The organism is Pantoea sp. RSPAM1 (genome assembly GCF_038816185.1).
GTDB classification, from domain to species: Bacteria; Pseudomonadota; Gammaproteobacteria; order Enterobacterales; family Enterobacteriaceae; genus Pantoea; species Pantoea ananatis.
In genome coordinates this window covers 3,853,208-3,910,878 of record NZ_CP046137.1, presented here as the reverse complement: position 1 = coordinate 3,910,878, position 57,671 = coordinate 3,853,208, and the positions used below count along the sequence as shown (strand labels likewise).

Sequence of the window (57,671 nt, the reverse complement as noted above, 5' to 3'; positions counted from 1 at the left end):
CAAGGCTAAACCAGGATGCGCCTTGCATAAGCACCACTAACAGCGCCAGCGAAATCAAAACGATCACCGTGCGATGTAAGCGAAATTTCAGTGCGGTTTTAGCCATTAATTATCCGAATCACGTGACGACAGAAAGCCTGGATATTATGTTGCCAGAAGCAGCGCAGACAAGGTAGCCTCTTGCGTGGTTTTGTTGTTCCTACAGGAGCCCTGATGTCAAATCATCTTACCTGGTGCGATCTGCCTGCTGATGTCTCTCTCTGGCCGGGGTTGCCCCTTTCACTCAGCGGTGACGAAGTTATGCCGCTTGACTACCGTGCGGGTCGAACCGGTTGGTTACTCTATGGTCGCGGCCTGGATAAACAGCGTTTGACCGATTATCAGCACCAGCTTGGCGCCGCGATGGTGATCGTCAGTGCCTGGAACGTAGACGACTACCAGGTGATTCGTCTGGCAGGTTCCCTGACGCCGTTTGCCAGCAAACTGGCGCACGATCTGGCGCTGGATGTGGCACCGCTCGGGAAAATCCCGCATCTGAAAACGCCGGGCCTGCTGGTCATGGACATGGACTCCACCGCCATCCAAATCGAATGTATCGACGAGATAGCCAGACTGGCGGGCTGCGGTGAGCAGGTGGCAGAGGTCACCGAGCGGGCGATGCGCGGCGAGCTGGATTTTACCGCCAGCCTGCGCCAGCGCGTGGGCAAGCTGAAAGATGCCGACGCCAATATTCTTAAACAGGTGCGCGATGAGCTGCCGTTAATGCCAGGCTTAACCACGCTGACCAAAAAATTGCAGGCGCTGGGCTGGCAGGTGGCTATCGCCTCTGGCGGCTTTACCTATTTTGCAGAGTTCCTGCGCGACAAGCTGCATCTGTCGGCCATCGCGGCGAACGAACTGGAAATCCGCGACGGTAAACTCACGGGTGAAGTGTTGGGGCAGATTGTGGATGCCCAGTACAAAGCCGAGACGTTAAAAAAACTGGCTAAGCGGTTCGGGATTGCGCCAGAACAAACCGTCGCCGTGGGTGACGGGGCGAATGATTTGCCGATGATCAAAGCCTCGGCGCTGGGCATTGCTTACCACGCCAAACCGAAGGTCAATGAGCAAACGGCCGTCACCATTCGCCATGCCGATTTAATGGGCGTATTTTGCATCCTGACCGGAAGCCTGATTCACGAAGAGCGTTAACTGAGGAGTTGTTTTGGCCAAAGCGGCAAAACGCGCATTTGTTTGTAACGAGTGTGGCGCAGATTATCCGCGCTGGCAGGGGCAATGCAGCGCCTGTCACGCCTGGAACACCATTACCGAGGTACGGATTGCCGCCTCACCCGCTGCAGCGCGCAATGAGCGCCTCAGCGGTTATGCGGGCAGTGCCGGGACCAGTCGGGTGCAAAAGCTGTCCGAAATCAGTCTGGAAGCCTTGCCCCGTTTCTCGACCAGCTTTAAAGAATTTGACCGTGTGCTGGGCGGTGGCGTGGTGCCCGGCAGTGCCATTCTGATTGGTGGTAATCCCGGGGCCGGTAAATCCACTTTGTTGCTGCAGGTCATGTGCCGCTTAGCGCAGACCATGAAAACCCTGTATGTCACCGGCGAAGAATCCTTACAGCAGGTGGCAATGCGCGCCCATCGGCTGGGTTTGCCGACTGAAAACCTCAACATGCTGTCGGAAACCAGCATCGAACAGATCTGTCTGATCGCTGAGCAGGAAGCGCCGCAAATCATGGTCATCGACTCCATCCAGGTGATGCACATGGCCGATATCCAGTCTTCACCCGGCAGCGTGGCCCAGGTGCGCGAAACCGCCGCTTATCTGACGCGCTTTGCCAAAACCCGCGGCGTGGCGATTATCATGGTGGGCCACGTCACCAAAGACGGATCGCTGGCCGGGCCGAAGGTCCTTGAGCACTGTATTGACTGTTCGGTGCTGCTGGATGGCGATGCCGATTCGCGTTTCCGCACCTTGCGCAGCCATAAAAACCGTTTTGGTGCCGTGAATGAACTGGGGGTTTTTGCCATGACGGAGCAGGGCATGCGAGAGGTGAGCAATCCTTCGGCCATTTTCCTGTCGCGCGGTGAAGAGATTACATCGGGCAGTTCGGTCATGGTCCTGTGGGAAGGAACCCGGCCATTGCTGGTCGAGATTCAGGCGCTGGTGGACCATTCGATGATGGGGAATCCCCGACGTGTTGCCGTTGGGCTTGAACAAAACCGCCTGGCGATTCTGCTGGCGGTACTGCATCGTCACGGTGGATTGCAAATGGCGGATCAGGATGTGTTCGTCAACGTCGTGGGCGGCGTGAAAGTCACAGAAACCAGCGCCGACCTGGCGCTGATGCTGTCAATGGTTTCCAGCCTGCGCGATCGCCCCTTGCCGCAGGATCTGGTTATCTTTGGCGAAGTCGGGCTGGCCGGCGAAATTCGTCCGGTACCCAGCGGTCAGGAACGGATCTCAGAAGCGGCGAAACATGGCTTCAAACGGGCGATTGTGCCTGCGGGTAACGCGCCGAAAAAGCCGATTGAGGGCATGCGCGTCTACAGCGCGAAAAAGCTGGCGGATGCGCTGGCGATTCTCGATGATCTTTAAGCTTTCCCTAATGCCCTTTTGCCGTTGCGCAAACGGGCCGGTGAGGGACAACTGTCCTCACGTCGTTGATCATTTTTCGCAGGAGGCAGCACATGTCGGCGTTTGATTATTTAAAAACGGCCATTCGCCAGCAGGGCCACACGCTACAACAGGTGGCCGATGCCAGTGGCATGACCAAAGGGTACTTAAGCCAACTGCTTAACGCGAAAATTAAAAGCCCCAGTGCACAAAAGCTGGAAGCCCTGCACCGTTTTCTCGGTCTGGAGTTTCCACGTCGCGACAAAAAAATTGGGGTGATATTTGGTAAGTTTTATCCGCTGCATACCGGCCATATTTATCTCATCCAGCGTGCCTGTAGTCAGGTCGATGAGCTGCATATCATTATGGGCTACGATGAGCCGCGCGATCTGAGCCTGTTTGAAAACAGCGCCATGTCGCAGCAGCCCACCGTCAGCGACCGTCTGCGTTGGTTACTGCAAACCTTCAAGTACCAGAAAAATATTCGCATTCATGCCTTTGATGAAGAGGGCATTGAACCCTATCCCCATGGCTGGGATGTGTGGAGTGCAGGGGTGAAAACTTTTCTCGACGAGCAGGGAATTGCCGCAGACTGCATCTATACTAGTGAAGCACCCGATGCCGAAATGTATCAACAGCACCTGGGCATTGAGACGATACTGATCGATCCGAAACGATCGTTTATGAACATCAGCGGCGCGCAGATTCGTCAGGATCCCTTCCGCTTCTGGGAGTATATTCCCACCGAAGTAAAGCCTTTCTTTGTGCGCACCGTGGCCATTCTGGGCGGAGAGTCGAGCGGAAAGTCGATGCTGGTGAACAAGCTGGCGAACATCTTTAATACGTCCAGTGCGTGGGAATATGGCCGTGACTATGTTTTTTCCCATCTGGGCGGCGATGAGATGGCGCTGCAGTATTCTGACTACGATAAGATCGCGCTGGGCCATGCACAGTACATCGATTTTGCGGTGAAATATGCCAATAAAGTGGCATTTATCGATACCGACTTTGTCACCACCCAGGCCTTTTGCAAAAAGTACGAAGGACGCGAGCATCCTTTTGTTCAGGCAATGATTGATGAGTATCGCTTCGACCTGGTCATTTTGCTGGAGAATAACGTGCCTTGGGTGGCGGATGGATTGCGCAGCCTGGGCAGCTCTGTCGATCGCCGTGAGTTCCAGAGCATGCTGATCTCAATGCTGGGTGAAAACCACATCGATTTCGTTCATGTGCAGGAAGAAGACTACGACGCGCGTTTCCTGCGCTGTATTGAACTGGTGAAAGGGATGCTGGGCGAACAGAGCCCGCTCTAAGGCCTTTAGCTTCATACCGGGGCGGGGAAAAAACAAGACGTCGCCCTTTAATGGCTGTTTTTTATTCATATTATTTGCTTACTCTCTAACCTGAACGTCAGAAATAATGGCTCGTGAAAAACACGGGCAGCCAATTAATGTGTGTAACATTACAAAACAAAAAAAAGATTTTGAATTCCCGGGTAACATTATTACGTATTCAGAAACTGATATTATTTCATTTCTTCTGTGTGTTGCTGTTAAATGTAAGCTCAATATTTTTAAATGGTTTATATTAAGGGGATATTCATAAGATAGAAATAATGATATACCCGGATGTAATAAGATGAAAAAGATTAGTATTGGTAGTGATGTGGTTTTTTATCCTGGGAAAAGGGAAATTATTAGTCATGATCAGACGGTGAAGTTGCACTCCTCGGCCTCCTATTGTTTTGAATTGTTGATCGCGCGCCAGGGCGAAATTGTCGATCATGAGGCGCTTTATCAATATGCCTGGCGCCGGTTTGGTATGGAAGTCAGTGCCAATGCCTTATATCAAAGTATTTCCCTGATCAGAAAAGCGCTGCTGGCATGCGATATCCGCCAGGACGTGATCAGAACAATTCCACGTCGCGGTTTTATGCTTTCAAACGCAATCCTCATTGAGGAATCGACGACTGCGCCTGAAAAGCGTATTTCTGATGAGGAAGCAGTGGCTGTCAAATGTGCCCAGGAAGACGAACAGCGTATTCCGCTCTTACCCTCGGCCAGTGAAGAGGAGGTTTCACCAAATACGACGCAGCCCGTTATTCAGGATGATGAGAATATTTCAGAAAACCTCATTAATGACATGCCGCATTCTGAACCAAAATCAAAAAAAACGATCGGCGATCCTGAAACTGCTATATTAACACTCACGAAAAGCGCAAATCGCTATGCGATTTCCCCCCGTAATCTGTTTGTGACAGGGCTGACGGTGTTGACAATACTGGTTTGTGGTTTTGCCATCATGGCCTTTTCACTTTACCGTCAGGAAATGGATTTTGTTAAACGCTTTGATATGAACGGATGCGAAATATATGGCAATGAAAAAGCGGATAACAGTCTGGTGGCACGAGTCGCTGTTAATATTAAAGTCGGTTGTACAGAGCGACGCAAAATTTTCATTACAGCATTCACCAATGGTGAAAGAATTTCAGTTTTACAGTGTAAAAATAGCCTCTCACTTTTCGGCTCCCCGGACTGTGTTTCATATTATTATATAAGGAGTCAGTGGTGAAGTTAAGTTTTCTGTTAGCTGGAATCGTGATGACAGCAGCAGGCATTGTCGTGTTTATCTTTCGACAGGATGCTGTCAATTGTATTGCAAACATTAATTACATCAGGGGCGGTGAGACATTTTCAGTGATCGCCTCTCACGATATGCGAAACGGTCAGGGTATTATTACGATAACGGGACGGCTCACCGATAGCGCACATAAGGTTATCAGCCTGAGTAAAATTATTCGTTTTACTTATCAGCGCGAGGGCAATCTGTATCTTTCACGATCAACATTAATAGAACCCTCACCGGATAACCAAATGTCTTTAGAGGAACAACAAAAGTGGCTGCCGGCTTTTTTTATTACCGCCGGTTCGACATTTCCGTTTGTGATTAAAAGGACAGGCCTGCAGACGTGGGTATTCTATTCTGGGCCGGTACCGCTTTACCTTTGCGAAAAGTAATGTCGTTAATGTGGCGTTCGCTGTCGTTGCACGCACGGCCTGGCCTGTTGTTATCTTATGAAGTGTCTCTTTTCAGCAACACAGGTTTAACATTATCATATTGAATTTAAATATTTTTTTGTTTTCTAAAGCCTTCTTCACATAAGGTCAGAACACTTCACACACAGTTTCTCTCGATGCCCCTTATGATTCTCGCCGCCAATGAGCATGTTTATTAACCAGAATCACAAGAGGGAATCAATGAAAGCCAGGTCTTTATCACTCGGCATGACAATTGCCTTATGCGGTGCAAGTTTTATTTCTTTCAATGCTATTTCTGCATCACAAAATACCATTCGCTTTCAGGGCGAGGTCAATGCACAAACCTGTAACGTTAATGTCAATGATGCAACCGGCAGCCCGATTATTCTGCTGCCAACGGTTTCCACTACCGCGCTGAGTACGGCAAAATCAACCGCCGGGAAAACGCCTTTTACCATTAACCTAACCGGTTGTGTTGCACCGGCATCAGGTTCAACGCAGGCAATTAATATTAATCTGGTCGGCAACAACATTTCATCGACTGGCGATTTACTGAATACCGGAACAGCGAAAAACGTGGCACTGCGTTTACTGGATAATAGTGACAAAGCGATCAATTTATCTGGCGGTACGGCGACAGTCAGCGGCATGACGCTGGCAAGCGGAAGTACCAGCGCATCGCAAAATTTTTCGGTCGAATATTACAGCGACTCTGGAAGCGCTGGTGCAGGTACAGTTTTGAGTAGCGTCCAATATTCTGTCAGCTATCCATAACTATCAGGCCCTCTTTATTTAAGAGGGCAGGAGAAACCTGTGTTTAAGTCTATCGTTAGTTTATTGCTGATGCTGTCAGCCACACTGTGTCAGGCGAGTGTGGTACTCAACGGCACCCGGATCATCATTGATGGTTCGAAAAATGAAAAGACCATTCAGTTTACTAATGCAGGCGATCAGCCTGCGCTTATTCAAATTCAGGCAGTGAATCCGGATGCCAATTCAACACCGCCCTTTGTGGCGCTGCCGCAAATTTTTCGTATCGCACCGAACGCCGGTCAAACGGTTAAAGTCAAGGTCACTGAAAAAAATGTGCCGCAGGACAGAGAGTCACTGTTTTATCTTGACTATACGGAGCTCCCCTCTGTTAAAAAGGGCGATGAAGATAAGAACAAACTTTATTTGATTATCAAGAACAGGGTGAAAGTCATCGTTCGTCCCGGGGATCTCGATTTCTCTGTAGATAGAGTCAGACAGGCGCTTTCCTGGCGTATCCAGGGGCACGCCATCCTCCTTAAAAATGCGTCTCCCTTTTACGCCAATATTCGCTCGTTTGTCCTCGTAAAAGGTAATAACGCGCTTTCCTGGGACGATGCCGTCACGCTGGCCCCTTTTAGTGAACAGCGGATTACGCTGAAAGGCCATTCATCCCTCTCTGGATATGCGCTTAATGCCATCCTGATTAATGATTTTGGCGCCGACGAAAAAATCAACGTAAACGAAAAATAGCAGAAATGAATAAAGTCACATTATCGTTATTCTTCGCTTTGAGCCTGATTGTAGCCAGAGCAAGTCAGGCGGTTGATGCGCAAAATGATTATACGTTTGATCCTGCCTTGATACGTGAAATGATGCCGGGACAGGTTGCGATGCCTGATGATTCACAGGATGCCTGGTTTCAGCCCGGCCGTTACGATGTCGATCTTTACCTCAATGGTAAATTCCAGCAATCCACGGCTCTGCAAATCGTGCGCGCCGAGGGGCCGCTTTCTGTGTGTCTTACCTCGCCGTTTTATCGGGCGTTTGGCGTCAAAACTCCTTATCTTTCCGCCCTGAAGGCGAAAGACTGCGCACGGCCTGAGGCGTTTTTGCCCGGCGCGACCGTCAACGTGAATACGGCAAGCTTACGCGTGGATGTGACCATTCCTCAGGCGATGCTGTTCCAGCGGCCCGTAGGCTATATCGCGCCCGAAAACCTCACGGCGGGCGATACCATGGCATTCGTGAATTACAACCTTAACCAGTTTTATTCCGATTATAAAAATGCGCAGCGTTTTGAATCCACCTATCTGGGCATTAACAGTGGTATGAACGTCGGGATGTGGCGTTTCCGTCAGCAGGGAAATTTCACCCATGACGAGTTCGGCAATCGCTGGCAAAGCGCCCGGGCCTGGGTGCAACGTGCGCTGCCCACTTTACGAAGTGAGGCGGGAATAGGGGAACTTTTCAGTAACGGTGACTTATTTACTGCTGTCAGTTTTAACGGCGTCAGTCTGGACTCTGACGATCGTATGCTGCCGGATTCTGTTCGGGGTTATGCCCCGGTGGTGCGCGGCGTGGCAAACAGCAACGCACGGGTAACAATCTGGCAGGGCAAACAGCGGATATACCAGACAACCGTGCCGCCGGGTCCGTTTATCATCAATGACCTGAGTCCGGTGAGCTATGGCGGCGATCTCAGCGTGGAGGTCCAGGAGTCTGACGGCAGCCTGCATCGCTTTAGCGTGCCTTATGCGGTCTTACCGCAGTCGCTGCGTCCTGGCCGGACGGACTTCAACTTTGCTGCCGGTAGAGTCAGGGATTACAGCAAAGACAACGCCTTTACCGAATTAACCCTTAAGCACGGACTGACCAACGCCATCACCCTTAACGGCGGCGTCAGGCTGGGCCAACGCTATCATGCTTTGCTGGCCGGCGGCGTCTGGGCCTCTGACATGGGCGCAGTGGGATTTAACAGCGCGTATTCTGAAGCCGATCTGAACGGCGGTGAGTCGACCCAGGGATGGCGTTACGCACTGAGTTACAGTCGAACCTTTCAGCCCACCAATACAACATTGACGTTTGCGGGCTACCAGTATTCCACACAGGGTTACCGGGATCTTAACGACGTGATTGCGTTGAATAATGCAGAAACGCCGGGTCGCAATAGTATCACCAGCGAATATATGCAGCGTAACCGGCTGCAGATGACCCTTAATCAGACGCTGGGGCAGTGGGGTAATATCTATGTTTCTGGCTCAAAACAAAATTACTATGATGGACGCTCCCGGACGACGCAGTTTCAGGTCGGGTATGGCACGGTATTGCCCAAAAATATCGCGTTGAATATTTCTCTTTCCCGGCAGTATTCGCGCAGAGCCTACTCAACCGATCCGCGCATGGCGGTGATGGCCCAGCATGCAGACGATACCTTTTATCAAGATACCCAGTTGCAGGTCAGCCTCTCTGTGCCGTTGGGCTCGGACGCCACCTCTCCCTATCTGGCTCTGGGCGGGACGCGGGGAAGCCAGAACGGCAGTAACTACAACGCGTCGCTCAGCGGGCTAAGTGGCGAGAGCGGCACCAGCTATAGCGTGAATGTGAATCGCGATCAGCAGCAACGTGATACGACGTTGAGTGGCAGCCTGGGCAAAAAGTTTTCAGAAGCCAGCGTAACGGGTACCGCATCGACCTCTTCGCGGTTTAACCAGATGTCCGTTAACGCGATGGGCGCAGCGGTAATCCACAGCGGTGGCGTGACGTTGGGCAATTATCTCGGCGACACCTTTGCCCTTGTCGAAGCGAAAGGCGCAAGGCGCGCCCAGGTTCTTAACAGCCAGGGGACAGAGATCGATCGCTTCGGTTATGCCCTGGTACCGTCGCTTAACCCCTATCACTACAACCGGATTTCATTGGGGACCGGCGGCAGCGATAGCCAAGTTGAGATACAGGATAGCGAGAAAATCGTCGCGCCCTATGCTGGTGCGATGGTGAAGGTCTCGTTCAGAACCCTACGCGGTTATCCGCTCATGTTAAAGACCCGCACCAATCGCGATACCACAGTGCCAATGGGCGCAGATCTGCTGGACGAGTCGGGCAATCGGGTGGGGACATTTGGTCAGGGCGGCAATGCCTGGCTACGGGTGGCTAAAACTCAGGGGCAACTGAAGGCCGTCTGGGGAGAGGGCGCACAGTCATCCTGTTTGATTGATTACCGCATCCCGAAACCCAAGCCCGACGCGGTGATCACCTACGCGGATGCCGTCTGTCGTTTTTAAAATCTGAGGTGTGAATGATGAAGCGCATTTTGGCGGTAATAACAGTATTTTTGGGGACGGTGTGGCTCCCGGCTTACGCGACCTGCACGCGGATACAGCCGGTCGATCAAGGCTGTGATGCCTGCGGTGCACCCCTGAATTTCGGCAATATCGGGTTAATGAATCTTCGCTATCAGCCCGCCGGCACCGTGCTGGCCCGTTCGGTGTTTCGGGTGGTGCCGTCTGTTGCTAACAACAATCCCGATCGCGTGTTGTACGAGTGTGACCTCGCTGATAAAGACCAACTGTTTGAAGTCTTCGCCACCAATGGTGACAGCAACGTTGGCGGTGCCTGGGACATGGGCAACAACTATTTCCAGACCTATTTTCCTTTTACCGCATTAAAGCTGGTTCACGTGCGCAGTGGTAAGCCTTTTACCCGTATCTGGCAAAAAGTGCCGCTCACGCAATATGAAACAGACGGGAACAAAATCAAGATCAGGGGGCGCGATTTCAGCCCTATAAGCGCGGAACTCATTCGTACCGACCGCAACAACCGTACGCCGGGTTACGCGTCGTGGGGTTGCCTCTGGGCGGCAGCCGATAATTATACCGGCGCATACAATTGTAATCAGCCCAATGGCTATGTGGTGTTTATGGGGCCGGGCATGAATGTGCCTGAAGCGGGTCAGGACAGCTGGAATCATTACGATACCTGGGGAACCGGACGCTACATGGCCTTTGGGATGAATACCGCGCCGGTTGCCACCCTGACGCAGAACATGACGCAGGGCTGTCGGGTGGAAAATTATACCGCAAACGTCATTTTCCCTGGCATCAGCATCAACGGGCTTAATGAAGGCCAGACCGTATCGGCACCGCTCAACATTACCCTGGCCTGTGCGAACGGAACGGAAAAAATCTCGGGTATTAACTCAGGCCAGCTCTCTCTGGGATTTCAGCCGAGCTATGCCGCGTGGCTGCAGGCGCAGCAGCTAGGGTTGACGACGGGAGACGGGCTTTCGCGCTACCTGGTGTCGGATCGTTATGACAGCGATCCTTCACTGGCGAAAGGCGTCGGCATTCAGTTACAAACGTCCGGTGGTCAGCCGGTCTCTTTTTTGAGCTGGAGCAGCTTCAGCGGTAATGCGGGCTGGCGACCGGTGCTGGAGGATGCGCAGGTCATCAGCGGTAGCCAGCAGAGTGACGAAAAGCTGTATCAGCGCACGTTCAGTGCCCGTCTTGCAAAGCTTCCAGGTCAGACTGTTACGGCGGGCCATGTTGATGCGACAGCGTCCATCCTGATTCGGCTGCAATAAGATGAGAACGCTCCTTTGGTTATTTATGTGCCTTGCAATTAATGTCCAGGCCGCAGTGATTCCACAGCAAAGCCGGCTCATCTTTCATCCTGGCGAGGTGCAAATCCCGTTACTGTTGGTCAACAGTGGTGACGCGCCTGTCCTGATCCAGACCTGGATAGACGGCGGTTCACCGGAACGATCACCCGGCAGTAAAGCCTTTCCGTTTGTTGCGCTTCCCGGCGTTTTTACGCTGAATAAAGATGAAAAAAAGCAGATTGCGGTTCTTCGCACCGAGCTGGCCGCACAGCTGCCAAAGGATCGGGAATCCCTTTACTGGCTCAATCTTTACGAGATCAGCGCAGTGAAAAAAAGCACGCTACGGCCGGGCAGCGACAAGATCAGCATGGCGCTGAATACCCAGCTTAAGGTGATTAACCGACCGTTCAGGGAGGTAATACCGTTTTCGGCACGTGTTCACGCGGTGACCTTTCAGGTCAGGAAGAAACAGGGGCAGGCGTTTATTCATGCCACTAATGGCAGCCGCTACTTTTTTACCCCAGGCAAAATGACGGTGGTCGTGGGTGGAAAACGCTACGCCGTTTATCTGGATGGGGATAAGACGCTCGCCCCGTTTTCAAGTAAAGACTATCCCCTTATGGGAGATGTACCTCTGACGGCGAGCCATCTCCTGCTGGATTACACGGCGCTGGACGATGAGGGCAACCCGCAGGCCTTCTCTGCCCGCATAGATCCGCCGTCAGCGTCATCGTAGAAGGACCGCGGGTGCCCGCGGAAGGGCACCCGCAGGCGTCATCAGTAAACCATGACGACTTTGCCGCGCATATGGCCTTCCAGAACGCGCTGGTGGGCTGCTTCAAGGGTTTCCACACTTAACCCGTGCAGGGTTTCATTCAGCGTGGTTTGCAATTTTCCGTCATCTAACAGTTGGGCAACCGTATTCAGAATCTCGCCCTGCTGAGCCATATCGGGCGTGGTAAACATGCTGCGCGTATACATGAACTCAAAGTGCAGTGCGGCACTTTTTAGCTTCAGTTGATCCATCGACAGCGGATGTTCATTCTCGACGATGGTGCAGATATGGCCTTGCGGCGCGATGAGCTGGCTCATGGTTTCCCAATGGCCGTCGGTGTCGTTGAGACAGAAAATATAATCGACCTGTTTGATACCGTGTTTTTCCAGCTCCCCAACCATGTCTTTGTAGTTAATGACAAGGTCTGCCCCGCGATCGCGGCACCACTGAGCGGAATCTTCCCGTGAGGCGGTGGCAATCACTTTGGCTTTGCTGCGCATTTTTGCCAGCGGAATGGCCAGCGAACCGACGCCGCCAGCGCCGCCCACGACAAGCAGTGTTTGATCTTCACGTGCGGCGGCCATATCCAGCCGTTCAAACAGGCCTTCCCATGCGGTCAGCGCCGTCAGGGGAATAGCGGCAGAAGCTGCCCAGTCGAGGGTTTTCGGTTTGTGGCCGGTGATGCGTGAATCGACCAACTGCTCCGTGCTGTTGCTGCCCGGACGGGTAATATCGCCCGCGTAGTAAACCTCATCGCCTGGTTTAAAGCCGCTGACTTTGCTGCCGGTTTCCAGTACCACACCGCTGGCATCCCAGCCAAGAATACGCGGCACCTGTAAACCATTTTTGATCGCCCCTTTATGGACTTTGGTATCCACCGGGTTAACCGAGGCGGCTTTTACCTGAACACGCAGGTCATATTCGCCAGGCGTGAGGGTTTCTGGAAAAATTTCGACGAAGTTTCTTGGGTTTTCGGGATCGACGGCAATCGCGCGAACAGACATGGTTTATCTCCTGTAGTGTTTTCTCAAGTGTAGAACCCTGAGGCGATACTGATAAGATGGACAATCGTTATCAGCGTGTTCGTCTGAGGTGAACAATGGCGTTTCGTGAGTGGCAGGATATGGCGCTGTTTGCGTTAGTGGCAGAGTGTGGCAGTTTTACCGCTGCGGCAGAGCGGGCAGGTTTGCCCAAATCCAGCGTCAGTCAGCGCATCAGCCAGCTTGAGCAGCGGCTGGGCATCCGGCTGTTAAACCGGACGACGCGCCAGCTTAACCTGACGTTTGCGGGCGAACGCTATCTGCTGCATTGCCAGGAGATGATACAGGCCAGCGAACGCGCCGAACAGGCGATTGCCAACCTGCGGGAAAATCCCAGTGGTCGCCTGCGCATTACCAGCCCGGCGGGAATTGGCGCAACTTTACTGGCACGCTGTAACGCCGCGTTTTTACGGCGTTATCCTGATGTCACGCTGGATATTTTCGTTTCGGATGATATCCGCGATCTGGTGCAGGAGGGTTTTGATCTGGCCTTGCGCACCGGTCAGCCGCAGGAGTCGTCTCTGATTGGTCGGCGCGTTGGCTACTGCCAGCGATCGCTGGTGGCCGCGCAAGCCTATCTCGATCAGCATCCTCCAGTGACCCATCCTCAGCAGTTAGCCGCGCACCGTTGCATTGCGCACCGGGCCTGGAATGAGTGGGTACTCAAACGTGACAGCGAGTATCATCGTTGGCTGCTCCCGCCGGCACACCTCACCGACAATTTACTGTACGCACGTGAGTCTGCGCTGGGATGTGCCGGTATTACGCTGCTGCCGCGCTTTTTAATCGACGGAGACATGGGCGATGCGCGCCTGGTAGAGGTCTTGCCGGAATGGGAAATGGAGGGAAACGAACTGTGGCTGGTGTATCCCAGCCGAAAACTGAACTCACCTGCGCTGATGAAGTACATTGAATTTGCGTTGCAGTCGCCGGTGTTTCGCGAATTCTACCACTGAAGAAAAGAAAAGGGCAGCATCGCTGCCGCCCCTGAATTACTTAATAATGCGCTTGTACTTGATGCGCTTCGGCTCCAGCGCATCCGCGCCCAGCGTGCGTTTCTTGTACTCTTCGTATTCGGTAAAGTTACCTTCGAAGAACTCGATCTTGCCTTCATCCTGGTAATCCAGAATGTGGGTCGCGATACGGTCAAGGAACCAACGGTCATGCGAGATCACCATGGCGCAGCCAGGGAACTCAAGCAGGGCGTTTTCCAGCGCGCGCAGGGTTTCAATGTCCAGATCGTTGGTGGGCTCATCGAGCAGCAGCATGTTGCCGCCAACCTGCAGCAGTTTTGCCAGATGCAGACGACCCCGCTCACCACCGGACAGCTCGCCGACACGTTTGCCCTGATCCACGCCTTTAAAGTTAAAGCGTCCGACATAGGCACGGCTTGGCATTTCAGTGTTGCCGATGCGCATAATGTCCTGACCGCCGGAGACTTCTTCCCAGACGGTTTTGGCATTATCCATGCTGTCACGGAACTGATCGACAGAAGCCAGCTTCACGGTTTCACCCAGCACAATCTCGCCGGAGTCAGGCTGTTCCTGACCGGACATCATGCGGAACAGCGTTGATTTACCAGCGCCGTTCGGGCCGATGATGCCGACGATGGCGCCTTTCGGTACGGAGAATGACAGGTCGTCAATCAGGACGCGGTCACCGTAGGATTTACGCAGGTTGCTGACTTCCAGCACTTTGTCACCCAGGCGGGCACCCGGCGGAATAAACAGCTCGTTGGTTTCGTTACGTTTCTGGTAGTCGGTGTTGTTCAGTTCTTCAAAGCGAGCCAGACGGGCTTTGCCTTTAGACTGCTGGCCTTTTGGCCCTTTACGTACCCACTCCAGCTCTTTCTCGATAGATTTACGACGTGCGGCTTCGGAAGAGGCTTCCTGTGCCAGACGGGCATCTTTCTGCTCCAGCCATGAGGAGTAGTTACCTTCCCACGGAATACCTTCGCCGCGGTCCAGTTCCAGAATCCAGCCAGCCACGTTATCCAGGAAGTAGCGGTCGTGCGTAATCGCTACCACGGTCCCTTCGAAGTCGTGCAGGAAGCGCTCAAGCCAGGCGACAGATTCGGCATCCAGGTGGTTCGTCGGTTCGTCCAGCAGCAGCATGTCGGGCTTTTCCAACAGCAGGCGGCACAGCGCGACACGGCGACGTTCACCACCAGACAGGTTGGCGACTTTTGCGTCCCAGTCCGGCAGGCGCAGGGCATCGGCGGCGCGTTCCAGCTGCGTGTTCAGGTTATGACCATCATGTGCCTGAATGATCTCTTCCAGACGTCCCTGCTCGGCAGCCAGCTTATCGAAATCCGCATCTTCTTCAGCATATAAGGCATAAACCTCATCAAGCCGTTTCAGCGCACCGACCACTTCGGACAGGGCTTCTTCAACGGACTCGCGCACGGTGTGCTCAAGGTTAAGCTGCGGTTCCTGTGGCAGGTAGCCGATTTTAATACCGGGCTGTGGGCGCGCTTCCCCTTCAATATCTTTGTCGATACCGGCCATGATGCGCAGCAGTGTAGATTTACCCGCACCGTTCAGGCCGAGTACACCAATTTTCGCGCCGGGGAAAAAGCTAAGGGAGATGTTCTTGAGAATATGTCGCTTGGGCGGAACTACTTTGCCGACGCGATGCATGCTATAGACGAATTGAGCCACGTTGTATTGAGCCTCTGGGTCTGTTTGTCGTTTGGATGATGTCGAAGTTTAGCCTTTTTCGCCGCCTATTCACAGCCGATGCGCCGGGATAATTCCGCGCCGTCGCGCAGTCGGGCGTAACTGTTTGATTTGTGTCCGCTGTCAGGCGGAGCAGCATAAGGCCGCCTTAGCGCAGCGCGTCTTTTTTCCGCGACGAGAATTTAGCAACAGCCTGTTGCCGCCGCGTGACAGAAAGGCGTCAGGGAAGGCGGACGGGAATATGCTGTTGGGTTAGCCATTCACGCAGGACGGGTTCGGGCGCGCTGTCGCTGACCAGTAAATCAAAGCGGGCGAGCTCACCAATGCGTGCGGGCAGCACTTTGCCATATTTGCTGCTGTCGGCGACCAAAATACGTTGGCGGGCGCGCAGCATGGCATGGTGTTTCATCGGCAGCTCGTTGAGGTTGTAGCAGGTCGCTCCCTGATCCCGGTCCACGCCCGCCGCTGAGATAAACGCCAGGCTGGGACACAGGTTATCCAGAATGGAATGGCCGCCGACGGGCGTGAATAAGGCATTGTCTGCATGAAATTCCCCACCGCTCAGGATCACGTTGCAGGCGGGTTTTTCTTTCAGCGCCAGAAAGGTATTCATGGCACAGCAGATGGCGGTAAAAGGCAGCTCATCCGGAATCGCATCCACGACATAGGGCAGAGTGGTGCCGCAGTCGAAAAACACCGTGTCGTTTTCACTAATCAGGCTGGCTGCTGCCTGAGCGAGCCGCTGCTTGCGGGCCGCATTTTGGCCATGTTGATCGGAGATGAAATAGTGTCCGGCGTGGTGTCGGGGATCGCTCACAATATAACCGCCCAGCAATACCACGCTCGATGTTGGTTCACTTAAGTCCCGACGCACGGTCATCTCGGAGACGTCCAGCAGCTGTGCGGCATCTTTCAGATGTAATTTATCGGTGCGCTTAAGTGCCAGAGCCAGTTTGCGAATGCGTTCGTCGCGGCGGGTTTCCATTGTCATTTCTGAACCTGTATTCCTTGAAGAAGACGTCATACGTCAGAGCCTGTCACATTGTTATCGCGCAATTAAATTTACCTGAAATTGCCGTGGTTTGATTGAGGCTGTGACAAATTTCAAAAAATATAAGGTGTTGCATGCTGACCGGTTAAGATTTTTCATCTTACCCGCAATGCGATTACCCCGCAAACCTGCACTAAAGCTAAGCATAACGCGCCGTTCAGGTCGCTGGTTTTGTAATAATAGTAACATCCTGAAGACGAAAAATCCGCTATCCCGCCGGTTACTGTCACGCTAAATGTGAAATTTATCACATATTAAAGGTATTTTAATTGATAGTGTTATTTTTATAACATTTTAGCCGTTTATTGCCGGGGGGAAAATGGATATCGCCGTTATTGGTTCAAACATGGTGGATTTAATCACCTATACCAACAGCTTTCCTAAAGCTGGAGAGACGCTTGAGGCACCCGATTTTGCGATTGGTTGTGGAGGAAAAGGGGCCAATCAGGCTGTGGCGGCAGCAAAACTGGGTGGCGAGTTGATGCTGGTCAGTAAAGTCGGCGATGACCTGTTTGCGCCCACCACGCTGGCTAATTTGCAACAGCAGGGCGTGGATACGCGTTATGTCACAACCGAAAAAGGGGTTTCCAGTGGCGTGGCCCCCATTTTTGTTGATGATCAGTCGCAAAACCGCATTTTAATTATCAAAGGCGCGAATCAGCACCTCAGGCCTGCGGATATTGACGCTGCGGGTAATGCGTTGAAACGCTGTCGGTTGATCATTCTTCAGCTCGAAATTCCGCTGGAAACGGTGTACTACGCCATCGATTTTGCCCGTCAGCATGCTATTCGCGTCATCCTCAACCCTGCGCCCGCCGTGGCAGACCTGGATATCCGCTATGCCTGCCAGTGCGACTTTTTTATGCCCAATGAGACAGAGCTGGAAATTCTTACCGGGATGCCGGTGGGGACGGATGATGACGTCAGGCTGGCCGGTGCATCCTTGCTGAAACGTGGCCTGAAAAACCTGATCGTTACGCTGGGCAGCCGCGGATCGTTGTGGATGACCGGAGAGACACAGCACCGGGTGGCGCCTGTGCCGGTTAAGGCCGTGGATACCAGCGGTGCCGGCGATGCGTTTATCGGCTGCTTCGCTCATGAACTGGTGAAAACGGGCGATATTCCTGCGGCGATGGCCAAAGCCTCCGCCTATGCGGCCTGTAGCGTGACGGCGCGCGGCACACAACGTTCTTATCCTGATTCAGCGGAATTTCAGCGCTTTCTTGACCTTCAGTGAGGTACAGCCATGCACCAGAACATTGTTCAGCAAAATGACGGTTATCTAAATAAGACTCCGCTGTTCCAGTTTATTCTGCTTTCCTGCCTGTTCCCCTTGTGGGGCTGTGCGGCAAGCCTGAATGACATTCTGATTACGCAGTTTAAAAGCGTTTTCGCCCTGAGCGATTTTGCCAGCGCCCTGGTGCAGAGCGCCTTTTACGGCGGCTATTTTCTGATTGCGATTCCTGCCTCGCTGGTGATCCGTAAAACCAGTTACAAGCTGGCTATATTAGCCGGACTGGCGTTGTACATCCTGGGCTGCCTGCTGTTTTATCCCGCCTCGCATAGGGCAACTTACACCATGTTTCTGGCGGCGATTTTTGCCATTGCCATTGGGTTAAGCTTTCTGGAGACGGCGGCGAACACCTACAGCTCTATGATTGGACAGCGTCAGCATGCCACGCTGCGTCTTAACATCAGTCAGACGTTCTATCCGGTGGGGGCGCTGATGGGCATTGTGCTGGGAAAATATCTGGTGTTTCAGGATGGCGAAAGTCTGGAAACGCAAATGGCAAACATGACGGCGGAGCAGGCGCATGCCTTCCGCCTGTCGATGCTGGAACATACCCTGGAACCCTATAAATATTTGGTGATGGTGCTGGTGGTTGTCATGCTGCTATTTATGTTCACCCGCTATCCACGCTGCAAGCCGCAAAGCAACGAAAAATCGCTGCCAACGCTGGGGGAAACCTTTCACTATCTGGCTAAAAATCGCCATTTTAAACGCGGTATTCTGGCGCAGTTTTTGTACGTCGGTATGCAGGTGGCGGTGTGGTCCTTTACCATCCGTCTGGCGCTTACGTTGGGAGCGGCGAATGAGCGCGAGGCATCCAGCTTTATGATTTACAGCTTTATCTGTTTCTTTATTGGCAAGTTTGTCGCCAACATTTTAATGACGCGTTTCCGGCCAGAGAAAGTGCTTATCGCCTTTTCACTCCTTGGCATCGCAACGCTGGGCTATGTGATGCTGGTGCCCAATTTCACAGCAGTCTACGCCGCGGTGTTTGTCAGCGTGCTGTTTGGTCCGTGCTGGGCGACGATCTATGCCGGGACGCTCGCGACCGTTGACAGTAAATACACCGAAGTCGCGGGAGCATTTATTGTGATGTCCATAGTGGGTGCGGCCTTTGTGCCCGCGCTGCAGGGGTTTGTTTCCGATCACCTGGGATCGATGCAGCTGGCATTCGGCGTGTCGCTGCTGTGTTTCGCATGGGTTGGGTTCTATTTTTGGGGCGAGCTGCGCCACAAAAAGCAGCCTCGCCTTAGCGGAAACCTGGTGGAGGAGGGGCGATGAAAACCCGTTTACCGCTTTGTCGCGAACAGTTCAGCTACACGCCTGGCCTGCTGCTGGAGAGCGAGGATTTCAGCGTCGAGCTGTTTCGTTATCCTGCGGGCATTGAAGCCATTCGCATTCACAACCGACGGGGCACGGTAATTGTGTTGCCGTTTCTGGGCCAGATGGTGTGGGACGTGAATTTTGACGGCCGCGCATTAACCATGGGGCATCGCTTTAAACAGCCGCTGCCGGGTGATTCGATTATCGATACCTATGGCTGCTTTGCCTTTCACTCTGGCCTGCTGGCGAATGGCTGCCCTGCTGCGGAAGACACGCACGCGCTGCACGGCGAAATGGCCTGCGCACGCATGGATACAGCATGGATTGTGCTGGAGGGCGACAGACTTTCGGTGGAGGGCGAAACCGAATACATCAAGGGGTTTGGTCACCACTATCGGGCGGCGCCGGCGGTAAGATTAGGGGCCAGTCAGGCGCGACTGCTGCTGGAGATGAGCGTCACCAACCTGGCTGGCGCGCCGATGCCGTTACAGTACATGTGCCACATCAACAGCGCGTGGGTGGCGCAGGGGCAGTTCAGGCAGACCATACCGGATGAGGCATTTCAACTGCGCCGCTCCCTGCCGGCACATGTGCGGCCCACGCCGCAATGGACCGCTTTTACTGCTTCCCTTGCCGGCGATCCCGCCGCTTTACGCCGGTTGGATCAACCCGAGATGTACGATCCAGAGATTGTCTTCTTTGCCGATCATCTGGCGCAGTACGGTGAGAACGTTCAGTTTGAACTCCATTCTCCGGACGGTTACGCCCTGATGACGCGCTTTTCTACTGCGCAGTTCCCGCATGCCACGCGCTGGATACTGCACAATGCGGATCAACAGGTTGCTGCCTATGTGCTGCCCGCCACCTGCCGTCCTGAAGGCTTTGCTGCGGCAACGCGCGCCGGAACGTTAATCGCGCTGATGCCCGGCGAGCAGCGCCATTTTCAGGTCGAAACCGGCCTGCTGTAAAACCCGTAAGGCGACGCTTCAGGGTCGCAACCTTACCTGGTGAAACAGGCTGTTGTTATTGCATCGTCTTGATCCCCTGGAATTCCGGGAGCGCGATGCGCTCCGGATAATCCCGGTGGCGAAACGCGCTGGATAGCCTGTCGGTATCTTCATTCGCGCTGGCTTCTTACTGAAGCCAGCCTCGTCAGTCCGGATAAACACACCGATATGCCGCGTCAAGTCGGAATCCCGCCGTCACGCCTCCTGTTTTTTGCCCGGCTGAGAGCCCTTCGTCTGCGGTTTGGCGCCGAGGGCGATGATTTTTGCCATCTCTTCCTCTTCCCGCGCCGAACATAAGCTTTTTTATGTGATCAAGATCACATAAAAAGACATTAGCCAGCTTTATGAGAATGCTTGCTCTTTTAAAAGTTGAATGATAATGATTATTATTAGTGTTGTTATTATCGTTAAAATGAACGGTTTAATGCAAATTAACCACATAAAATGTAGTTTTTAATCATTTTTTTAAACATAAATTCTTAATTTTCTTGATCTCATGGGTTAGCCAGCTCGGCTAAAGGTTAATGAATCTGAACTGACTCGCGCGGTCTGGCGCATGCTGCTGCCCTGTTTTCACGGTGGCCGGGCGGCTTACGTCTTTAACAAAGGAACAGGATATGGTGTTACGTAAGCAAAATCTGTCGGTGCCTCGCCGACATCTGCCTGATGAGGTCCTGACTGCTCAGGACTTTATCTTTAACGACGCGCAAATCCCTGCGTGGCATCAGCAAACGCAAGAGGCGCTGGCGCTGATCTCCAGCACCGTTCAGCGCGTTGAAAAACCCTTCAGCGGTATTCTGCCCCACGAGCTGGCTCCGGCTTTTAGCGCTGTCGATCTTGACCAGCCGCTGGGAAATAACGAGGCCGCGCTGGAAGAACTGCGGACGCTTTATCTGCGCGATGCTGTTTGGTTCCACCATCCCAAATACGTGGCGCACCTTAACTGCCCGGTCGTACTGCCGTCTCTGCTGGCCGAGCAGATCATGGCGGCAGTCAACAGCTCCGTGGATACGTGGGACCAGAGTGCGGGCGGAACGCTAATAGAGCAGAAGGTGATTGACTGGACGCTGGGTCGCATACGTCTGCCTGCGAGCGCAGACGGCATCTTTACCAGCGGCGGGACGCAGTCGAACCTGATGGCGATGCTGCTGGCGCGCGACAGCTGGTGCGCCGCACATCATCCGGGCCACCTGATCAAACATCAGGGCCTGCCTGCCGATGCGGCAAAATGGCGCGTGTTGACCTCCAGACTGAGCCACTTCAGCATCCAGAAATCGATGGCCATTCTCGGCCTGGGCTACGATGCGGTCATCCCCGTAGCGTATGACGACCATTACCGCATGGACAGCGTGCAGCTTGAGCAGGAGATCGTGCGCTGTCATGAGCAGGGCCTGATCCCCATCGCCGTCGTTGCTACCAGCGGCACCACCGATTTCGGCAGTATCGATCCGCTGGAAAGCATCGCGAAACTTTGTCAGCAGCACGGTATCTGGATGCACGTTGACGCGGCGTACGGCTGCGGCCTGCTGGTTTCCGAACAGCATCGCCAGCGCCTCAACGGCATTGAAAAAGCCGACTCGGTGACGGTGGATTACCACAAGTCATTCTTCCAGACCGTAAGCTGTGGCGCGTTCTTTGTGCGCGAGAAACAGCACCTTAGCCATGTGACGCACCATGCTGATTACCTCAATCCGCTTAGCGCCCAGCAGGAAGGGACGCCAAACCTGGTCAATAAAAGTATTCAGACCACGCGTCGGTTTGACGCGCTGAAAATGTGGCTGACCTTACGCATCATGGGGCCGTCTGCACTGGGTGAGGCATTCGATACCCTGCTGACGCTGACTCAGGCAACCCATCAGCGGCTGAACGCCCATCCGGCGATTGAGGTTCTGCATGCGCCTGAACTGACCACCCAAATCTTCCGCTTCGTGCCACGCCCTGGCATGAACCCCGCACAGCTGGACGCCATCAACGCCGGTATCCGCAAGGCGCTGTTCCGATCCGGTAATGCGGTGATTGCCGGAACCAAAGTGGAGGGGCGGCAGTACCTGAAATTTACCCTGCTGAATCCCACCACCTCGCTGGCTGACATTGAAGATGTGATCGCCCTGATCGCCCATTACGGTCGAGAACAGGCGCGTGACGTGACATTACCCGTGGCTAACCAGTGAGAACGGTGCAATGAACAACCAGATGTATGACTTTATCGGTATTGGTATCGGTCCTTTTAATCTCAGCCTGGCCTGCCTGAGCGAACCGGTTGAGGGGCTCAAGGGTATTTTTCTGGATCAAAATTCGGGATTCGACTGGCATACCGGCATGATGCTGGAGAGTGCGCATCTGCAAACGCCCTTTATGGCTGACCTGGTGACGCTGGCCGATCCCACCAATCCCTACAGCCTGCTGAATTATATGAAACAGAAAGGGAAAATTTATTCGTTTTACATTCGCGAAGACTTTTTCCTGATGCGAAAAGAGTATAACCAGTACTGTCAGTGGGCCTGCTCACAGCTGAGTAATTTACGCTGGAACACGCGCGTAGATTATGTGAGCTACGACGATGCCCGACAGTGCTACTGCGTTCGCTCGGTGGATACGCTCACGGGTCAGCAGCAAGAGTGGCTGGCCCGTAAGCTGGTGCTGGGCACCGGACCCACCGCCTGGCTGCCGGCGTGCAGCCGACCGCACCAGTCGCGCTTCACCCATTCCAGCCAGTATCTGGCAGACAAAGCGGAATTGCAGAAAAAAAGCACCCTCACCGTGCTGGGAAGCGGGCAGAGCGCTGCAGAGATCTATTACGATCTGCTGACGGACATCGATCGGTTTGGCTATCAGCTGAACTGGATCACCCGCGCGCCGCGTTTTTATCCGCTGGAATACACCAAACTGACCCTGGAGATGACCTCGCCAGAATGGGTCGACTACTTCCACGCGCTGCCGGGGGAGAAGCGCGATGCGCTGAACGCGCGCCACAAAAATCTCTACAAAGGCATTAACAGCACGTTAATTAACGACATCTACGACCTGATGTACGTCAAGCAACTGGATGGCGCGCTAGACGTTAACCTGTTCACCCATTCTGAACTTACCGGCATGCGCTGGTTGCCAGGTGGTGAATGTGAACTCGCGCTGCATCATCAGGAGCAGGATTGTGCTTACACGCGTCGTACTCAGGGCCTGGTCATGGCAACGGGTTATCAGTATCGCCCGCCGATGTTTATCGAAGGCATCAGCCAGCGTCTGCGCTGGGATGAGAAGGGCCGTTACGACGTCCAGCGCAATTACAGTATCGACCTGCACAACCAGGTCTTCGTCCAGAACGCGGAGCTGCATACGCATGGTTTTGTGACGCCGGATCTTGGCATGGCCTGCTATCGCAACTCGGTGCTCCTGCGTGAACTTACCGGGCGGGAAGTTTATCCCGTTGAGCGTCAAATCGCCTTCCAGACTTTCCCGGCCCAAACGGAACACTAATATGTCACAGTCCACACTTTTCACTGCGGCCCGTCCAGCGGGTCAGTTTACCCTTCGTCCCCTGCTGCCCGTTGATGTGAGGCTTATTCACCGCTGGGTCACGCGCGACTACGCCCGCTTCTGGGGAATGCAGGATCACGCGCCAGAGCAGGTCGCCGAATTCTATCAACAGCTGACGGCAAAGGATCCCCATGCGGCGTTAATCGGCTGCTGCGATGGCGAACCGGCGTTTCTTATCGAATGTTATCGTGCCAGTGAGGATGAGGTCGGCAGGCATTATCCCGCCCAGCCAGACGACTACGGCATGCATATTCTGATCGCGCCCGCGGTGAAACCGGTCAGCCAGTTTAGCTGGCAGGTGTTCAGCACGGTCATGGACTACATGTTCAGCCGCCCCGAGGTTAACCGCGTGGTGGTTGAGCCGGACGTGCGCAATGACAAAATCCATCGCCTGAATAAACGTGCGGGTTTTCGCTATCAGCACACCATTGATATGGGACATAAAACGGCCTGGTTGGCTTTCTGCCAGCGCGATGATTATCAGCAGGCCCTACTGCAGGATTCACTTATGAATAACACCACACCGCTGTTGAACGGTTCACACCTCGCCGGACAAGACTGGCTGCAGGCCAACCGTTTACTGATTCGCAAAGCCATTGCCGAATTCGCGCACGAGAAGCTGATCACCCCTGTTGATGTCGGCAGTGGCCGTTACCAGCTGGCCGTGCCGAATGGCGAATCAGACTATGTTTTTTCCGCACAACGGCTGGCGCTGGACCACTGGGAAATCGATGCGGCTTCCCTGCAAAAACAGGAAAACGGCCGCCGTTTACCGCTGGATGCGCTGCAGTTTATTGAAGAGTTCAATGCCCAAATCGGCATTCCTCAGGCGCTGTTGGCAACCTATATGGAAGAGATCAGCAGCACCTTATGCAGCAGCGTGTTTAAGCTACAGAAGAACAATCCAGACAGCCTGGCGCTGGTGAAGGCGGACTTCCAGACCCTGGAGTCGTCGATGACGGAAGGGCATCCCTGCTTTGTCGCCAATAACGGCCGTATTGGTTTTGATGCACGCGATTATCTGGCTTATGCGCCTGAGGCGGCGACGCCGGTGAGATTGATCTGGGTCGCCGTACATCGACGTAATGCTCACTTCTCCAGCATCAGTGAACTGAGCTATACGCGGCTGTTGCAGGAGGAGTTAGGACAGGCTGCCCTCGACCAGTTCGCCGTTCAGCTGGCGAGCAAAGACGTCGCCGCCGAAGACTATATCCTGATGCCGGTCCATCCCTGGCAATGGCAGAATAAACTGCTGACGGTGTTTGCTGCGGATATTGCTCACCGGGACATTATTTATCTCGGAATCGGTGAGGATCACTATCAGGCTCAACAGTCGATTCGCACCTTCTTTAACCGCAGCCAGCCACAGAAACGCTATGTGAAAACGGCGCTGTCGGTGCTGAACATGGGCTTTATGCGCGGTCTTTCGCCTTACTATATGGCGACCACGCCCGCGATTAACGAATGGCTGGAAACGCTGGTGGCAAACGATAGCTGGCTCCAGCGTTGTGATTTCCGCATCCTGCGTGAAGTGGCCGCGGTGGGCTATCACAACCGACATTACGAACGCGCGATCACAGGCGACTCTGCCTACAAGAAAATGTTTGCGGCCCTGTGGCGTGATAATCCGGTCACTGACCTGCAGCCTGGCCAGCGTTTAATGACCATGGCGGCGTTTCTGCATGTCGACCATCATCAGCAGCCGTTATTACCGGCGCTGATCGCCGATTCGGGGCTGCCAGCGGAACAGTGGATTGACCGTTACCTGAACTGCTATCTCAGCCCACTGCTGCATTGCTTTTATCAACACGATCTGGTGTTTATGCCTCACGGCGAGAACCTTATTCTGCTGCTGGAAAACAATGTGCCGGTCAGCGCCTACATGAAAGACATCGGCGAGGAGATTGCGGTGATGAATCCGAATGCGGTTCTGCCTGAAAAGGTGCAGCGGCTGGCGGTGGACGTGCCCGAACATCTGAAGCTGCTGTCGATTTTTACCGACGTCTTCGACTGCATTTTCCGCTTTATCAGCGCGATTTTGCATCAGTCTGATACCTTGTCGGAAACCCAGTTCTGGCAGCGGGTGGCGCAGTGCGTCAAGGACTATCAGCAGGCCCATCCGCAGCTTGCCAGTAAGTTCGCCCGCTACGATATGTTTGCGCCCGAATTCACCCGCTCTTGCCTGAATCGCCTGCAACTGGCGAACAATCAGCAGATGATTAACCTGTCCGATCCTGCAGAAAACCTCAAGTTTGCCGGTACGCTGGAGAATCCCATCGCCAAATGGCGGTAACGGGATAATGACCTCCTTTCACATCAGCGCGGTCGCTCAGGCGACCGCGTTTTTTATCGTTTTTCTGGACATTATTCACGATGGCTCTTTTTCAACCGGTCTCGCGCCTCACGCGTCGACATTTCCTGTTCCCCTTATCGCTGGTGTTATTTGAGTTTGCCACCTATCTGGCGCACGACATGATTCAGCCAGGCATGCTGCGGGTCACGCAGGCATTTCACGTGGGGCCGGAGTGGGTCTCCACGTCACTGACCGCTTACCTGATGGGCGGCATGCTGTTGCAGTGGCTGTTGGGCCCGCTATCCGACAAGCTGGGACGACGTCCGGTGCTGTTGGCTGGCGTGGCCTTTTTCATGCTGACCTGCCTCGCAACCCACTGGGTGCAGAGCATTGGGCAGTTTATCCTGCTGCGCTTTCTTCAGGGCATCAGCCTGTGTTTCATCGGTGCAGTCGGTTATGCCGCCATTCAGGAGGCATTTGACGAAGCGCTCAGCGTAAAGATGATGGCGCTGATGGCTAACGTAGCGCTGCTGGCACCGCTGGTCGGGCCGCTGGCGGGCACGGCGTTTCTGGCTGTTGCGGACTGGCGCACGCTGTTTCTGTTTTTTGCCGCTCTGTCTGCTCTGGCATTGACGGGCCTGTGGCTCTCGATGCCGGAAGCGGCGGGCGACAGAAACACTTCCGTGTCGCTGACGTCCCTGGCTGCCGGCTATTACGCCTTGTTAAAAGACCGCCAGGTGATGTGCGGTTCACTGGCCATCGGCCTGGTGACGATTCCCTGTCTGGCCTGGGTAGCGCTTTCTCCCGTTATCCTGATTCACGATCTGGGACTAAGCCGCATGGATTATGCGCTGCTCCAGTTACCGGTCTTTCTGGCGATGATCGCCGGAAATCTGCTGCTGGGCCGGCTTGCCAGCCGTCTGCCGGTTGAACAGCCGCTGCGGCTGGGGGCCTGGCCGATTATGGCGGGTTTGACGGTGGCCGCTGTTGGCACCTTTACCAATGCAGGCAACGCGGCATGGCTGACGGCGGGCCTGAGCCTTTACGGATTCGGCACCGGAATGGTGAATGCCGGGCTGTACCGACTGACATTGTTCTCCAGCCGGGCGGGCAAGGGCAGCGTAGCGGCGATGTTAGGGATGGTCAGTATGGTCGTGTTTGCGCTGGGCATTGAAGCGGTGAAAGCGGCGTACTTCGGTGGCGGAACGGCCTGGTTCAGCCTGATTAATCTGCTGTGCGGGCTGTTATGGCTGGCACTGGTGCGGTCGTTTCTGCGCGAAAAACAGCGGCGACACAGCACCGTAACGGCCTGAGGTAAGACAGGCGGCCTGGTGCCGCCTGTGGGAAGGATCAGAAATCGTAGCCGACGGTGGCAACGATCGTGCGTTCTGCCCCCCAGTAGCAGAAGCCGGTGCCATAGCAGGCGGAGACATAGTCGCGATCGGTCAGGTTATTCGCGTTAACCTGCACAAAAGCCCCTTTCAGGCTGCTGTTCCAGACGCCTAAATCGGCACGTACCGAGGCATCAAACAGCGTGGCGGAAGGCAGACGGGTGGTGTTTTCATTGTCTGCCCACTGCCGACCAATGTAACGGACGCCTGCCCCTACGCTGATCCCGGCATCAAACTGGTATTTCGCCCACGCAGAAGCCATTGAGTTGGGCGTCATGTAAGGCGTGTGACCGTTGTTACCGTCGATAGAATCTTTGAAGCGCACGTGGTTGAGCGTAAAGCTCGCCAGCATGCTCAGGCGCGGAGTGAGCTGATTATGGGCTTCCAGTTCGAGTCCCTGAGAGTGCACTTTCCCGGCCGGTTCGTAATAAGAGCCTACCACCACGCGGTTACCCACATCATTTTGCGTCAGGTCGTACACGGCTGCTGAGTAGAGATCGGACGTGCCTACGGGCTGGTATTTAATCCCGGCCTCGTACTGCTCAGACGTAGTCGGCTTCAGCAGGTTGCCGTCCTGTCCGGAAAGCGATTGCGGCGTAATGGCCTGACTGTAGCTGGCATACGGAGAGATTCCGTTATCAAATGCATAGAGCAGCGCCACGCGACCGCTGACGTGATCGTCTTGACGGCGATATTGCGTATCGGTGCTGTACTGTCTGTTTTCAGACACGATCCTGTCGTAGCGGCCGGAGAGATCCAGATGCCACTTGTCCCATTTCATCTCATCCTGCAGATACATACCGGTTTGGTAGTAACGGCGCTGTGAGTTCTGGAATACGTAAGCCGGATTCGTCCCCACGGCCTGGCCTGTCAGCGCGTTAAGCTGACTGGCTAAACCACTGGCATTACGCAAATCATTGGTGTACTGATGATATTCCGCGCCCAGCACCACCTTATGATCGATAGGACCCGTGTCAAAATCGGCTTCCAGTTGATTATCGATCGCGTACGCTTTCAGTAAAGAACGTGAACCGGAATAGTAGCGATTAAGCAGTTCAGACTGCGGTGAATCCCACCCAACCTTGTAGACCTGATCCAAATCGACATTAGAGTGGGAATAGCTGGCATTGGAGCGGAAGGCCCAGGTTTCATTAAAGCGGTGAGCGAACTCCGCGCTGTAAATTTGCTCGCGACGTTTGAACTGATCCAGTGTGCTGTCGCCGTCATAAAAACCGGTGCTGAGCTTACGTCCGTTATGCTCGGTGATGCTGCCATCACCCGGCACGGCACTGTGATAGCCACCGGAAGGATCTTTCTGCAGATAGGCGCGTAACAGCAGTGACGTATCTTCATCCGGTTGCCACAGCAGCGAGGGCGAAATCGCATATTTTTCTTCGCGGGTATGATCGTACTGCGTATCGCTGTTGCGCGTGATGCCGGTCAGACGAAACGCCCACTGATCGTTAATCGCGTTGGTGTAATCAAATGCGGCGCTGTTGGTGTTATGGGTGCCGGTGGACAGGCGGAAATGTCCTTCAGGCGCGTATTGAGGCCGCTTAGAGGTCTCCATCACTAAGCCACCGGGAACGGTTTGGCCATACAGGGCAGAGGAGGGGCCTTTGATCACGTCAATGCGTTCGAGGAACCAGGGATCAACCTGCAGCACGTTGTAGCTGCCCGGATCGCTCATCAGCCGCAGGCCGTCCAGGAAAATATTATTCACGTCGCCGCCGTGGAAACCGCGCAACGATACCGTATCGTAGCGGGTGGCCGCACCGGCGAAGTTCGTAAAGGCGCCCGCGGTGTAATTCAGCGCCTGATTCACATCCATCGCGCCCTGATCGTCCATTTGCTGGCGCGTGATCACCGAGACTGACTGCCCGGTGGTGATCAACGGACGATCGGTCTTGGTTGCGCCTTTACTGACGGTCGCCGTATAACCTTCTGTCGGGGTTGTCGACGTTTCTTCGGGCTTTGCTGTGACCACCAGCGTGTTGGCGGCAAAGGTCACTGCAGGTGTGGCAATGGCGATGGAGCACAGCAGCGCTAACCGTTTCCGGCAGAAAGGCATTCTCATTGTTTATCCCCTACAAATGGTAGATACGCCGCTCCCGACAGAGGAAAGGAGCGAAAATTGGTGTTAAGAACAGGTTATTTACATTGAATGCAAATGAGAATTATTGTCTTTACTGTTTAGCATTACAAGATGTCTTCAGCGTTATTGTTAAAGAAATTGCAGGCTAACGGGGTAAACACGCGTGGAACGTGCGTCAGATAAGCCTTTCCGGGCAGGCTGTATCGGGCGGGGCGGGGGAGAAACATTCAACACGCTTCACTTTCAGCGTAAAGGCAGGCCGGCGATCTGGCCTGCCGGGGAGAAGATGTCAGATGGCGACCAGACCGCGTACGTTATCCGCCTCCATATCACTGCCACGACCGCGCTGGATAATCTCGCCGCGCGACATCACCAGATAGCTGTCGGCCAACTCAGCGGCGAAATCATAGAATTGCTCAACCAGCAGAATCGCCATATCGCCGCGCTGCGCCAACTGACGGATCACCATGCCAATCTCTTTGATCACCGACGGCTGGATCCCTTCCGTCGGCTCGTCGAGGATCAGCAACTGCGGACGACTTGCCAGCGCGCGACCAATCGCTAACTGCTGCTGTTGTCCCCCGGACAGGTCGCCTCCGCGCCGCGACTTCATGTCGAACAGCACGGGAAACAGCTGATAGATCTCATCGGGTACCTGTTTGGCCTGTGAGGCGGAGAAGCGGGACAGGCCCATCAGCAGATTCTCCTCAACCGTGAGACGGGGGAAAATTTCGCGGCCCTGTGGCACGTAAGCGATGCCGGACTGGACGCGCTGATGCGGCTTGCGCGTCCCGATCGGCTTGTCCTGCCAGCGTACCTCACCCGATTTGGCCGGAATTAATCCCATCAGGCATTTCAGCAGCGTGGTTTTCCCTACACCGTTGCGGCCGAGCAGGCAGGTGACTTCGCCCTGTTTAACCTCAAAGGACAGGCCACGCAGAATGTGGCTGCCACCGTAATACTGATGCAGTTCAGATACCTGTAACATTTAGCGCCCCAAATAAACGTCGATGACCTGCTCGTTGGCCTGAACCTCGCGCAGCGAACCTTCCGCCAGCACCTTGCCTTGATGCAAAACCGTGACGTAATCGGCAATGGTTTCCACAAAGCCCATGTCGTGTTCAACCACCATGAGTGAGTGTTTCCCTGCCAGGCTACGGAACAGCTCGGCGGTATAGGCGGTTTCCGCATCGGTCATGCCGGCTGCAGGTTCATCCAGCAGAAGCAGGTGCGGCTCCTGCACCAGCAGCATGCCGATCTCAAGAAACTGTTTCTGCCCATGCGACAACAGGCCCGCCTGGCGGTGACGCGAACCCGTGAGCCGCAACAGGACGAGGATCTCGTCAATCCGATCCCGCTGCTCGCTGTTAAGCCGTGCGCGCAGGCTGGCCCAAACGGTTTTGGTAGTTTTCAGGGCAATTTCCAGATTTTCAAACACCGTCAGCGCTTCAAACACCGTGGGTTTCTGAAATTTGCGTCCGATACCGCGACGGGCAATCTCAACGGGGGAGTGGCTGGTCAGGTCATTATCCTGATCGTAAATGACCCGGCCCTTATCCGGTCGTGTTTTGCCGGTAATCACATCCATTAGTGTGGTTTTTCCTGCGCCGTTAGGCCCGATCACACAGCGCAGTTCGCCCACGCCGATCTGTAAGGAGAGATCGGACAGGGCGCGAAAACCATCAAAAGAGACGGTGACGGCTTCCAGTTGCAGCACCGGATCGCGCTGAACACGATGACGATCGGCGGGAAATGATTGGGTATACGGGTGCTCAGTCATCTTTTCTCCGGCGCAGTAAGCCAATCACGCCACGCGGCAGAAACAGCGTGACCAAAATAAACATCATCCCCAGGAAAAACAGCCAGTACTCCGGAAAGGCCACGGTGAAAAAACTCTTCGCGCCATTGACGATGGCGGCCCCGAGCAGTGGACCAATGAGGGTGCCGCGCCCGCCAAGTGCGACCCAGATAGCGGCTTCGATGGAATTAGTCGGCGACATTTCACCGGGATTAATAATGCCCACCTGTGGGACATAGAGCGCCCCTGCCAGGCCGCATAACACGGCGGACAGTGTCCAGACGAACAGCTTAAAGCCACGGGGATCGTAACCGCAGAACATCAGACGGTTTTCCGCGTCACGGACCGCCGTCAGCACCCGGCCAAATTTACTGCGGGCCAGTGCGAAGCCCAGACCTAAGCTTGCTAACAGCAGCAGGACGGTGGCAATAAATAAGCCGATGCGCGTGGCGGTCGCGGTAACACTAAAACCCAGCAGGGTCGTAAAACCGGTAAAGCCGTTGTTGCCGCCAAAACCGGTTTCGTTGCGGAAAAACAGCAGCATGCCGGCATAGGTCAGCGCCTGGGTCATGATAGAGAAATACACGCCTTTAATTTTCGAGCGGAAGGCGAAGAAGCCAAACACCAGTGCCAGCAGGCCTGGCACCAGCACAATCAGGCACAGCGCCCAGGCGAAATGCTGGGTCCCTGTCCAAAACCACGGCAGCCGATCCCAGGACAGGAAGGCCATAAACGCGGGCAGCCCGTCACCGGATGCCTGACGCATCAGGTACATGCCCATCGCATAACCACCCAGCGCAAAAAACAGTCCGTGACCCAGAGAGAGTAAACCGGCATAACCCCACACCAGATCCAGCGCCACCGCGACCACGGCATAGCACAGAATTTTACCCACCAGGGTTAAGGTATAGGTAGAGATCGCCAGCGGATGCGTTGCCGGTAGCAGCGCCAGAAATGGCATGATCAGCAGCATTAGCGTAACCAGTGCGCCAATACTCAGCGTCAGGCGCGGGGCCTGACGAGCCAGTCGTAAGGAGATGGGTTGCGTCATCAGTCAGTTACCCTTCCTTTCACCGCAAACAATCCTTGCGGACGTTTTTGAATAAACAGCACAATCATCACCAGAATAAGGATTTTCCCCAGCACGGCACCAATCTGTGGCTCCAGCACTTTATTGAGAATGCCCAGCCCCAGCGCGGCCACCACCGTTCCGGCAAGCTGGCCAACCCCGCCCAGCACCACCACCAGAAACGAGTCGATGATATAGCCCTGGCCCAGTTCTGGCCCGACATTCCCCAACTGCGACAGGGCCACGCCGCCCAGCCCGGCAATCCCTGAACCCAGGCCAAATGCCAGCATGTCGACCCGGCCCGTCGGCACGCCACAGCAGTCGGCCATGGCCCGGTTTTGGGTGACGGCGCGTACGTTCATCCCCAGCCGCGTCCGGTTAAGCAGCAGCCAGGTCAGTATCAGCACAAACACCACGAACAGGATGACTGCAATGCGGTTCCAGGGCAGCACCAGATTAGGCAGGACCTGCAACCCGCCCGACAGCCAGTCGGGATTGGCGACCTCCAGGTTCTGTGCACCAAACAGCATGCGCACCAGTTGAATCAGCATCAGGCTGATGCCCCAGGTCGCGAGCAGGGTTTCCAGCGGGCGGCCATACAGGTGACGGATAATGGTGCGCTCCAGCGCCATGCCAATGGCTGCCGTCATCAGAAACGCGACCGGCAACGCCAGCAGCGGATACCAGCCGATATACTGCGGCGCGACCTGCTGAAAAAGGTTTTGCACCATCCAGGTGGCGTACGCGCCCAGCATCAACATTTCCCCGTGCGCCATATTGATCACCCCCAGCAGACCGTAGGTAATCGCCAGACCCAGGGCGGCAAGCAGCAGTATCGAACCCAGCGACAGGCCGCTAAACGCCTGACCCAACAGATCGCCCCACATCAGGCGGCTTTTAATCTGTTGCAGGCTTTCTGTTGCCGCCTCGCGTACGGTTTCATCGGGCTCGGTTGTCGGCTGCGTCAGGCGCTGCAGGCTGGCCTGAGTATTAGGATCACTGGATTCACCCAGCAGTTTCACTGCTCTCAGTCGCACCATCGGCTGCGGGCTGGTCAGTTGCAGGTTGGCCGCCGTCATGGCCAGCGCAGCATGAACCTGAGGATCCTTTTCAACACTCAGGCGTTTCTCTATCAGCGGGAGCAGATCGGCGGCTGCATCATTTTGCAACTGTTGCGCTGCGCGCAGGCGTACGCTGGCATCAGGGCTGACCAACTGGTGGGCGGCGAGAGCGCTGGCAATCAGTACGCGCAGGCGGTTGTTCATAAAAAGCTTTTTTACGTCGCCGTTGGGCTGTGAGGCGTCATCCAGCGGCTGAAGACTGTCCCCGGTTTTGCTAAACGGATGGTGATCCTGATCGGTGACCACGGTTTCGGCTTTCAGCGCTTCCAGCAGCGGTAAACGGCGCGCATCTGGCGCAGCGGCCCACTGTTGCAGCAGGTCTGCCTGCTGGGTTCGACTGGCTGCGACAAAGTCTGCGGCAGGTCCGGCGCAGGCAAACAGCGGCAGAAGCAACAGTAAACCTAAAAAACTCAGGCGAAGCATCATGGTGAGCCTCATCAAATGGGCGATCATAGAATATCCCGACGGCCGCCCTCACAACCCGTGCGAGGGCGGCATCATGGCTACTGTGTGGTTTTTACTGGATGATCCGGTTTTTTATCGTTGCCGGGAATGTACGGGCTCCAGGGCTGGGCGCGTACCGGTTTGTCCGTCTGCCATACGACGTTGAACTGACCGTTTTCTTCGACTTCGCCAATCATCACGGGTTTATGCAGGTGGTGGTTGGTCTGATCCATCGTCAGGGTAAAACCATCTGGCGCTTTGAAGGTTTGACCGGCCATGGCGGCGCGCACCTTGTCCACGTCGGTTGTGCCGGCTTTCTCGACGGCCTGCGCCCACATGTGAATGCCTACGTAGGTGGCTTCCATCGGATCATTGGTGACCACGGTGCTGGCATTCGGCAGATTGTGCGCTTTCGCGTAAGCCCGATAATCGGCAACAAATTTGGCGTTGGTCGGGTTATCTAAGGATTCAAAATAGTTCCAGGCGGCTAACTGACCGACCAGCGGTTTGGTATCAATCCCACGAAGCTCCTCTTCACCGACCGAGAAGGCCACGACCGGAATATCGGTGGCTTTGATGCCCTGGTTAGCCAGTTCTTTGTAGAATGGTACGTTGGAATCGCCATTGATAGTCGAGACCACGGCGGTTTTGCCGCCCGCGGCGAACTTTTTGATATTTGACACGATGGTCTGGTAATCGCTGTAGCCAAACGGGGTGTACACTTCTTCGATATCTTTATCCTGCACGCCTTTTGAATGCAGGAATGCACGTAAAATTTTGTTGGTGGTGCGGGGATACACATAATCGGTTCCCAGCAGGAAGAAGCGTTTGGCGCCACCGCCATCCTCGCTCATCAGGTACTCCACTGCCGGAATCGCCTGCTGATTCGGCGCGGCACCGGTATAAAAGACGTTCGGCGACATCTCTTCGCCTTCGTACTGCACCGGATAGAAAAGCAGGCCATTCAGCTCTTCAAACACTGGCAGCACGGATTTGCGCGACACGGAGGTCCAGCAGCCAAATACCACAGCCACCTTGTCCTGGGTCAGCAGTTGACGGGCTTTCTCAGCAAACAATGGCCAGTTTGAGGCCGGATCCACCACTACGGGCTCCAGTTTTTTCCCCAGTACCCCGCCTTTGGCGTTGATTTCATCGATGGTCATGAGGGCGACATCTTTGAGCGGCGTTTCAGAGATAGCCATGGTGCCGGAAAGCGAATGCATGATGCCCACTTTGATGGTCTCAGCCGCCTGAGCGCTCCAGGCGAATCCCAGACTGGCGACGGTAGCCGAGAGGGCAAAAGCTTTAAGCAATGAACGTCTTTTCATCAATGATAAACCCCTAATGTTATGGATACGTTATTCAATGGGTTGGAGCCGGGCCTGCTGGAGCATGTGTAGCGTAATTTTTCTGACCTCCGCTTTACTGACGGCAATGTGCTCGGTCAGGATCTGACGGGCGTCCTGGGTCTGCTGTAACAAAATGGCCTGTAAGATCTGCGCATGTTCGCGATACGTCGCCGCGACACGATCTTCCCGGGTAAAATCGAGGCGACGAATAATGCGGATTTTCTCCGTCAATTCGGCATGGATGCGCGCCATTTCGGCGTTGCCCGCGGCGGCGACCAGCGTCATGTGAAACGCCTCATCGTGCTGCGAGACGACCTTGCCATCTTCCAGCCGGGCGGCATCACACCAGAACTGATACAGCTCGCGCAGCCGGGCGGCGCACTGCGCCGAGGGCAGTTCGCACAGTCGCTTCACGGCTTCGCACTCCAGTACGGTGCGCAAATCGTACAACTCTTCGAAGTAGGCAAAATCAAAGGTTTTTACCTGCCAGCCGCTGCGAAACCACACGTCGACGTAGCCCTCTCGCTCCAGCCAGAACAAGGCCTGGCGGACCGGTGTGCGGCTGACCGCCATGCGCTCGGCAATCTCACTTTCACTAAAACGGTCACCGGGCATCAGGCGAAATTCAAAAATGTCGTTTTTCAGCGCCTGGTAAACACGTTCTGCCAGCGCTTCCGGACGGGCTTTGCTGCGCGTTGATCGCGTCGTCATCGGTTCTCCTTATTCCAGCCACAGCAGCGTATCGCCCGGACTGACAGGGCGACCGGCCTGGCAGGCCACGCGTTTCACCTGACCTGCGCAAGGGGCCGTAATCGCCAGCTCCATTTTCATCGCCTCAACAATCACCAACGTCTGTCCCTCGCTCACCGTGTCGCCGGGCTGCACCAGCACTTTCCAGATATTGCCGTTCATGTCTGCCTGCACGGCCTGCGCACTGTCATCCTCAACAGGCGCATCGGCCACCACCTCCGCGTGGGCTGGCGCTTCAGGCGCTTCCTGTGACCAGAGCCTGACCTCCTGCTCGAATGCTGCCGCCTGCCGCTGACGGAACGCCGCAATGTCGTCGGCGTTCGCCGCCAGAAACTGCTGGTGGGCGGCAAAATCAAATTCAGTATCCTCGATACGCAGTGCGGCGCGGCCCTCACGGAAATCATCGCGTAACTGCGTCAGCTCCTCTTCAGTCACCGGATAGAAACGCACCTGATCGAAGAAGCGGAGAAGCCAGGGTTCTCCGGCACTAAACTGCGGGTTCTTCAGGAAGGTGTTCCAGATGGGTAACGTGCGGCCAACCAGCTGATAACCGCCGGGAGAGTCCATGCCGTAAATGCACATGTACATTCCACCAATGCCGACGGTGCCCTCTGCGGTAAAGGTACGGGCAGGGCTGTACTTGGAGCTGAGCAGACGATGGCGGGGATCGACCGGCACCGCGCAGGGCGCCCCCAGGTAAACATCGCCCAGGCCTAAAATCAGGTAGCTGGCATTGAACAGCGTATCGCGGACCTGATCACGACTGTCTAATCCATTGATACGTTGGATAAAATCGACGTTATTAGGTAGCCAGGGCGCGCTGGCGCACACGGTTTCTTTATAACGTTCCACGGCACCGAGCGTGGCGCTGTCTTCAAACGCCATCGGCATCCAGACAATGCGTGATGGTACTTTCAGCGTACTGACGTCACCGAGCTGGGCTTCCCGCGCCAGCAGCTCGGACATTAACCGGGACTGTGACAGCGTGAGGCTGTCGTAGCGAATTTGCAGTGACCGCACGCCGGGGGAGAGCTCTTCGATGCCGTCTATCGGCTGTTCGTGCAGCGTTTCCATGAGCAGATGAACGCGCAGGCGGAGGGCCAGATCCAGGACGTTGTCGCCATATTCGATCAGGATGTATTTATCGCCTGCCTGACGATATACCGCCTGAGGCGTACGGTCGGTGGCGGCAACGGCGGCAAGCAGGGTGCCGGAACCAAAGGCGTTGTCGGCCAGTGACGGCACGGCAAATGTCTGCGCGGTGTGCGGACGCAGCGTGTCAATGACCTGCGACCGGGCATTTTCCCGCGCGACGGCTTCCTCAACGCTGATGGGATGGAAACGGATTTTATCGCTTGGTTTAACCTGGCCGACTTTCCACAGTTCGGCTTTGGCAATTGTCACCGGGCACACAAAGCCACCAAGGCTCGGGCCGTCATGGGTCAGGATGACCGGAAAATCCCCGGTAAAGTTGATTGCACCAATGGCATATTCACAGTCATGCACGTTGGACGGATGCAGACCCGCTTCACCGCCGTTGGCACGCGTCCAGTCTGGTTTTGGCCCCACCAGGCGCACGCCCAGGCGGTTAGAGTTGTAATGCACCTGCCAGTCGCTGGCAAAAAATTCATCAATGGCCGCCTGAGTAAAGAAGTCCGGTGCGCCATGCGGCCCGTACAGCACACCAATCTGCCATTCACTGCCATATTCCGGGATTAGCGACGGGCTGAGCGCCTGAGGTGCGCTCACCGGTGCGGGCGTGGTGCAGGCCGCCAGGGCCGGTTGCGAGACGGGCAGCATATCGGCAACCCGAAGCGTGCGGCCCGCGTGCCCGCCAAACTGGCCCAGAGAGAAGGTGGAACGACTGCCAAGGTATTCCGGGACATCAAAGCCGTTTCGGATCGCCAGATAACAGCGGCAGCCGCGCTGGGCGCGACCCAGCGCCAGCGTTTGACCGGCGTTTACCGTCAAAGGCTGCCAGTTACTGACAGGTTCTCCATCCAGCGTGGCGCCACAGTCCGCGCCTGTCAGCGCAATGGTGGCGGCGCAATGAAAACGCAGCGTCGGGCCTTGCAGGGTAAATTCCAGTCCGGCCGCGGCTTCATGATTCCCAACGATGCGGTTGGCCAGGCGGAAGGCATAATCGTCCATGGGACCCGATGGCGGTACGCCAATATTCCAGTAACCGAGACGGCCCGGTACGTCCTGAATGGAGCTGAAGGTCCCCGCCTGCAGCACTTCGACCACGGTTGCTGCGGGCGTAAAACTGTCCAGAAAACGCGTCCAGACCTTGCCGCTGCGGAACGCGTCAGTGGTCACAATTTGGCGAAGATAATCAAGATTGGTGGCAATGCCGTGTAACTGTGTGGCGTTCAGCGCACTGTGGAGTTTTGCCAGCGCCGCCTCGCGCGTTTCTGCATGGACGATGAGCTTAGCGATCATCGGATCGTAGTAGCTGGATACCTCGCTCCCGGTCGTTACCCAACTGTCCACGCGGACATCGTCAGGAAAACAGACATGGGTGAGCACGCCAGGGCTGGGCTGAAAGTTTTTTAACGGATCCTCAGCGTATAACCGGACTTCAATCGACGCGCCCTGTGGGGCCTGCTGCAGGCGCTCCCAGTCGATAGCTTCGTCAGCGGCGACGCGCAACATGCACTCCACCAGGTCAAGGCCCGTTACGCATTCCGTGACCGGATGCTCAACCTGCAGACGCGTGTTCACTTCCAGAAAGTAAAAGGCATCCTGCTGCGCATCGTAAATGTACTCCACGGTGCCGGCGCTGCGGTAATTCACCACTTCACCCAGGCGTACGGCCGAGGCGAGCAGCGCATCACGCGTTGCCGTCGGCAGGCAGGGCGCGGGCGTTTCCTCCACCACTTTCTGGTTGCGGCGTTGTAGCGAGCAGTCGCGTTCACCCAGCGCCACCACGGTGCCCTTGCCGTCACCAAAGATCTGCACTTCGACATGGCGGGCATGATCGATACAGCGTTCAAGAAAGACGCCCGCATCACTAAAAAATTGTTCACCCAGTCGACGAACGCTCTCCCAGGCATTGCGCAGAGCCTCGGCATCAGCACAGCGCGTCAGGCCAATACCACCACCGCCTGCCGTGCTTTTTAACATCACTGGATAACCGATCGTTTCGGCTGCACTGAGGGCGTCATCAAGCGTGTTGAGCAGCGGCGTGCCCGGCGTCATCGGCACGCCGGCCTGGGCGGCTAATTCGCGGGCGCGATGTTTCAGCCCAAATTCGCCAATTTGCGCGGCCGTCGGCCCGACAAATACGATACCGGCCTGTTCACAGGCGGCGGCAAAGGGCAGACTTTCTGACAGAAAACCATAACCGGGCCAGACAGCCTGTGCACCGCTTTCCTGCGCCGCCGCCAGGATTTTATCGATACGCAGATAGCTGTCACTGGCCTTATCACCGCCCAGCGCGATCGCGATATCGGCTTCCTTCACATGCTGCGCGTTGCGGTCAACATCGGAAAACACGGCGACGCTCGTGATGCCCAGACGTTTCAGTGTTCGGATGGCGCGACAGGCAATCTCACCACGGTTAGCAATCAGGACAGTGCTGAACATGATTATTTACTCCCAAGCGAGGCGAGCCAGTTGCGCCAGCCGCCAAATTCAGTGATTTCCAGCGCGCCATGTAGTGCGGCACCTTCACAGATAAAACCTTTCACTACGCGCCCATCGGCAAGGGTCAGATTGCCGATGCCCAGCGGAGCAGGGATTTCGGCAACAAACTCACCAAAGCGCGCCAGCGGGATATCCCACAGTTCAACGGTAATGGCTGCGCCCTGTTCGGTACGCATCAGACCCGGTTTCTTGATGGGGCCCTCTAACAGCGCGAACAGGCGATACAGACTGGCGGTCTGCGTTTCTTCCACCAGTACGGCCTGACGTGTCGTGAGCTGGAAGTTAAGTGGCATACCCGTCAGGTGTGCACCGACGACGGCAACCCGCACGTGATCGTGGGACGGAGTCAGTCCCGTTGAGGATGACGACAGGGGCAGGCCAGTTGCGCCCAGGGGCAGGGCCAGCGCGTGCTGCCAGCGCAGACCAAACTGCGCCAGTGCGCGGTCGTGCCAGGCGGGGGCGATGAGCGTAATGCCTGCGGGCAGATCGTCATTTCTGAAAGGGGCGGGCAGGGCCAGTGCCGCGAGATCGGCCAGATTGGTGAAATTGGTGTAGGTGCCGAAATGCGAGTTGTAGAGCACCGGTTCCTGCTGCATCTCCGCCAGGGTGTAAATCGTTGGCGAGGTAGGCACCACCAGCGCATCGAATCCGGCCAGAACCTGCTGAATCTCACGGGTCAACCCGGCGCGCTGGTATTCGGCCTGCCAGGCATCCACGGCGCTGTACTTCAGGCCATTCGCTACGATGCCATGGACGACCGGATCCATGTTGTCTGGCTGGTTGAGCATCTCGCCCACGGCCACGGTGCGTTCGGCAACCCACGGCCCCTGATAGAGCTGTTCGGCAAGCTGGCGGAAAGGGGAAAAATCGATGGGATGCAGCGTTGCGCCTGTCGCCTTTAGCGCGCTGAGCGCAGCATGCCAGGCGGCTTCGGCTGCGGCATCGTCATAAAATTCGGGCTCAGCGGGAATGGCGAAATCCGGACGGGCTTTCATGCCTGCAGGTGCCGTGCGGGGATCTACACGCGAATAGGCATCTTTCTCATCGTAACCGCCGGCCACGCTGGCCACGGTAAAGGCATCTTCAACCGTTAGCGCAAACACCGAAATCGTATCGTTCAGGCGGCAGGCCGGCACCACGCCGCGTGCTGAGAACCATCCTTTCGTGGGTTTCAGGCCGACAATGTTGTTGAAACCTGCCGGAACGCGCCCTGAACCGGCGGTATCCGTACCGAGCGAGAAGCCCACCAGGCCGCGCGCCAGCACTGATGCTGACCCCGAACTGGATCCGCCACTCACAAAATCCGGGTCAAAGGTGTTACTGACTGCGCCATAAGGTGAACGCGTACCGACCAAACCGGTAGCAAACTGATCAAGGTTGGTTTTGCCGATAACAACCGCGCCTGCTGCTTTCAGGCGCGCCACCACAAAGGCATCCTCTTCAGCGGTATAGCTAAACGCCGGGCAGGCGGCGGTGGTCGGCCAGCCAGTCACGTCAATGTTATCTTTCACGGCAAAGGGAACACCGAACAGCGGAAGGGCATCCGGATCCTGCTGGTAACGCGCCAGGAGCGGCTCAGTTTGCGCCATTAACTGGGCGGGAGTGGCAAGACAGATCCACGCATTATCGTCTGGATCCAGCTCAGAAAGGTGTTCAGCCAGCAGCGTGTAGACCTGCTCCGGGTGTTGCCGAACGCGTTGCTGCCAGTCATTAAGGGTGAAACCGAATGTCGAAGCCATGCAGTGAATTCCAACAGGTATACAAGATGGGATTCAACAAAGCAAAGGACGTGCCAGGATTTTAATGCTATGAATCAATGAGATAATTCGAACGGCCATAAGAATATGTGATGATAAAACGCACAGTTGTCGCGCAGGCATTGTGACATCACGGTGCGTTAAAGCGGTGCGAAGGTAAATTTTGTGAAGAACATGGCAAGAGTGGCTTCCCTTGGTTAGCATGAATAACGTCTGGCACAGAGCCAGTGCCCAGCAACAGAGGAGATTTACGTGGAGAAGTGGCGTAACTGGATGATAGGGATCTGCCTGGTCAGCACGGCCGGCAGCGCATGGGCTGATTCGCTTGATCAACAACGGCAACGATATCAACAAATTAAGCAGGCCTGGGACAGTAATCAGATGGCAACAGTTGAACAGCTGTTACCGACGCTACAGGATTATCCGCTTTATCCTTATTTAGAATACCGTCTGCTGGCGCAGGATCTGGACCAGGAAACCAGCCTGGCAGTACAAAATTTTATTCAAAAGTATCCGACTTTGCCGCCAGCGCGCTCGCTGAAAACGCGGTTTGTTAACGTACTGGCGCATCGTCAGGACTGGCAAGGCGTACTTAACTTTAGCCCCGACGAGCCCACGCCGGTGCAGGCACGTTGTAACTGGTACTATGCCAAATGGTCAACCGGCCAACAGCAGGCGGCTTTTGCAGGTGCGAAAGCGATCTGGCTGCGCGGCACGGCCCTGCCAAATGACTGCGACAAGCTATTCTCCGTGTGGCAGGCCAGCGGTCAGCTTTCTCCCATCACCATTCTTGAACGTATCCGCCTGGCAATGAAAGCGGGCAATGACAGCCTGGTCAGCTACCTGGCCAAAACGCTGCCTGCCGATTACAAGACGATGTCGGATGCATTACTGGCATTGCAGCAAGATCCTCAGTCCGTCACGACCTTTGCCAACAGCGTGGGCGCAACCGACTTCACGCGCCAGGCCACGATTTTTGCCTTTAACCGCGTCGCCCGTGCCGATATGGAAACGGCCCGTAGCCTGATCCCTGAGCTGGTGCGCGCACAAAAAATGGGGCCAGAAGATGAGCAGGCGCTGAAAGAGATTGTCGTCTGGCGGATGATGGGCAGCGATCTGACCTCCGAGCAGGCGCGCTGGCGCGATGCGGTGGTGATGAACAGCGAATCGACCGCGTTAATTGAACGGCGGGTTCGCCTGGCGCTGAGTGAAAACGATCGTCGTGGCCTGAACACCTGGATTGCTCGTCTGCCGGTTGAAGCGAAAGAGAAAGACGAGTGGCAGTACTGGCAGGCCGATTTGCTTTATTCAAAAGATCGCAAAGAAGAAGCCGATGATATTCTGCGTAAGCTGATGAAAGAGCGCGGTTTTTATCCTATGGTTGCCGCACAACGTTTAGGGGTGGACTATCCTCTTCAGGTTGATGCAGCACCCAAACCTGACGCGGCAACCACCCAGGGGCCAGAACTCGCACGCGTGCGTGAGCTGATGTACTGGGGCATGGACAATCTGGCACGCAGCGAGTGGGCCAACCTGATCGGCAGCAAAACCCATGTCCAGCAGCAGATGCTGGCGCGCTACGCAAGCGAACAGGACTGGTGGGATCTGAGCGTACAGGCCACGATCACCGCGAAAATGTGGGACAGCCTGAAGGAGCGTTTCCCGCTGGCATGGCAGGATCTGTATAAGCAAAACACTCAGGGTAAATCCATTCCGCAGAGTTATGCGATGGCGATTTCCCGTCAGGAAAGTGCCTGGAACCCGAAAGCCCGTTCCCCAGTGGGTGCCAGCGGACTGATGCAGATTATGCCGGCGACCGCGACACACACCGTGAAGATGTTTAGCATCCCGGGCTATGTGAACGCGTCTCAGCTGTTCGATCCGCAGACCAACATTCAGATCGGGACGCAGTATCTGGAGTATGTTTATCAGCAGTTTGATAAGAACCGGATATTCGCCTCAGCGGCTTACAATGCCGGCCCGGGACGTGTACGGACCTGGCAAGGCAGTACAGCAGGCAATCTCAACGCCGTTGCCTTTATCGAAACCATTCCGTTTTCGGAAACCCGCGGTTACGTGAAGAATGTGCTGGCCTATGATGCGTACTACCGCTACTTCCTGGGGCAGCCGGACAAGATCCTGTCCGATGCTGAGTGGAATCGCCGCTACTAGCTGTGTTAAGCTTCCGTACTCTTTAGCGAGTACGGAAGCCTCTCATGAATCAACCCTCTGTGCCATCCACGACTGACCCGGCTACGGACGCGCACTGGCTGCGTTTTGTTGAGCTGATGCAACAGGCTTTTGCGGATAACCAGGCGCTGCCGCTGTTACAGCTGATGACGACGCCAGATGAACGAGAGTCCTTTGGTACACGCTTGCGTATCATTGAATCGCTGCTGAATGGCGACATCAGCCAGCGTGAACTGAAAAACGAACTGGGCGTGGGGATTGCCACGATTACACGCGGATCAAACAGCCTGAAAGAGGCGCCTCCGGCACTGAAGCAGTGGCTGGAAGCACACCTGACGCGTCGCTGATTACTGCTGGTAGAACGGATGAGTTAGCGGGCAGAGCGCCAGTATCAGAGCCTGGTGGTAAACGCTGGAGCGGCTGAGCAGGCCCTGGGTCAGGGTACCGATTGCGCCGCCTTTGTGCTTAATATTGTCGATGCCGGTGAGGCGCGCCATCTCCTCACCCAGTTCGCGTCCTTCATGTAAACCGGCCATCACCACTGGCGGCAGGGTAAAACTGGCTGAACGTGACTCTCCCCGCTGTTTCTGGTTTTCCACCACCATCCAGGCAAAAGCGCACTCTTCTTCAATTCCGGCTTCAATCGCCACCCAGAAGTCGGCTTCCGGGCGAACCTGACGGGCATTCATCACGCGCTGGCGTGCGCCAGTTCGCGTTTCGAGGTTGGTTAACGGCTGTGCCGCAACGCCGCTCTCGACCTCGACCCCTTCGATATGGCAGGATCCCTCGCCGAAAACGTCGTTGAATGCCTGAGCAATCGCACGAATCTTCGCTGGATTGATGGTAGCTGCGACAACATGGTACATAATTAATTGAACCCTCAGGTAATTAAGGCGATTTTGGTCGCAGTATAACGGAAACTACGCATGCTACAGGTCTATCTTGTTCGTCACGGTGAAACGGTATGGAATGCAGAACGTCGCATTCAAGGGCACTCCGACAGTCCGCTGACGGAAAAAGGTGAGCAACAAGCCCGTCAGGTCGGTGAACGCATCAAAAGCGCCGGTATCACGCATATTATTTCCAGCGATTTAGGGCGCACCCGGCGCACTGCTGAAATCATTGCCGATGCCTGTGGTTGTGATATCACTTTCGACCCGCGACTGCGGGAGCTGAACATGGGCATACTGGAAAAACGATTGCTTGATGAGCTGAGCCCGGAAGAAGAGGGATGGCGTGCTTCGCTGGTGAACGGCAGCGAGGGCGGCCGCATTCCTCAGGGCGAATCCATGACGGAACTTGCGCAGCGTATGCAGGCGGCACTCAATGCCTGCCTTGCGCTGCCGGCAGGGAGCCGCCCGCTACTGGTCAGCCACGGCATGGCGCTGGGCGTGCTGGTCAGCACCATTCTGGGGCTACCAGCCTATGCCGAACGTCGCCTGCGCCTGCGCAACTGTTCGATTTCCCGCGTTGATCATCAGCAGAGCGCATGGCTGGCACAGGGTTGGGTCGTGGAAACGGCGGGTGATATCGCCCACCTCGACGAACCCGCGATGGACGAGCTTCAGCGTTAATCGGTGATGCCGTCATGAGCACGGCATCACGCCAGGCATTAACGGCGAATCGGGATCAGATATTCACAACGAATCTCTGTAGGCGGTTCGCCACGCTTTTTACCGCCATGCGTAATAAAGCGTTCGATGTCCTGACCCATGCGGCGCGTCAGGCCCAGAGTCGGCATGCAGGTACCGTATAACAACAGAATAAACTCCTGAAGTTCAACGCGCGGACCGCTGTAGTTGAACTGAACGTAATCTCCGGCTTCAAGAACGACTTTCTGGCCCGAATGCATATTGGTCGCGCTGTCGGTTGGCACGGCTGTGGTGTAGAGAATCTCCTGCTCATCGTCTTTTTCATGACTGGCAAGGACCTGGTGCAGACCGTAGAGCACGGGCGGAACCGTATCCGTTTCCAGCAGAAACTGCTTCCAGAAATGGACGCGCATTTCATCGCGGTAGCTGGAAATTTGTTCCAGGGTACAGGTGTAGCTCTGTGTCTGTCCCACCAGAACAGTCTCTGGAAGGGTGACGAACTGCGATTCCGGCAGCTGAACGTTTCCTAACCGAATCGGTGGGCGAATACCAAATGAATTCCAGTCAGACGAGCGGCGATACCATGCAGGTGTCTGATTAAACTGCTTTTTAAAGGCTCGTGTAAACGTCTGCTGTGAATCAAACCGATACTGCAAAGCAATATCGAGAATCGGGCGGCTGGTCAGGCGAAGTGCCACCGCGGCTTTGGAAAGACGTCGTGCCCGGATATAGGCGCCAATGGCGTGTCCAGTAACGTCCTTAAACATCCGTTGTAGATGCCATTTAGAATAACCGGCTTTAGTGGAAACGTTATCCAGTGAAAGTGGTTGATCCAAATGGCTCTCCAGCCAGGCAAGCAAATCGCGAATGATACCGGCTTGGTCCATAAAACATCCTCATACTCTGGTGGCGCAGCTAAATGAAGTCGACGAATAATAGCACTTATTGCTTTAAAGACATGTTTGGCTTTGACTGGGATGGTTGTGCTATTTACGCGGGAATTTATACCCTTTTTACGTTGGTTATTGTATCGATTGACAGTACATTACATGCTCATCTATTACATTTGCAATGGTAACTCAATGACAATACCTCGTCTCCTGCTCGTCACCTTCGCGGGTTTACTGTTTTCCAGTCCGCTTCTGGCTGAAGAGATTGGCTCCGTCGACACCGTGTTTAAGATGTTTGGACCCGACCACAAAATTGTGGTTGAGGCATTCGACGATCCCGACGTAAAAAATGTCACCTGCTACATCAGCCGGGCGAAAACAGGCGGTATCAAGGGCGGGCTGGGGTTAGCGGAAGATACATCAGACGCGGCGATTTCGTGTCAGCAAATCGGGCCGGTAGAACTGAGCGAGAAAATTGCCAAAGGTAAAGCACAGGGTGATGTGGTGTTTCGTCAGCGCACATCGCTGATCTTCAAGAAACTGCAGGTCGTGCGTTTCTTTGACAGCAAGCGTAACGCATTAATTTATCTGGCTTACTCAGATAAAGTGGTGGAAGGTTCACCTAAAAATGCGCTAAGCGCCGTACCCATTATGCCGTGGCACTAGGGCAATCATTCAACGCCCATGAGGGCGTTAAATGAGCGCCAGTTTAATCCTGCAGGTCACCACAGAAACGATAACCTTCGCCATGAATGGTGGCGATGATTTCGGGGGTATCTGGCGTGGATTCAAAATGTTTGCGGATACGACGTATTGTCACGTCAACAGTACGGTCGTGTGGCTTGAGATCGCGTCCGGTCATTTTCTTCAGCAAATCAGCACGCGTCTGAATCTTGCCGGGATTTTCGCAGAAGTGCAGCATGGCACGGAACTCACTGCGCGGCAGTTTGTACTGCTCACCGTTGGGATTGATGAGTGAGCGACTGTTGATGTCCAGCTCCCAGCCGTTAAACTTATAGCTTTCAACCTGGCGACGCTCTTCATTGGGTAAAGGCAAATTCATGGTACGCAACAGCAGGTTACGTGCACGAATAGTTAATTCGCGTGGGTTGAACGGTTTAGTAATGTAGTCGTCTGCACCAATTTCCAGCCCAAGAATTTTATCGACTTCGTTATCGCGTCCTGTCAGGAACATCAATGCGACATTGGCTTGCTCACGCAGCTCACGTGCCAGTAACAGGCCGTTTTTACCCGGCAGATTGATGTCCATAATAACCAGATTGACATCATTGTCGGTCAACACCTGGTGCATCTCTGCACCATCGGTCGCTTCGTACACGACATAACCTTCCGCCTCAAAAATGCTTTTGAGGGTATTGCGCGTGACCAGTTCGTCTTCAACGATGAGAATGTGCGGGGTCTGCATGTTTAGCTACCTAATTTTGCCAACTAAATTGAAAACAGGGCGTACAGCGGTTAGGTGCTCTCCAGTGCGGAGAACGGCAAGCTTTGCTGAACCGTTGTACAAAAGTAAATTTTGATAAGCTTTTATCAAGGTCAACAACCGTATTTGCTAGCCTGCCGGGGTAAAAATTCCATGCCCTGCGGAATAGTAATTTGAAACACATACTAACTGTATTAACAGCAACCTAACAGCAATAACAACAACTGGTAAGCATAAAAACAACGCTTCGTTGACTTATATCAAATGCAATTGTAGCACGTTAACATTTCTGTGAAAAACATCTCGAAAAATAGCCTGCTGGCTGACATTACGTCTCATATTTGTCCCCGCCAGCCCGGCTTATCACAAAAGATGATGTTAGAAACTTACTATTACAGTGGACTGAAATGAAAGGCTTTTATTTCGAAAGTTTTGATAATGTGCACTTTATGATAAAAAGGCGCTCTCTGGCCTTTTTTAACGTGTTTTAACATGTATTTCAGAGTCTTAACATAACCACCTCTATCCCTCAATAAAGCAGGTGCATGTTACACTCTCAGCGTACACATTTACTGATGGAATGATCATGCTTTTTCCTCTTATCCTCGTCTCACCTGCCCGGGCAGAAAATATTGGCGCGGCGGCGCGTGCCATGAAAACCATGGGCTTTAATGAAATGCGTATCGTTGCCAGTGATGCATGGCAAGAGCCGGCGGCCCGCCGCGTAGCGCATGGCGCAGGCGATATTCTGGACAAGATTAAAACCTTTGAAACGCTGGCCGACGCGCTGGCAGACATCGACTTTTCCGTCGCCACCACCGCGCGAAGCCGGGCCAGATTCCGCTACTATGCAACGCCGCAGCAGGTGGAAGCACAATTGCGCGAAAAACGTCAGTGGGTAAACAGCATGGCGTTGGTATTTGGCCGTGAAGACAGCGGACTGACCAATGAAGAGCTGGAGCAGGTTGACCTCCTCACCGGCATTCCAATGGCAAACGATTATCCTTCACTGAACCTGGGGCAGGCCGTTATGGTTTACTGCTATCAGCTGTCGACGCTCAATCAGGTGGTTGCGCCTGCCGCCCCGGTGGCCGACGGTCAGCAGCTCCATGCCCTGCGCCAGCGGTTTGAACAGTTACTGAGCCGGTTAGAGGTGAGTGACGACAATAAAATGGCCGACTGGATTAACCAGCGTATTGGCCTGTTAGAGCAGCGCGACAGTGCCATGTTGCACCGTTTGTTGCATGACGTGGAAAAAAAGCTGGCAGATAAATCCTCGGGTTAAACGTGGCTATCCAGTCACAGATGTTAATGAAACGCGGTATAACAAACGATTCACCAGGCTTTCCTGGTTTAACAGCATGCTAAACATTGTGGTCTGTATTTGCGCAAAAGATAAAACCGTTGACTTAATGTGCGCTTTGCTTTACTTCTTGACGCAGATGGACAATCAATGACAGACAGAAAAATAAATCTGAATGCGTAATCACAGCCTGAACACCACAATTATTACCACCACCATTACCATTACGATCGGTAAAGGGGCGGGCTGACGCATCCAGGAAAAACAGAAAAGAAGCCCGCACCTCACGAGTGCGGGTTTTTTTTTGACTCAAAATCAGGAGAGTTGACATCATGCGAGTGCTGAAATTCGGTGGGACCTCGGTTGCGAATGCAGAGCGTTTTCTGCGCGTGGCCGATATTCTGGAAAGTAATGCGCAACAGGGACAGGTTGCCACCGTGCTTTCTGCGCCCGCTAAGATTACCAACCATCTGGTCGCGATGATCGAAAAAACCATTAGCGGTCAGGATGCGTTGCCGAATATCAGCGACGCGACGCGCATCTTTGCGGAGCTGTTGCAAGGGCTTGCCGAGGCGCAACCCGGTTTCGATTATGACGGGCTTAAAAGCCGCGTAGACAGCGAGTTTGCTCAGCTTAAACAGGTGCTGCACGGGATCAGCCTGTTGGGACAGTGCCCTGACAGCGTCAATGCGGCCATTATCTGTCGCGGTGAGAAGCTTTCCATTGCGATCATGGAAAAGTTATTAGAAGCGCGTGGTTACGGTGTCAGCGTCATCGATCCGGTCGAGAAACTGTTAGCTATCGGCCATTATCTGGAATCAACCGTTGATATCGCCGAGTCAACCCGTCGCATTGAAGCCAGTAAGATCCCCGCTGAAAACATGATCCTGATGGCGGGTTTTACCGCCGGGAATGAACGTGGTGAGTTGGTGGTGCTGGGGCGTAATGGTTCTGACTATTCGGCGGCGGTGCTGGCGGCTTGTCTGCGTGCCGATTGCTGCGAAATCTGGACCGACGTAGACGGGGTTTATACCTGCGATCCCCGTCAGGTACCGGATGCTCGCCTGCTCAAATCCATGTCTTACCAGGAGGCGATGGAGCTCTCCTATTTTGGGGCGAAAGTGCTGCATCCGCGGACTATCGCGCCTATCGCCCAGTTTCAAATCCCTTGTCTGATCAAAAATACCGCCAACCCGCAGGCCCCAGGTACGCTGATCAGCGCCAATGGCGAACAGGATGAATTCCCGGTTAAGGGCATCACCAACCTGAATAATATGGCGATGTTTAACGTGTCTGGCCCGGGGATGAAAGGCATGGTGGGCATGGCCGCACGCGTGTTCGCGACTATGTCACGCACCGGGATTTCAGTGGTGTTAATCACCCAGTCCTCTTCCGAATACAGCATCAGCTTCTGCGTTCCTCAGAGTGAGCAGGCGCGCGCGCGCCGTGTGCTGGAAGAAGAGTTCTACCTTGAATTAAAAGATGGCTTACTGGATGCGCTGGACGTTATCGAAAATCTGGCGGTGATCTCGGTTGTAGGGGATGGCATGCGCACCCTGCGCGGGATTTCAGCGAAATTCTTCTCTGCCCTGGCGCGCGCCAATATCAACATTATCGCGATTGCTCAGGGATCCTCTGAACGCTCAATTTCCGTCGTGGTGAACAATGATGACGTTACGACCGGCGTGCGCGTCGTGCATCAGATGCTGTTTGCTACTGACCAGGTGATCGAGGTTTTCGTGGTCGGTGTGGGCGGCGTTGGCGGTGCGCTGCTGGACCAGCTGCATCGCCAGCAGGCCTGGCTTAAGCAGAAGCACATCGATTTACGAGTGTGTGGTATCGCCAATTCCCGCGCCCTGTTGACCAATGTCCACGGTATCGATCTCCGCAACTGGAAAGGCGAAATGGAACAGGCCAAAGAGCCGTTTAATCTGGGGCGCTTAATTCGCCTGGTTAAAGAGTACCATTTACTGAATCCGGTGATTGTGGACTGTACCTCAAGCCAGGCGGTTGCCGACCAGTACGCAGATTTTCTGGCGGAAGGTTTTCACGTGGTCACGCCGAATAAAAAGGCCAACACCGCGTCGTGGGAATACTATCAGAAGATGCGTGTGGCGGCGGCGGGATCGCGTCGTAAGTTCCTGTATGACACTAACGTCGGCGCGGGTTTACCCGTCATTGAGAACCTGCAAAATCTGCTCAATGCAGGCGATGAGTTGATCAGATTCTCTGGCATTTTATCAGGATCGTTATCCTATATTTTTGGCAAGCTGGATGAAGGTGTATCGTTGTCAGAAGCGACCAGGATGGCACGCGAGATGGGCTTTACCGAGCCCGATCCTCGCGACGATCTCTCCGGTACGGATGTCGCGCGTAAGCTGCTGATTCTGGCGCGTGAAGCGGGGCATTCGCTCGAAATGAGCGACATTGAAATCGAACCCCTGCTGCCCGCGCATCTGAATGCCATCGCCGACGTTGACCAGTTTATGGCGCAGTTACCCGAAGCCGATGCGGCGATTGCAGCCAGGGTGGAACAGGCACGTGCTGAAGGCAAAGTGCTGCGTCTGGTTGGCGTGATCGAAGAGGGCGGGGCATGTAAAGTGAAGATCGATGCGGTTGACGGTAACGATCCGCTTTTCAAAGTCAAAAATGGCGAAAACGCGCTGGCCTTTTACAGCCGCTATTATCAGCCGATTCCGTTAGTATTGCGCGGATACGGTGCAGGAAACGACGTGACAGCTGCGGGCGTGTTTGCCGATCTGCTGCGCACACTGTCATGGAAGTTGGGAGTGTAATGATGGTAAAAATTTATGCGCCGGCCTCAATCGGTAACGTCAGCGTGGGTTTTGACGTGCTGGGCGCGGCGGTATCGCCAGTGGATGGTACATTGCTGGGTGACTGCGTGTCGGTCGAGGCGGCCGAAAACTTCAGCCTGAGCAATACGGGACGTTTTGTCAGTAAACTGCCCAGCGATCCCAAAGAGAACATCGTCTATCAGTGCTGGCAGCGTTTCTGTGAAGCGATTGGCAAAACCGTACCTGTAGCGATGACGCTGGAAAAAAATATGCCGATCGGCTCCGGCCTCGGCTCCAGCGCCTGCTCCGTGGTGGCTGGCCTGATGGCAATGAATGAATTTTGTGGTAACCCGCTTGATGAAACTCAGCTCCTGACCCTGATGGGAGAACTGGAAGGGCGCATCTCCGGTAGCGTACATTACGATAATGTCGCACCCTGCTTCCTTGGCGGCATTCAGCTGATGCTGGAAGAAAACGGCATTATCAGTCAGGCTGTTCCCGGATTTGACGACTGGCTGTGGGTCATGGCCTATCCGGGTATTAAAGTCTCGACGGCGGAAGCGCGGGCGATCTTACCTGCGCAGTATGCAAAGCAAGACTGCATCAAACACGGTCGTCTGCTGGCAGGCTTTGTTCACGCCTGTCATACGCGCCAACCCGCGCTGGCGGCTAAACTTATGCAGGATGTCATTGCTGAGCCTTATCGTACTCAGCTGTTACCGGGCTTTGCCGAGGCTCGCCAGGCCGCGCAGGATATTGGCGCGCTGGCCTGTGGAATATCGGGCTCTGGCCCCACGCTATTTGCCGTTTGCAACCAGATGGAAACGGCGCAGCAGATGGCCGACTGGCTGAGCCAGCACTATCTGCAGAACGATGAAGGCTTCGTCCATATCTGCCGTCTTGATACGGCTGGCGCACGTAAACTGGGATAACGCATGAAACTCTACAACCTTAAGGATCATAACGAGCAGGTCAGCTTCGCCCAGGCGGTGAAACAAGGTCTGGGTTCACAGCAAGGGCTGTTTTTTCCGCTCGAACTGCCGGAGTTTGAACTGACCGACATCGATGCCATGCTGGAAATGGATTTTGTTACCCGCAGCAGTAAGATCCTTTCAGCCTATATCGGGGATGAAATCCCGGCAGCACAGCTGACTGAACGCCTGAAAACCGCGTTCACCTTCCCGGCGCCGGTTAAGGCCGTCAGCGACGACATTGCCTGCCTGGAGTTGTTCCACGGTCCGACGCTGGCGTTCAAGGATTTTGGCGGCCGCTTCATGGCGCAGATGCTGTCATACGTCAGCGGGTCCGATGAGCAAATTACCATTCTGACGGCGACGTCCGGCGATACCGGTGCTGCCGTGGCTCACGCCTTTTACGGCATGGAGAATGTGCGTGTTGTCATCCTCTATCCGCAGGGGAAAATCAGCCCGTTGCAGGAGAAGTTGTTCTGTACGCTGGGTGGCAACATCGAAACCATTGCGATTGACGGCGATTTTGACGCCTGCCAGTCGCTGGTTAAGCAGGCGTTTGACGATCAGGCGCTGAAAAAAGCAATAGGCCTGAACTCCGCTAACTCAATTAACATCAGCCGTCTGCTGGCGCAAATTTGCTACTACTTCGAAGCGGTTGCCCAACTGCCGCAGGAGAAGCGTAATCAGCTGGTGGTCTCCGTGCCAAGCGGAAACTTTGGTGATTTGACGGCCGGCCTGCTGGCGAAATCACTGGGCCTGCCGATTAAACGCTTTATCGCCGCGACCAACGCCAACGATACGGTGCCACGTTTCCTGGGCAACGGTGAATGGCAGCCTAACGCCACCGTGGCGACGCTGTCGAACGCTATGGACGTTAGCCAGCCAAACAACTGGCCACGTGTGGAGGAGCTGTTCCGCCGCAAAACCTGGCGTCTGAGCGATCTGGCTTACGGTGCGGTAACGGACGATGTTACGCGTGAAGCGATGCGCGAACTGGCTAAGCTGGGTTACGTATCTGAGCCGCATGCGGCCATTGCCTGGCGTCTGTTGCGTGACCAGCTGCAGGAAGGGGAGTTTGGTTTATTCCTCGGAACGGCCCATCCGGCTAAGTTCCTGGAGAGCGTGGAAAGCATTCTGGATCAGAAACTGGCATTGCCTGCTGAGCTGGCTGAACGCGCGGATCTGCCCCTGCTGTCGCATCAGATGGGCGCAGATTTTGCCCAGCTGCGGGCGTTTCTGCTCAAGTAATGCGCTGTCAGTCAGGATGAGGTGGGATGACCACCTCATCGCTTTTGCAGCGTTAATGCGTCGGGCTGTGGTTACCGTTCGGCGCGTTTAAACACCATCTCATTCTCACGGCTTTCCTCAGCCGCAAAAGCATAGCCATCCACGTCGAACCCCGTAAGCTGCTCTGGCTTCGTCAGGCGATTCTGAATGATGTAACGGCTCATCAGTCCCCGCGCTTTTTTCGCATAAAAACTGATCACTTTGAATTTGCCATTTTTCTCATCCAGAAAGACCGGTTTAATCAGGCGCGCCTGCAGTTTCTTAGGTTTGATGGCTTTGAAGTACTCATCGGAAGCCAGATTAATCAGCACGTCATCGCCCTGACTGGTCAACGCATCGTTCAGTTTTTCCGTTAACAGATCGCCCCAGAAGCTGTAGAGATCCTGACCGGCCGGGTTAGCCAGTTTAATACCCATCTCCAGCCGATAGGGCTGCATTAAATCCAGCGGACGCAGCAGGCCGTAAAGTCCGGACAGCATACGCAGATGCTGCTGGGCAAAGTCGAAATCTTGCTCGCTAAACGTCTCGGCCTGTAAACCGGTATAGACATCACCTTTAAACGCCAGAATAGCCTGACGGGCATTCTTCAGATTGAAATCCGGCTGCCAGCTGTTAAAGCGGTCAGCGTTTAAATGCGCCAGCTTGTCGCTAATGCTCATCAGTGAAGCGACCTGTGCCGGCGAGAGCTTACGCGCAATTTCAATCAGCTGTTGTGACTTTTCTAACAGCGCGGGCTGGGTAAAACGCTGCGTCGTCAGGGGGCTTTCATAATCCAGCGTCTTGGCAGGAGAAATCACCATCAACATCGTCGCTTCCTCAATGAGTCCCTTTTTTAAGGGGTTAGCCTGTAATTGTTGCCTGCGAGTGTAGCAAAAAAGCCGCAAAGATCGGCAAATCACTCCTATTTGTTCGCGCTATCGTAAACGGCATTCCCTGACCTTGCACCACCGTTACCGCGTGATATTATCCCAACAGCCTTTTATCACCCTGACAGTTAACTAAGAGAAAAAACATGACGGACAAACTGACCTCCCTGCGTCAACTGACCACCGTAGTGGCCGACACTGGTGATATCGCAGCGATGAAGCTGTATCAGCCTCAGGACGCAACGACCAACCCTTCTCTGATTCTCAATGCTGCTCAAATCCCTGAATACCGCAAACTGATTGATGAAGCGATCGCCTGGGCGCGTCAGCAAAGCAGCGATAAAGAACAACAGCTGCAGCTGGTATCCGACAAGCTGGCCGTTAACATCGGCCTGGAAATTCTTAAGCTGGTGCCGGGCCGTATCTCCACCGAAGTGGATGCTCGCCTTTCTTATGACACCGAAGCCAGCATTGCCAAAGCTCGCAGCCTGATTAAATTGTATAACGATGCCGGTATCAGCAACGATCGTATCCTGATCAAACTGGCCTCCACCTGGCAGGGCATTCGTGCCGCAGAGCAGCTGGAAAAAGAAGGTATCAACTGTAACCTGACCCTGCTGTTCTCCTTCGCTCAGGCGCGTGCCTGTGCTGAAGCGGGTGTTTACCTGATTTCGCCGTTTGTTGGCCGTATCCTTGACTGGTACAAAGCCAACACGGATAAGAAAGAGTACGCGCCACACGAAGATCCTGGCGTGATCTCCGTGTCTGAAATCTACGATTACTACAAGCAGCACGGTTACGAAACCGTAGTGATGGGCGCCAGCTTCCGTAACGTCGGTGAGATCATCGAACTGGCCGGTTGTGACCGTCTCACCATTTCGCCTGCGCTGCTGAAAGAGCTGGCGGAGAGTGAAGGCACACTGGAGCGTAAGCTGAGCTATAAGGGTGAAGTTAAAGCGCGTCCGGCTAAGATGACAGAATCTGAGTTCCTGTGGCAGCACAATCAGGATCCTATGGCCGTGACCAAGCTGGCCGAAGGCATTCGTAATTTTGCCATCGACCAGGGCAAGCTTGAGAAGATGCTGGCAGAAATGCTGTAATCGTTTTACCGTGGCGGCGCTGTCGCCACGGTTTTCCCTTTCCGCCACCGTTTGTTATTCTTCTTAGTACCTCCTTCCCCATGCACCGCACTGCGGTATATCACAGCGAATATCATCATGAACACATTACGTATCGGATTGATCTCGGTTTCCGATCGCGCCGCGAACGGGATTTATCAGGATCAGGGGATCCCTGCCCTGGAAGCCTGGCTGAACAGCGCGATCAGCACGCCCTTTGAAGTGGAAACGCGACTGGTGCCCGATGAACAGCCCATGATAGAACAGACGATTTGCGAGCTGGTCGATGAGCGTTTTTGCCACCTGGTATTGACCACCGGTGGGACAGGCCCGGCCCGTCGTGATGTTACGCCCGATGCAACGTTGGCCGTTGCCGATCGCGAGATGCCGGGGTTTGGTGAGCAGATGCGGCAAATCAGCCTGCAGTTTGTGCCGACTGCCATTCTGTCGCGTCAGGTAGGGGTAATCCGTAAACAGTCGCTCATTCTCAATCTGCCCGGCCAGCCGAAGTCCATCAGGGAAACCCTTGAAGGCCTGAAAGATGATCAGGGCAAGATACAGGTTCCGGGCATTTTTGCGGCTGTACCTTATTGTTTACAGCTTCTGGAAGGCCCTTACGTGGAGACGCACGCGGATGTGGTAGCAGCTTTTCGCCCCAAAAGCGCGATACGTGAGATAAATAACTAAATATTTTGCTTTTCAGGAATAAGCTACAGGCTCGCTGGTGTGGTGATAAATTGACGGTATAGTAAGCAAATATTTACAACGTTTTTCACTTTCTCTGGACGCTTATGACCACACTTGAGATACCGCGCCTGAAACCCCAGGACTACAAAACGCTGGCACTCGCGGCGCTGGGTGGCGCGCTGGAATTTTACGACTTTATTATTTTCGTCTTTTTCGCTGCGGTGATCGGCGAGATTTTCTTCCCCAGCGATATTCCTGAATGGCTACGTCAGCTCCAGACATTCGCTATTTTTGCTGCGGGCTATCTGGCGCGTCCGCTGGGCGGCATCATCATGGCCCACTTTGGCGATAAAGTGGGACGCAAAAAAATGTTCAGCCTGAGTATTTTGTTGATGGCGCTGCCCACGTTGGCTATGGGCGCACTGCCTGGCTGGGACGCGATTGGCCTGGCGGCCCCCCTGTTAATGCTGCTGATGCGCATGCTACAGGGCGCGGCGATTGGTGGGGAAGTGCCGGGCGCATGGGTTTTTGTGGCGGAGCACGTGCCCTACAAACGTATTGGAATCGCATGCGGCACGCTGACCGCCGGACTCACTATCGGCATCCTGTTAGGGTCGGTCGTGGCAACCTTAATTAATACCACCATGACCCAGCAGGCCATTCATGATGGCGGCTGGCGCATTCCTTTTTTCCTGGGCGGATTGTTTGGCCTGGGGGCGATGTATCTTCGCCGCTGGCTACATGAGACGCCGGTTTTCATTGAAATGCAGCAGCGTAAAACGCTGGCGCAGGAGCTGCCGCTGAAAACCGTCATCCTTAAACATCAAAAATCGGTCGTGATTTCGATTCTGCTGACCTGGATGCTGTCTGCCTGCATCGTGGTGGTGATTTTAATGGCGCCGGTCTGGCTGCAGAAACAGCATGGTATGGCCCCGGCGCTTACGTTAAAGGCCAATAGCATCGCGATTATCATGTTATGTATCGGGTGCATTGTTGCCGGGTTGTTGGTGGACCGTTTTGGTGCCAGTCGGACGTTAAGCCTCGGTAGCATGCTGCTGGCATTGTGTAGCGGCATGTTCTATTCCCTCGCACCTCAGTATCCTGATTACCTGTTTCAGCTCTAT

47 protein-coding genes and 1 other annotated feature (2 of these 48 running past the window's edge) are annotated in these 57,671 nt (G+C 54.8%); of the genes, 29 read left to right on the top strand and 18 right to left on the bottom strand.

What is annotated here, in order from left to right:
• Positions 1–106: the 5' end (the start) of a YtjB family periplasmic protein gene (locus GKC68_RS18825; protein ID WP_028724602.1), read on the bottom strand. It extends 563 nt beyond the left edge of the window; the window shows 106 of its 669 coding nt (coding positions 1–106); it begins with the start codon at positions 104–106; the stop codon falls past the left edge of the window.
• Between the two features lie 107 nt (positions 107–213).
• Between GKC68_RS18825 and serB the strand changes: the two genes are divergently transcribed.
• The 10 genes from serB (at position 214) to GKC68_RS18775 (ending at position 11,726) form a co-directional block, all read left to right on the top strand.
• On the top strand, positions 214–1,191 hold the full coding sequence (serB, locus tag GKC68_RS18820) for a phosphoserine phosphatase (protein ID WP_014595282.1): 978 nt from the start codon (positions 214–216) through the stop codon (positions 1,189–1,191).
• A 13-nt stretch (positions 1,192–1,204) separates the two neighbouring features.
• The gene (gene radA / locus GKC68_RS18815) at positions 1,205–2,587 is read left to right on the top strand and encodes a DNA repair protein RadA (RefSeq protein WP_028724603.1); all 1,383 of its coding nucleotides are present in this window, start codon (positions 1,205–1,207) and stop codon (positions 2,585–2,587) included.
• A 92-nt stretch (positions 2,588–2,679) separates the two neighbouring features.
• A complete protein-coding gene (gene nadR / locus GKC68_RS18810) occupies positions 2,680–3,918 on the top strand; it encodes a multifunctional transcriptional regulator/nicotinamide-nucleotide adenylyltransferase/ribosylnicotinamide kinase NadR (protein WP_028724604.1) in 1,239 nt (412 codons plus the stop codon).
• A gap of 325 nt (positions 3,919–4,243) precedes the next feature.
• On the top strand, positions 4,244–5,176 hold the full coding sequence (locus GKC68_RS18805; RefSeq protein ID WP_342656397.1) for a winged helix-turn-helix domain-containing protein: 933 nt from the start codon (positions 4,244–4,246) through the stop codon (positions 5,174–5,176).
• Entirely contained in the window at positions 5,173–5,622 is a 450-nt protein-coding gene (locus GKC68_RS18800) for a hypothetical protein (RefSeq protein WP_028724606.1), read from the top strand. Before GKC68_RS18805 ends, GKC68_RS18800 begins: the two co-directional genes overlap by 4 nt.
• 207 nt (positions 5,623–5,829) lie before the next feature.
• Positions 5,830–6,417 carry a fimbrial protein gene (locus GKC68_RS18795; protein WP_263793434.1) on the top strand — a complete coding sequence of 196 codons (588 nt, stop codon included), beginning with the start codon at positions 5,830–5,832 and terminating at the stop codon, positions 6,415–6,417.
• 39 nt (positions 6,418–6,456) lie between these two features.
• A complete protein-coding gene (locus tag GKC68_RS18790) occupies positions 6,457–7,146 on the top strand; it encodes a molecular chaperone (protein WP_028724608.1) in 690 nt (229 codons plus the stop codon).
• 5 nt (positions 7,147–7,151) lie between these two features.
• A complete protein-coding gene (locus GKC68_RS18785) occupies positions 7,152–9,674 on the top strand; it encodes a fimbria/pilus outer membrane usher protein (RefSeq protein ID WP_221611295.1) in 2,523 nt (840 codons plus the stop codon).
• A 14-nt stretch (positions 9,675–9,688) separates the two neighbouring features.
• Complete coding sequence (locus tag GKC68_RS18780) at positions 9,689–10,972, top strand: fimbrial protein (RefSeq protein ID WP_206115360.1); 1,284 nt, start codon at positions 9,689–9,691, stop codon at positions 10,970–10,972.
• Positions 10,973–10,997: 25 nt separating this feature from the next.
• Positions 10,998–11,726: a molecular chaperone gene (locus tag GKC68_RS18775; protein WP_241018605.1), complete on the top strand. Its 729-nt coding sequence runs from the start codon at positions 10,998–11,000 to the stop codon at positions 11,724–11,726.
• 41 nt (positions 11,727–11,767) lie between these two features.
• Here the strand turns inward: GKC68_RS18775 and GKC68_RS18770 are convergent, their stop codons facing one another.
• A complete protein-coding gene (locus GKC68_RS18770) occupies positions 11,768–12,769 on the bottom strand; it encodes a zinc-binding alcohol dehydrogenase family protein (protein ID WP_028724612.1) in 1,002 nt (333 codons plus the stop codon).
• Positions 12,770–12,864: 95 nt separating this feature from the next.
• Between GKC68_RS18770 and GKC68_RS18765 the strand changes: the two genes are divergently transcribed.
• Positions 12,865–13,761, top strand: coding sequence for a LysR family transcriptional regulator (locus GKC68_RS18765; protein WP_342656396.1), 897 nt, complete (start codon positions 12,865–12,867; stop codon positions 13,759–13,761).
• Between the two features lie 36 nt (positions 13,762–13,797).
• Here GKC68_RS18765 and ettA read toward each other — a convergent pair whose 3' ends face one another.
• Together ettA and deoR are read right to left on the bottom strand one after the other, a co-directional pair.
• On the bottom strand, positions 13,798–15,465 hold the full coding sequence (ettA, locus tag GKC68_RS18760) for an energy-dependent translational throttle protein EttA (protein WP_028724614.1): 1,668 nt from the start codon (positions 15,463–15,465) through the stop codon (positions 13,798–13,800).
• Positions 15,466–15,703: 238 nt separating this feature from the next.
• Complete coding sequence (gene deoR / locus GKC68_RS18755) at positions 15,704–16,468, bottom strand: DNA-binding transcriptional repressor DeoR (RefSeq protein ID WP_047715038.1); 765 nt, start codon at positions 16,466–16,468, stop codon at positions 15,704–15,706.
• A gap of 385 nt (positions 16,469–16,853) precedes the next feature.
• On the opposite strand from deoR, the gene rbsK reads away from it, so the two are divergent.
• The 7 genes from rbsK to GKC68_RS18720 all read left to right on the top strand — a co-directional run bounded on the left by rbsK (position 16,854) and on the right by GKC68_RS18720 (position 27,295).
• Positions 16,854–17,771 (top strand): ribokinase, encoded by a 918-nt coding sequence (gene rbsK, locus GKC68_RS18750; RefSeq protein ID WP_342656395.1) that lies wholly within the window; start codon positions 16,854–16,856, stop codon positions 17,769–17,771.
• A gap of 9 nt (positions 17,772–17,780) precedes the next feature.
• On the top strand, positions 17,781–19,106 hold the full coding sequence (fucP, locus tag GKC68_RS18745) for an L-fucose:H+ symporter permease (RefSeq protein WP_058705538.1): 1,326 nt from the start codon (positions 17,781–17,783) through the stop codon (positions 19,104–19,106).
• Positions 19,103–20,116 carry an aldose 1-epimerase family protein gene (locus GKC68_RS18740; RefSeq protein ID WP_028724618.1) on the top strand — a complete coding sequence of 338 codons (1,014 nt, stop codon included), beginning with the start codon at positions 19,103–19,105 and terminating at the stop codon, positions 20,114–20,116. The genes fucP and GKC68_RS18740 overlap by 4 nt, the downstream gene beginning before the upstream one ends.
• Before the next feature lie 656 nt (positions 20,117–20,772).
• Positions 20,773–22,326 carry an aspartate aminotransferase family protein gene (locus GKC68_RS18735; protein ID WP_342656394.1) on the top strand — a complete coding sequence of 518 codons (1,554 nt, stop codon included), beginning with the start codon at positions 20,773–20,775 and terminating at the stop codon, positions 22,324–22,326.
• 10 nt (positions 22,327–22,336) lie between these two features.
• Positions 22,337–23,629, top strand: coding sequence for a lysine N(6)-hydroxylase/L-ornithine N(5)-oxygenase family protein (locus GKC68_RS18730; protein WP_014606631.1), 1,293 nt, complete (start codon positions 22,337–22,339; stop codon positions 23,627–23,629).
• A 1-nt stretch (position 23,630) separates the two neighbouring features.
• Positions 23,631–25,982 (top strand): GNAT family N-acetyltransferase, encoded by a 2,352-nt coding sequence (locus tag GKC68_RS18725; protein WP_342656393.1) that lies wholly within the window; start codon positions 23,631–23,633, stop codon positions 25,980–25,982.
• A gap of 80 nt (positions 25,983–26,062) precedes the next feature.
• Complete coding sequence (locus GKC68_RS18720) at positions 26,063–27,295, top strand: MFS transporter (RefSeq protein ID WP_064366179.1); 1,233 nt, start codon at positions 26,063–26,065, stop codon at positions 27,293–27,295.
• 37 nt (positions 27,296–27,332) lie between these two features.
• Here GKC68_RS18720 and GKC68_RS18715 read toward each other — a convergent pair whose 3' ends face one another.
• The 9 genes from GKC68_RS18715 to atzF form a co-directional block, all read right to left on the bottom strand.
• Complete coding sequence (locus tag GKC68_RS18715; protein WP_264228135.1) at positions 27,333–29,450, bottom strand: TonB-dependent siderophore receptor; 2,118 nt, start codon at positions 29,448–29,450, stop codon at positions 27,333–27,335.
• 307 nt (positions 29,451–29,757) lie between these two features.
• Positions 29,758–30,456 (bottom strand): urea ABC transporter ATP-binding subunit UrtE, encoded by a 699-nt coding sequence (urtE, locus tag GKC68_RS18710; RefSeq protein WP_028724624.1) that lies wholly within the window; start codon positions 30,454–30,456, stop codon positions 29,758–29,760.
• Positions 30,457–31,248: an urea ABC transporter ATP-binding protein UrtD gene (urtD, locus tag GKC68_RS18705; RefSeq protein WP_028724625.1), complete on the bottom strand. Its 792-nt coding sequence runs from the start codon at positions 31,246–31,248 to the stop codon at positions 30,457–30,459. It abuts the gene before it with no gap.
• The gene (urtC, locus tag GKC68_RS18700) at positions 31,241–32,317 is read right to left on the bottom strand and encodes an urea ABC transporter permease subunit UrtC (RefSeq protein WP_089528150.1); all 1,077 of its coding nucleotides are present in this window, start codon (positions 32,315–32,317) and stop codon (positions 31,241–31,243) included. The genes urtD and urtC overlap by 8 nt, the downstream gene beginning before the upstream one ends.
• Positions 32,317–33,882 carry an urea ABC transporter permease subunit UrtB gene (gene urtB, locus GKC68_RS18695; protein WP_110146028.1) on the bottom strand — a complete coding sequence of 522 codons (1,566 nt, stop codon included), beginning with the start codon at positions 33,880–33,882 and terminating at the stop codon, positions 32,317–32,319. The genes urtC and urtB overlap by 1 nt, the downstream gene beginning before the upstream one ends.
• A 77-nt stretch (positions 33,883–33,959) precedes the next feature.
• Positions 33,960–35,228, bottom strand: coding sequence for an urea ABC transporter substrate-binding protein (urtA, locus tag GKC68_RS18690; protein ID WP_028724628.1), 1,269 nt, complete (start codon positions 35,226–35,228; stop codon positions 33,960–33,962).
• 30 nt (positions 35,229–35,258) lie between these two features.
• Complete coding sequence (locus GKC68_RS18685; protein ID WP_028724629.1) at positions 35,259–35,960, bottom strand: GntR family transcriptional regulator; 702 nt, start codon at positions 35,958–35,960, stop codon at positions 35,259–35,261.
• Between the two features lie 9 nt (positions 35,961–35,969).
• Positions 35,970–39,587 (bottom strand): urea carboxylase, encoded by a 3,618-nt coding sequence (gene uca, locus GKC68_RS18680; RefSeq protein ID WP_342656392.1) that lies wholly within the window; start codon positions 39,585–39,587, stop codon positions 35,970–35,972.
• Positions 39,588–39,589: 2 nt separating this feature from the next.
• On the bottom strand, positions 39,590–41,386 hold the full coding sequence (gene atzF / locus GKC68_RS18675; RefSeq protein ID WP_263793426.1) for an allophanate hydrolase: 1,797 nt from the start codon (positions 41,384–41,386) through the stop codon (positions 39,590–39,592).
• A gap of 270 nt (positions 41,387–41,656) precedes the next feature.
• On the opposite strand from atzF, the gene sltY reads away from it, so the two are divergent.
• Entirely contained in the window at positions 41,657–43,576 is a 1,920-nt protein-coding gene (gene sltY, locus GKC68_RS18670; RefSeq protein ID WP_058705550.1) for a murein transglycosylase, read from the top strand.
• A 44-nt stretch (positions 43,577–43,620) separates the two neighbouring features.
• Positions 43,621–43,941 (top strand): trp operon repressor, encoded by a 321-nt coding sequence (gene trpR, locus GKC68_RS18665; RefSeq protein ID WP_013024543.1) that lies wholly within the window; start codon positions 43,621–43,623, stop codon positions 43,939–43,941.
• Here trpR and yjjX read toward each other — a convergent pair whose 3' ends face one another.
• Positions 43,942–44,460, bottom strand: a complete 519-nt coding sequence (gene yjjX / locus GKC68_RS18660) for an inosine/xanthosine triphosphatase (RefSeq protein ID WP_028724633.1) — start codon at positions 44,458–44,460, stop codon at positions 43,942–43,944.
• 60 nt (positions 44,461–44,520) lie between these two features.
• Between yjjX and gpmB the strand changes: the two genes are divergently transcribed.
• Positions 44,521–45,168, top strand: coding sequence for a 2,3-diphosphoglycerate-dependent phosphoglycerate mutase GpmB (gpmB, locus tag GKC68_RS18655; protein WP_028724634.1), 648 nt, complete (start codon positions 44,521–44,523; stop codon positions 45,166–45,168).
• Positions 45,169–45,206: 38 nt separating this feature from the next.
• Here gpmB and robA read toward each other — a convergent pair whose 3' ends face one another.
• Positions 45,207–46,073 (bottom strand): MDR efflux pump AcrAB transcriptional activator RobA, encoded by an 867-nt coding sequence (gene robA / locus GKC68_RS18650; protein WP_047715028.1) that lies wholly within the window; start codon positions 46,071–46,073, stop codon positions 45,207–45,209.
• Between the two features lie 195 nt (positions 46,074–46,268).
• Between robA and creA the strand changes: the two genes are divergently transcribed.
• Positions 46,269–46,742: a protein CreA gene (gene creA, locus GKC68_RS18645; RefSeq protein WP_028724636.1), complete on the top strand. Its 474-nt coding sequence runs from the start codon at positions 46,269–46,271 to the stop codon at positions 46,740–46,742.
• A gap of 43 nt (positions 46,743–46,785) precedes the next feature.
• Here the strand turns inward: creA and arcA are convergent, their stop codons facing one another.
• On the bottom strand, positions 46,786–47,502 hold the full coding sequence (gene arcA / locus GKC68_RS18640) for a two-component system response regulator ArcA (RefSeq protein ID WP_013024548.1): 717 nt from the start codon (positions 47,500–47,502) through the stop codon (positions 46,786–46,788).
• A gap of 604 nt (positions 47,503–48,106) precedes the next feature.
• Here arcA and GKC68_RS18635 point away from each other — a divergent pair.
• The gene (locus GKC68_RS18635; RefSeq protein WP_110983305.1) at positions 48,107–48,805 is read left to right on the top strand and encodes a tRNA/rRNA methyltransferase; all 699 of its coding nucleotides are present in this window, start codon (positions 48,107–48,109) and stop codon (positions 48,803–48,805) included.
• A 124-nt stretch (positions 48,806–48,929) separates the two neighbouring features.
• Here the strand turns inward: GKC68_RS18635 and GKC68_RS18630 are convergent, their stop codons facing one another.
• The gene (locus GKC68_RS18630; protein ID WP_028724638.1) at positions 48,930–49,157 is read right to left on the bottom strand and encodes a hypothetical protein; all 228 of its coding nucleotides are present in this window, start codon (positions 49,155–49,157) and stop codon (positions 48,930–48,932) included.
• Positions 49,006–49,130: a sequence feature (Thr leader region), on the top strand. Its footprint overlaps the gene before it by 125 nt.
• On the opposite strand from GKC68_RS18630, the gene thrA reads away from it, so the two are divergent.
• Genes thrA through thrC form a run of 3 tightly spaced genes read left to right on the top strand, consistent with a single transcriptional unit; the run spans position 49,156 to position 53,837 of the window.
• Positions 49,156–51,618: a bifunctional aspartate kinase/homoserine dehydrogenase I gene (gene thrA, locus GKC68_RS18625; protein WP_028724639.1), complete on the top strand. Its 2,463-nt coding sequence runs from the start codon at positions 49,156–49,158 to the stop codon at positions 51,616–51,618. The two genes, GKC68_RS18630 and thrA, sit on opposite strands and share 2 nt — an antisense overlap.
• Positions 51,619–51,620: 2 nt before the next feature.
• Positions 51,621–52,550 carry a homoserine kinase gene (gene thrB / locus GKC68_RS18620; protein ID WP_033778121.1) on the top strand — a complete coding sequence of 310 codons (930 nt, stop codon included), beginning with the start codon at positions 51,621–51,623 and terminating at the stop codon, positions 52,548–52,550.
• Positions 52,551–52,553: 3 nt separating this feature from the next.
• Positions 52,554–53,837, top strand: a complete 1,284-nt coding sequence (gene thrC / locus GKC68_RS18615; RefSeq protein WP_110983307.1) for a threonine synthase — start codon at positions 52,554–52,556, stop codon at positions 53,835–53,837.
• Between the two features lie 71 nt (positions 53,838–53,908).
• Here thrC and yaaA read toward each other — a convergent pair whose 3' ends face one another.
• On the bottom strand, positions 53,909–54,682 hold the full coding sequence (gene yaaA / locus GKC68_RS18610; protein ID WP_264228139.1) for a peroxide stress protein YaaA: 774 nt from the start codon (positions 54,680–54,682) through the stop codon (positions 53,909–53,911).
• Between the two features lie 206 nt (positions 54,683–54,888).
• On the opposite strand from yaaA, the gene tal reads away from it, so the two are divergent.
• From tal to GKC68_RS18595, 3 genes are all read left to right on the top strand, one after another.
• On the top strand, positions 54,889–55,842 hold the full coding sequence (tal, locus tag GKC68_RS18605; RefSeq protein ID WP_028724643.1) for a transaldolase: 954 nt from the start codon (positions 54,889–54,891) through the stop codon (positions 55,840–55,842).
• Positions 55,843–55,959: 117 nt separating this feature from the next.
• Positions 55,960–56,547: a molybdopterin adenylyltransferase gene (mog, locus tag GKC68_RS18600; RefSeq protein ID WP_311092620.1), complete on the top strand. Its 588-nt coding sequence runs from the start codon at positions 55,960–55,962 to the stop codon at positions 56,545–56,547.
• Between the two features lie 104 nt (positions 56,548–56,651).
• Positions 56,652–57,671 carry the 5' portion of an MFS transporter gene (locus GKC68_RS18595; protein WP_311092621.1) on the top strand. Its footprint extends 288 nt past the window's final position, so 1,020 of the gene's 1,308 nt are visible here — the first part of the coding sequence; the start codon lies at positions 56,652–56,654; the stop codon falls past the right edge of the window.

Bases quoted from the DNA above. Each gene is read 5' to 3' on its own strand.
- serB (WP_014595282.1), top strand. From the start codon at position 214: ATGTCAAATCATCTTACCTGGTGCGATCTGCCTGCTGATGTCTCTCTC.
- nadR (WP_028724604.1), top strand. From the start codon at position 2,680: ATGTCGGCGTTTGATTATTTAAAAACGGCCATTCGCCAGCAGGGCCAC.
- GKC68_RS18805 (WP_342656397.1), top strand. From the start codon at position 4,244: ATGAAAAAGATTAGTATTGGTAGTGATGTGGTTTTTTATCCTGGGAAA.
- GKC68_RS18795 (WP_263793434.1), top strand. From the start codon at position 5,830: ATGTTTATTAACCAGAATCACAAGAGGGAATCAATGAAAGCCAGGTCT.
- GKC68_RS18785 (WP_221611295.1), top strand. From the start codon at position 7,152: ATGAATAAAGTCACATTATCGTTATTCTTCGCTTTGAGCCTGATTGTA.
- GKC68_RS18780 (WP_206115360.1), top strand. From the start codon at position 9,689: ATGATGAAGCGCATTTTGGCGGTAATAACAGTATTTTTGGGGACGGTG.
- GKC68_RS18775 (WP_241018605.1), top strand. From the start codon at position 10,998: ATGTGCCTTGCAATTAATGTCCAGGCCGCAGTGATTCCACAGCAAAGC.
- GKC68_RS18770 (WP_028724612.1), bottom strand. From the start codon at position 12,769: ATGTCTGTTCGCGCGATTGCCGTCGATCCCGAAAACCCAAGAAACTTC.
- GKC68_RS18765 (WP_342656396.1), top strand. From the start codon at position 12,865: ATGGCGTTTCGTGAGTGGCAGGATATGGCGCTGTTTGCGTTAGTGGCA.
- deoR (WP_047715038.1), bottom strand. From the start codon at position 16,468: ATGGAAACCCGCCGCGACGAACGCATTCGCAAACTGGCTCTGGCACTT.
- rbsK (WP_342656395.1), top strand. From the start codon at position 16,854: ATGGATATCGCCGTTATTGGTTCAAACATGGTGGATTTAATCACCTAT.
- fucP (WP_058705538.1), top strand. From the start codon at position 17,781: ATGCACCAGAACATTGTTCAGCAAAATGACGGTTATCTAAATAAGACT.
- GKC68_RS18740 (WP_028724618.1), top strand. From the start codon at position 19,103: ATGAAAACCCGTTTACCGCTTTGTCGCGAACAGTTCAGCTACACGCCT.
- GKC68_RS18735 (WP_342656394.1), top strand. From the start codon at position 20,773: ATGGTGTTACGTAAGCAAAATCTGTCGGTGCCTCGCCGACATCTGCCT.
- GKC68_RS18730 (WP_014606631.1), top strand. From the start codon at position 22,337: ATGAACAACCAGATGTATGACTTTATCGGTATTGGTATCGGTCCTTTT.
- GKC68_RS18725 (WP_342656393.1), top strand. From the start codon at position 23,631: ATGTCACAGTCCACACTTTTCACTGCGGCCCGTCCAGCGGGTCAGTTT.
- GKC68_RS18720 (WP_064366179.1), top strand. From the start codon at position 26,063: ATGGCTCTTTTTCAACCGGTCTCGCGCCTCACGCGTCGACATTTCCTG.
- GKC68_RS18715 (WP_264228135.1), bottom strand. From the start codon at position 29,450: ATGAGAATGCCTTTCTGCCGGAAACGGTTAGCGCTGCTGTGCTCCATC.
- urtE (WP_028724624.1), bottom strand. From the start codon at position 30,456: ATGTTACAGGTATCTGAACTGCATCAGTATTACGGTGGCAGCCACATT.
- urtD (WP_028724625.1), bottom strand. From the start codon at position 31,248: ATGACTGAGCACCCGTATACCCAATCATTTCCCGCCGATCGTCATCGT.
- urtC (WP_089528150.1), bottom strand. From the start codon at position 32,317: ATGACGCAACCCATCTCCTTACGACTGGCTCGTCAGGCCCCGCGCCTG.
- urtB (WP_110146028.1), bottom strand. From the start codon at position 33,882: ATGATGCTTCGCCTGAGTTTTTTAGGTTTACTGTTGCTTCTGCCGCTG.
- urtA (WP_028724628.1), bottom strand. From the start codon at position 35,228: ATGAAAAGACGTTCATTGCTTAAAGCTTTTGCCCTCTCGGCTACCGTC.
- GKC68_RS18685 (WP_028724629.1), bottom strand. From the start codon at position 35,960: ATGACGACGCGATCAACGCGCAGCAAAGCCCGTCCGGAAGCGCTGGCA.
- uca (WP_342656392.1), bottom strand. From the start codon at position 39,587: ATGTTCAGCACTGTCCTGATTGCTAACCGTGGTGAGATTGCCTGTCGC.
- atzF (WP_263793426.1), bottom strand. From the start codon at position 41,386: ATGGCTTCGACATTCGGTTTCACCCTTAATGACTGGCAGCAACGCGTT.
- trpR (WP_013024543.1), top strand. From the start codon at position 43,621: ATGAATCAACCCTCTGTGCCATCCACGACTGACCCGGCTACGGACGCG.
- yjjX (WP_028724633.1), bottom strand. From the start codon at position 44,460: ATGTACCATGTTGTCGCAGCTACCATCAATCCAGCGAAGATTCGTGCG.
- gpmB (WP_028724634.1), top strand. From the start codon at position 44,521: ATGCTACAGGTCTATCTTGTTCGTCACGGTGAAACGGTATGGAATGCA.
- robA (WP_047715028.1), bottom strand. From the start codon at position 46,073: ATGGACCAAGCCGGTATCATTCGCGATTTGCTTGCCTGGCTGGAGAGC.
- creA (WP_028724636.1), top strand. From the start codon at position 46,269: ATGACAATACCTCGTCTCCTGCTCGTCACCTTCGCGGGTTTACTGTTT.
- arcA (WP_013024548.1), bottom strand. From the start codon at position 47,502: ATGCAGACCCCGCACATTCTCATCGTTGAAGACGAACTGGTCACGCGC.
- GKC68_RS18635 (WP_110983305.1), top strand. From the start codon at position 48,107: ATGCTTTTTCCTCTTATCCTCGTCTCACCTGCCCGGGCAGAAAATATT.
- thrA (WP_028724639.1), top strand. From the start codon at position 49,156: ATGCGAGTGCTGAAATTCGGTGGGACCTCGGTTGCGAATGCAGAGCGT.
- GKC68_RS18630 (WP_028724638.1), bottom strand. From the start codon at position 49,157: ATGATGTCAACTCTCCTGATTTTGAGTCAAAAAAAAACCCGCACTCGT.
- thrB (WP_033778121.1), top strand. From the start codon at position 51,621: ATGGTAAAAATTTATGCGCCGGCCTCAATCGGTAACGTCAGCGTGGGT.
- thrC (WP_110983307.1), top strand. From the start codon at position 52,554: ATGAAACTCTACAACCTTAAGGATCATAACGAGCAGGTCAGCTTCGCC.
- yaaA (WP_264228139.1), bottom strand. From the start codon at position 54,682: ATGTTGATGGTGATTTCTCCTGCCAAGACGCTGGATTATGAAAGCCCC.
- tal (WP_028724643.1), top strand. From the start codon at position 54,889: ATGACGGACAAACTGACCTCCCTGCGTCAACTGACCACCGTAGTGGCC.
- mog (WP_311092620.1), top strand. From the start codon at position 55,960: ATGAACACATTACGTATCGGATTGATCTCGGTTTCCGATCGCGCCGCG.